General features: G+C 53.5%; 57 protein-coding genes and 1 tRNA gene (2 of these 58 running past the window's edge). 35 read left to right on the forward strand and 23 right to left on the reverse strand.

What is annotated here, in order from left to right:
* Window positions 1–899: the 3' portion of an AsmA family protein gene (locus ACOTZC_RS15325; protein WP_421635855.1), read on the forward strand. It extends 790 nt beyond the left edge of the window; the window shows 899 of its 1689 coding nt (coding positions 791–1689); the start codon falls outside the window, past its left edge; it ends in the stop codon at window positions 897–899.
* Window positions 900–1056: 157 nt separating this feature from the next.
* Here the strand turns inward: ACOTZC_RS15325 and yicI are convergent, their stop codons facing one another.
* A complete protein-coding gene (yicI, locus tag ACOTZC_RS15330; protein ID WP_421635856.1) occupies window positions 1057–3375 on the reverse strand; it encodes an alpha-xylosidase in 2319 nt (772 codons plus the stop codon).
* A 12-nt stretch (window positions 3376–3387) separates the two neighbouring features.
* Window positions 3388–4779: a glycoside-pentoside-hexuronide family transporter gene (locus ACOTZC_RS15335; RefSeq protein ID WP_047173737.1), complete on the reverse strand. Its 1392-nt coding sequence runs from the start codon at window positions 4777–4779 to the stop codon at window positions 3388–3390.
* 288 nt (window positions 4780–5067) lie between these two features.
* Between ACOTZC_RS15335 and ACOTZC_RS15340 the strand changes: the two genes are divergently transcribed.
* The 4 genes from ACOTZC_RS15340 to ACOTZC_RS15355 all read left to right on the forward strand — a co-directional run bounded on the left by ACOTZC_RS15340 (window position 5068) and on the right by ACOTZC_RS15355 (window position 7786).
* Window positions 5068–5162, forward strand: a tRNA-Sec gene (locus ACOTZC_RS15340).
* A 162-nt stretch (window positions 5163–5324) separates the two neighbouring features.
* Window positions 5325–6506 (forward strand): tyrosine-type recombinase/integrase, encoded by a 1182-nt coding sequence (locus ACOTZC_RS15345; protein ID WP_047737315.1) that lies wholly within the window; start codon window positions 5325–5327, stop codon window positions 6504–6506.
* Window positions 6499–7473, forward strand: coding sequence for a GAF domain-containing protein (locus ACOTZC_RS15350; RefSeq protein ID WP_047737313.1), 975 nt, complete (start codon window positions 6499–6501; stop codon window positions 7471–7473). Before ACOTZC_RS15345 ends, ACOTZC_RS15350 begins: the two co-directional genes overlap by 8 nt.
* An 88-nt stretch (window positions 7474–7561) precedes the next feature.
* Window positions 7562–7786 (forward strand): hypothetical protein, encoded by a 225-nt coding sequence (locus ACOTZC_RS15355; protein WP_047737310.1) that lies wholly within the window; start codon window positions 7562–7564, stop codon window positions 7784–7786.
* Between the two features lie 412 nt (window positions 7787–8198).
* On the opposite strand, the gene ACOTZC_RS15360 is transcribed toward ACOTZC_RS15355, so the two are convergent.
* Genes ACOTZC_RS15360 through ACOTZC_RS15370 form a run of 3 tightly spaced genes read right to left on the reverse strand, consistent with a single transcriptional unit; the run spans window position 8199 to window position 9755 of the window.
* Complete coding sequence (locus ACOTZC_RS15360) at window positions 8199–8762, reverse strand: phage polarity suppression protein (RefSeq protein ID WP_421635857.1); 564 nt, start codon at window positions 8760–8762, stop codon at window positions 8199–8201.
* A 28-nt stretch (window positions 8763–8790) separates the two neighbouring features.
* Window positions 8791–9009, reverse strand: a complete 219-nt coding sequence (locus ACOTZC_RS15365) for an ogr/Delta-like zinc finger family protein (RefSeq protein WP_421635858.1) — start codon at window positions 9007–9009, stop codon at window positions 8791–8793.
* Between the two features lie 2 nt (window positions 9010–9011).
* Window positions 9012–9755: a capsid protein gene (locus ACOTZC_RS15370; protein ID WP_214606657.1), complete on the reverse strand. Its 744-nt coding sequence runs from the start codon at window positions 9753–9755 to the stop codon at window positions 9012–9014.
* Window positions 9756–10292: 537 nt separating this feature from the next.
* Between ACOTZC_RS15370 and ACOTZC_RS15375 the strand changes: the two genes are divergently transcribed.
* From ACOTZC_RS15375 to ACOTZC_RS15410, 8 genes are all read left to right on the forward strand, one after another.
* Complete coding sequence (locus ACOTZC_RS15375; RefSeq protein WP_017694457.1) at window positions 10293–10559, forward strand: helix-turn-helix transcriptional regulator; 267 nt, start codon at window positions 10293–10295, stop codon at window positions 10557–10559.
* Window positions 10556–11107: a host cell division inhibitor Icd-like protein gene (locus ACOTZC_RS15380; protein ID WP_421635859.1), complete on the forward strand. Its 552-nt coding sequence runs from the start codon at window positions 10556–10558 to the stop codon at window positions 11105–11107. Before ACOTZC_RS15375 ends, ACOTZC_RS15380 begins: the two co-directional genes overlap by 4 nt.
* Window positions 11104–11331, forward strand: coding sequence for a hypothetical protein (locus ACOTZC_RS15385; protein ID WP_421635860.1), 228 nt, complete (start codon window positions 11104–11106; stop codon window positions 11329–11331). The genes ACOTZC_RS15380 and ACOTZC_RS15385 overlap by 4 nt, the downstream gene beginning before the upstream one ends.
* The gene (locus ACOTZC_RS15390; protein ID WP_163279558.1) at window positions 11328–11648 is read left to right on the forward strand and encodes a DUF5375 domain-containing protein; all 321 of its coding nucleotides are present in this window, start codon (window positions 11328–11330) and stop codon (window positions 11646–11648) included. The genes ACOTZC_RS15385 and ACOTZC_RS15390 overlap by 4 nt, the downstream gene beginning before the upstream one ends.
* 14 nt (window positions 11649–11662) lie before the next feature.
* Window positions 11663–13996: a primase-helicase zinc-binding domain-containing protein gene (locus ACOTZC_RS15395; RefSeq protein ID WP_421635861.1), complete on the forward strand. Its 2334-nt coding sequence runs from the start codon at window positions 11663–11665 to the stop codon at window positions 13994–13996.
* 611 nt (window positions 13997–14607) lie between these two features.
* Window positions 14608–15558, forward strand: coding sequence for a retron St85 family effector protein (locus ACOTZC_RS15400; protein WP_014830125.1), 951 nt, complete (start codon window positions 14608–14610; stop codon window positions 15556–15558).
* On the forward strand, window positions 15545–16495 hold the full coding sequence (locus ACOTZC_RS15405) for a retron St85 family RNA-directed DNA polymerase (RefSeq protein WP_014830124.1): 951 nt from the start codon (window positions 15545–15547) through the stop codon (window positions 16493–16495). Before ACOTZC_RS15400 ends, ACOTZC_RS15405 begins: the two co-directional genes overlap by 14 nt.
* A 307-nt stretch (window positions 16496–16802) precedes the next feature.
* Window positions 16803–18602, forward strand: a complete 1800-nt coding sequence (locus ACOTZC_RS15410; RefSeq protein ID WP_421635862.1) for a hypothetical protein — start codon at window positions 16803–16805, stop codon at window positions 18600–18602.
* A 16-nt stretch (window positions 18603–18618) separates the two neighbouring features.
* On the opposite strand, the gene ACOTZC_RS15415 is transcribed toward ACOTZC_RS15410, so the two are convergent.
* Entirely contained in the window at window positions 18619–18810 is a 192-nt protein-coding gene (locus tag ACOTZC_RS15415; protein WP_049042829.1) for a toxin-antitoxin system HicB family antitoxin, read from the reverse strand.
* A gap of 125 nt (window positions 18811–18935) precedes the next feature.
* Here ACOTZC_RS15415 and ACOTZC_RS15420 point away from each other — a divergent pair, with 125 nt between their 5' ends.
* The 4 genes from ACOTZC_RS15420 (at window position 18936) to ACOTZC_RS15435 (ending at window position 21757) form a co-directional block, all read left to right on the forward strand.
* Complete coding sequence (locus ACOTZC_RS15420) at window positions 18936–19277, forward strand: SymE family type I addiction module toxin (protein ID WP_047173735.1); 342 nt, start codon at window positions 18936–18938, stop codon at window positions 19275–19277.
* 498 nt (window positions 19278–19775) lie between these two features.
* The gene (locus ACOTZC_RS15425; protein ID WP_064791187.1) at window positions 19776–20471 is read left to right on the forward strand and encodes a hypothetical protein; all 696 of its coding nucleotides are present in this window, start codon (window positions 19776–19778) and stop codon (window positions 20469–20471) included.
* Between the two features lie 211 nt (window positions 20472–20682).
* Window positions 20683–21162, forward strand: coding sequence for an Hcp family type VI secretion system effector (locus ACOTZC_RS15430; RefSeq protein WP_047174814.1), 480 nt, complete (start codon window positions 20683–20685; stop codon window positions 21160–21162).
* Window positions 21163–21172: 10 nt separating this feature from the next.
* A complete protein-coding gene (locus tag ACOTZC_RS15435) occupies window positions 21173–21757 on the forward strand; it encodes a hypothetical protein (RefSeq protein WP_233426938.1) in 585 nt (194 codons plus the stop codon).
* Between the two features lie 32 nt (window positions 21758–21789).
* Here ACOTZC_RS15435 and ACOTZC_RS15440 read toward each other — a convergent pair whose 3' ends face one another.
* From ACOTZC_RS15440 to ACOTZC_RS15460, 5 genes are all read right to left on the reverse strand, one after another.
* The gene (locus ACOTZC_RS15440; protein ID WP_047174813.1) at window positions 21790–22233 is read right to left on the reverse strand and encodes an acetyltransferase; all 444 of its coding nucleotides are present in this window, start codon (window positions 22231–22233) and stop codon (window positions 21790–21792) included.
* A 127-nt stretch (window positions 22234–22360) separates the two neighbouring features.
* Complete coding sequence (locus ACOTZC_RS15445) at window positions 22361–23359, reverse strand: class I SAM-dependent methyltransferase (protein ID WP_163354510.1); 999 nt, start codon at window positions 23357–23359, stop codon at window positions 22361–22363.
* An 85-nt stretch (window positions 23360–23444) separates the two neighbouring features.
* Entirely contained in the window at window positions 23445–24383 is a 939-nt protein-coding gene (locus ACOTZC_RS15450; protein ID WP_047174811.1) for a GlxA family transcriptional regulator, read from the reverse strand.
* A gap of 189 nt (window positions 24384–24572) precedes the next feature.
* The gene (locus ACOTZC_RS15455; RefSeq protein ID WP_023309865.1) at window positions 24573–25052 is read right to left on the reverse strand and encodes a hypothetical protein; all 480 of its coding nucleotides are present in this window, start codon (window positions 25050–25052) and stop codon (window positions 24573–24575) included.
* A 1-nt stretch (window position 25053) separates the two neighbouring features.
* Window positions 25054–25815, reverse strand: coding sequence for a winged helix-turn-helix domain-containing protein (locus ACOTZC_RS15460; protein WP_045400386.1), 762 nt, complete (start codon window positions 25813–25815; stop codon window positions 25054–25056).
* Window positions 25816–26521: 706 nt separating this feature from the next.
* On the opposite strand from ACOTZC_RS15460, the gene ACOTZC_RS15465 reads away from it, so the two are divergent.
* The 6 genes from ACOTZC_RS15465 to ACOTZC_RS15490 are packed head-to-tail and all read left to right on the forward strand — an operon-like array spanning window position 26522 to window position 32558.
* Window positions 26522–27124, forward strand: coding sequence for a helix-turn-helix transcriptional regulator (locus ACOTZC_RS15465; RefSeq protein WP_023309863.1), 603 nt, complete (start codon window positions 26522–26524; stop codon window positions 27122–27124).
* Window positions 27125–27177: 53 nt separating this feature from the next.
* Window positions 27178–27762, forward strand: coding sequence for a fimbrial protein (locus ACOTZC_RS15470; protein WP_023309862.1), 585 nt, complete (start codon window positions 27178–27180; stop codon window positions 27760–27762).
* A 53-nt stretch (window positions 27763–27815) separates the two neighbouring features.
* Window positions 27816–28493: a fimbrial biogenesis chaperone gene (locus ACOTZC_RS15475; protein ID WP_163354514.1), complete on the forward strand. Its 678-nt coding sequence runs from the start codon at window positions 27816–27818 to the stop codon at window positions 28491–28493.
* Between the two features lie 23 nt (window positions 28494–28516).
* The gene (locus tag ACOTZC_RS15480; protein WP_421635863.1) at window positions 28517–31042 is read left to right on the forward strand and encodes a fimbria/pilus outer membrane usher protein; all 2526 of its coding nucleotides are present in this window, start codon (window positions 28517–28519) and stop codon (window positions 31040–31042) included.
* Window positions 31033–31548, forward strand: a complete 516-nt coding sequence (locus tag ACOTZC_RS15485) for a fimbrial protein (RefSeq protein ID WP_047173160.1) — start codon at window positions 31033–31035, stop codon at window positions 31546–31548. The genes ACOTZC_RS15480 and ACOTZC_RS15485 overlap by 10 nt, the downstream gene beginning before the upstream one ends.
* On the forward strand, window positions 31548–32558 hold the full coding sequence (locus ACOTZC_RS15490) for a fimbrial protein (RefSeq protein WP_421635872.1): 1011 nt from the start codon (window positions 31548–31550) through the stop codon (window positions 32556–32558). Before ACOTZC_RS15485 ends, ACOTZC_RS15490 begins: the two co-directional genes overlap by 1 nt.
* A 3-nt stretch (window positions 32559–32561) precedes the next feature.
* Here ACOTZC_RS15490 and ACOTZC_RS15495 read toward each other — a convergent pair whose 3' ends face one another.
* The gene (locus tag ACOTZC_RS15495) at window positions 32562–33086 is read right to left on the reverse strand and encodes a lipocalin family protein (RefSeq protein ID WP_109845916.1); all 525 of its coding nucleotides are present in this window, start codon (window positions 33084–33086) and stop codon (window positions 32562–32564) included.
* Window positions 33087–33203: 117 nt separating this feature from the next.
* Between ACOTZC_RS15495 and ACOTZC_RS15500 the strand changes: the two genes are divergently transcribed.
* From ACOTZC_RS15500 to ACOTZC_RS15520, 5 genes are all read left to right on the forward strand, one after another.
* The gene (locus ACOTZC_RS15500; protein ID WP_111964278.1) at window positions 33204–33929 is read left to right on the forward strand and encodes a MerR family transcriptional regulator; all 726 of its coding nucleotides are present in this window, start codon (window positions 33204–33206) and stop codon (window positions 33927–33929) included.
* Window positions 33930–34028: 99 nt separating this feature from the next.
* Window positions 34029–34439 carry a hydroxyisourate hydrolase gene (uraH, locus tag ACOTZC_RS15505; RefSeq protein WP_421635864.1) on the forward strand — a complete coding sequence of 137 codons (411 nt, stop codon included), beginning with the start codon at window positions 34029–34031 and terminating at the stop codon, window positions 34437–34439.
* A 102-nt stretch (window positions 34440–34541) separates the two neighbouring features.
* Window positions 34542–35501, forward strand: coding sequence for a YbgA family protein (locus ACOTZC_RS15510; protein WP_047173159.1), 960 nt, complete (start codon window positions 34542–34544; stop codon window positions 35499–35501).
* Between the two features lie 146 nt (window positions 35502–35647).
* Window positions 35648–36736: an AAA family ATPase gene (locus tag ACOTZC_RS15515; protein ID WP_213751768.1), complete on the forward strand. Its 1089-nt coding sequence runs from the start codon at window positions 35648–35650 to the stop codon at window positions 36734–36736.
* A gap of 186 nt (window positions 36737–36922) precedes the next feature.
* Window positions 36923–37726, forward strand: coding sequence for a DUF4225 domain-containing protein (locus tag ACOTZC_RS15520; RefSeq protein WP_248194427.1), 804 nt, complete (start codon window positions 36923–36925; stop codon window positions 37724–37726).
* Here the strand turns inward: ACOTZC_RS15520 and ACOTZC_RS15525 are convergent.
* The 5 genes from ACOTZC_RS15525 to ACOTZC_RS15545 form a co-directional block, all read right to left on the reverse strand.
* Window positions 37704–38033, reverse strand: a complete 330-nt coding sequence (locus tag ACOTZC_RS15525) for a hypothetical protein (protein ID WP_023309852.1) — start codon at window positions 38031–38033, stop codon at window positions 37704–37706. The genes ACOTZC_RS15520 and ACOTZC_RS15525 overlap by 23 nt on opposite strands.
* A 215-nt stretch (window positions 38034–38248) precedes the next feature.
* The gene (locus tag ACOTZC_RS15530) at window positions 38249–39235 is read right to left on the reverse strand and encodes a GlxA family transcriptional regulator (RefSeq protein ID WP_045354685.1); all 987 of its coding nucleotides are present in this window, start codon (window positions 39233–39235) and stop codon (window positions 38249–38251) included.
* A 26-nt stretch (window positions 39236–39261) separates the two neighbouring features.
* Window positions 39262–40041, reverse strand: a complete 780-nt coding sequence (locus ACOTZC_RS15535; protein WP_045400410.1) for an MBL fold metallo-hydrolase — start codon at window positions 40039–40041, stop codon at window positions 39262–39264.
* 122 nt (window positions 40042–40163) lie between these two features.
* Window positions 40164–40964 (reverse strand): lipoprotein NlpA, encoded by an 801-nt coding sequence (gene nlpA, locus ACOTZC_RS15540; protein WP_023309849.1) that lies wholly within the window; start codon window positions 40962–40964, stop codon window positions 40164–40166.
* 147 nt (window positions 40965–41111) lie between these two features.
* Entirely contained in the window at window positions 41112–41531 is a 420-nt protein-coding gene (locus ACOTZC_RS15545) for a GNAT family N-acetyltransferase (RefSeq protein ID WP_045400413.1), read from the reverse strand.
* A 142-nt stretch (window positions 41532–41673) separates the two neighbouring features.
* Here ACOTZC_RS15545 and ACOTZC_RS15550 point away from each other — a divergent pair, with 142 nt between their 5' ends.
* The gene (locus tag ACOTZC_RS15550; RefSeq protein ID WP_023309843.1) at window positions 41674–41970 is read left to right on the forward strand and encodes a YicS family protein; all 297 of its coding nucleotides are present in this window, start codon (window positions 41674–41676) and stop codon (window positions 41968–41970) included.
* A 45-nt stretch (window positions 41971–42015) separates the two neighbouring features.
* On the opposite strand, the gene ACOTZC_RS15555 is transcribed toward ACOTZC_RS15550, so the two are convergent.
* Window positions 42016–42966, reverse strand: a complete 951-nt coding sequence (locus ACOTZC_RS15555) for a LacI family DNA-binding transcriptional regulator (protein WP_045354676.1) — start codon at window positions 42964–42966, stop codon at window positions 42016–42018.
* A gap of 293 nt (window positions 42967–43259) precedes the next feature.
* Here ACOTZC_RS15555 and ACOTZC_RS15560 point away from each other — a divergent pair, with 293 nt between their 5' ends.
* From ACOTZC_RS15560 to ACOTZC_RS15585, 6 genes are all read left to right on the forward strand, one after another.
* A complete protein-coding gene (locus tag ACOTZC_RS15560) occupies window positions 43260–43574 on the forward strand; it encodes a PTS sugar transporter subunit IIB (RefSeq protein WP_023309841.1) in 315 nt (104 codons plus the stop codon).
* An 11-nt stretch (window positions 43575–43585) separates the two neighbouring features.
* Window positions 43586–44911, forward strand: a complete 1326-nt coding sequence (locus ACOTZC_RS15565) for a PTS sugar transporter subunit IIC (RefSeq protein WP_039260375.1) — start codon at window positions 43586–43588, stop codon at window positions 44909–44911.
* Window positions 44912–44928: 17 nt separating this feature from the next.
* Window positions 44929–46305 carry a glycoside hydrolase family 1 protein gene (locus tag ACOTZC_RS15570; RefSeq protein ID WP_421635865.1) on the forward strand — a complete coding sequence of 459 codons (1377 nt, stop codon included), beginning with the start codon at window positions 44929–44931 and terminating at the stop codon, window positions 46303–46305.
* 5 nt (window positions 46306–46310) lie between these two features.
* Entirely contained in the window at window positions 46311–46613 is a 303-nt protein-coding gene (locus tag ACOTZC_RS15575; RefSeq protein WP_029741865.1) for a PTS lactose/cellobiose transporter subunit IIA, read from the forward strand.
* Between the two features lie 136 nt (window positions 46614–46749).
* Entirely contained in the window at window positions 46750–48129 is a 1380-nt protein-coding gene (locus ACOTZC_RS15580) for a carbohydrate porin (RefSeq protein ID WP_421635866.1), read from the forward strand.
* A gap of 148 nt (window positions 48130–48277) precedes the next feature.
* Complete coding sequence (locus tag ACOTZC_RS15585) at window positions 48278–49183, forward strand: EamA family transporter (protein WP_213751761.1); 906 nt, start codon at window positions 48278–48280, stop codon at window positions 49181–49183.
* Window positions 49184–49294: 111 nt separating this feature from the next.
* On the opposite strand, the gene nepI is transcribed toward ACOTZC_RS15585, so the two are convergent.
* The 5 genes from nepI to uhpB form a co-directional block, all read right to left on the reverse strand.
* Window positions 49295–50485, reverse strand: a complete 1191-nt coding sequence (nepI, locus tag ACOTZC_RS15590; RefSeq protein WP_325795152.1) for a purine ribonucleoside efflux pump NepI — start codon at window positions 50483–50485, stop codon at window positions 49295–49297.
* A gap of 102 nt (window positions 50486–50587) precedes the next feature.
* The gene (locus ACOTZC_RS15595) at window positions 50588–51040 is read right to left on the reverse strand and encodes a DUF1198 domain-containing protein (RefSeq protein ID WP_213751760.1); all 453 of its coding nucleotides are present in this window, start codon (window positions 51038–51040) and stop codon (window positions 50588–50590) included.
* 110 nt (window positions 51041–51150) lie between these two features.
* Complete coding sequence (gene uhpT, locus ACOTZC_RS15600; protein ID WP_023309834.1) at window positions 51151–52542, reverse strand: hexose-6-phosphate:phosphate antiporter; 1392 nt, start codon at window positions 52540–52542, stop codon at window positions 51151–51153.
* A 140-nt stretch (window positions 52543–52682) separates the two neighbouring features.
* Window positions 52683–54002 carry an MFS transporter gene (locus ACOTZC_RS15605; RefSeq protein WP_239631625.1) on the reverse strand — a complete coding sequence of 440 codons (1320 nt, stop codon included), beginning with the start codon at window positions 54000–54002 and terminating at the stop codon, window positions 52683–52685.
* Window positions 53995–55402 carry the 3' portion of a signal transduction histidine-protein kinase/phosphatase UhpB gene (uhpB, locus tag ACOTZC_RS15610; RefSeq protein WP_333033293.1) on the reverse strand. Its footprint extends 98 nt past the window's final position, so 1408 of the gene's 1506 nt are visible here — the last part of the coding sequence; its start codon lies off the right edge, out of view — the gene reads right to left on this strand; its stop codon occupies window positions 53995–53997. Before uhpB ends, ACOTZC_RS15605 begins: the two co-directional genes overlap by 8 nt.

A 55402-nucleotide genomic window follows, 5' to 3' on the forward strand; every position in this document is an offset into this window, starting at 1 on the left:
AGGGCCCGGACTGGGCGGTGACCGATCTCGATTTAAGCCTGCGCAACCTGACTCTCAGCAAAGGCGACTGGCAGAGCCAGGAAGGCCGCCTGTCCATGAACGCCAGCGAGTTTATCTACGGCTCCCTGCATCTGTTTGACCCGATCCTGAATGCGGAGTTTTCCCCGCAGGGCATGGCGCTGCGTCAGTTCACCTCCCGCTGGGAAGGCGGCATGGTTCGCACGTCCGGTAACTGGCTGCGCGATGGCAAAGCGCTGGTGCTGGACGATGTTGCCATCGCCGGGCTGGAGTACACCCTGCCGCAGAACTGGAAAACGCTTTGGATGGAGCCCCTGCCGGAATGGCTGAACAGCGTCACGCTGCAAAAATTCGGCCTGAGCCGTAACCTGGTGATCGACATCGATCCTGCCTTCCCGTGGCAGATCACCTCTCTGGATGGCTATGGCGCAAACCTGCAGCTGGTGAAAGATCGCCAGTGGGGCGTCTGGGGCGGCAGCGCGACCCTGAACGGCGCGGCGGCGACCTTTAACCGCGTCGACGTGCGTCGTCCATCGCTGGCGCTGAATGCCAACGCCGCCACGGTTAACATTACCGACCTGAGCGCCTTTACCGAGAAAGGTATTCTTGAAGCAACGGCGACGGTTTCACAGCTTCCGCAGCGGCAGACTACGGTGAGCCTGAACGGGCGCGGCGTGCCGCTCAACGTGCTGCAGCAGTGGGGCTGGCCTGCGCTGCCGATTGCGGGCGACGGCAATATTCAGCTCACCGCCAGCGGCAACGTGCAGGCAAATGCCCCGTTGAAGCCAACGGTGAACGGCAAGCTGAACGCGGTGAATATGGATAAACAGCAGGTACAGCAGACGATGACGGGCGGAGTGGTTTCAACACCGGTGCAATAAACAAGCAGGGTGGCGCAAGGTAAATGCAAAACGGCAACCCTGTTGCCGTTTTTGATGTTTGTTCCCTCTCCCTGTGGGAGAGGGTCAGGGTGAGGGCACCAGACCGCATAATTATCGTAGGCCCGGTAAGCTAAGCGCCACCGGGCATTTTTCCAGCTCAGAAGTGAACCACCACCTCATTTCCCTCCGCTTTCACCACCACGCCCCACTCGCTGCCAGCGTGTGAACCGCCCTTCACGCCGCTCACCTTCTGCACGTTGCGCAAGCACACCGACCAGTTTTGTGCGTCTCCCGCACCGGTAAAGGTAACGATGTCGCCCCGACGTGACGCCTTCAGCGTATACGCCACGGAGCCGTCCGCCGCAGGCACTTGGCTCACCGCCGTTGCGCCGTCGTCCAGGTTAAACAGCTGGAAGGCCGTCCCCTCATTCCACGCGTAGTCCGGCTTCTGGTTGTTGCTGCCCAGCACCAACAGCGTGTTGTCGCGCACGTAGACCGGCAGGCTCATGAAATCGTGCTGCTGCTTATGCCAGCGGCTGCCCTGAATTTCGTCGTTGTGCCACAGGTGCGTCCAGCGTCCTTCCGGCAGGTAGAACTGCACGTCGCCCGCCTCGGAAAACACCGGCGCCACCATCAACGAATCCCCCAGCATGTACTGGCGGTCGAGGTAATCGCACGCCGGATCGTCCGGGAACTCCAGCATCATCGCCCGCAGCATCGGCGTGCCAAACTCGCGCGCCAGCGCCGCCTGACGATACAGATACGGCATCAGTTGACACTTCAGCTGCGTGAAGTGGCGCACCACGTCGCAGGACTCGTCATCGTACGCCCACGGCACGCGGTAGGATTTGCTGCCGTGCAGGCGGCTGTGGCTGGAGAACAGCCCGAACGCGCACCAGCGTTTGTAGACGTGCGCCGGAGCGGTGTTTTCGAACCCGCCGATATCGTGGCTCCAGAACCCGAAGCCGGACAGGCCAATCGACAGCCCGCCGCGCAGGCTTTCGGCCATCGATTCATAGTTGGCGTAGCAGTCGCCGCCCCAGTGCACCGGGAACTGCTGTGCACCGACGGACGCGGAGCGGGCAAACAGCACCGCCTCTTTCTCCCCCACAGTCTCTTTCAGCACGTTCCACACCAGCTCGTTATAGATGTAGGCGTAGTGGTTGTGCATCTTCTGCGGATCGGACCCGTCGAACCACTGCACGTCCGTCGGGATACGCTCGCCGAAGTCGGTCTTGAAGCAGTCGACGCCGATGTCCACCAGGCCTTTCAGCTTATCGGCATACCACCGGCACGCCTCCGGGTTGGTGAAGTCATAAATCGCCAGCCCCGGCTGCCATTTGTCCCACTGCCACAGGGAGCCGTCCGGGCGCTTGAGCAGGTAGCCCTTCTCTTTCAGCTCCCGGAAGATCGGGGATTTCTGGCCGATGTACGGGTTGATCCACACGCAGACCTTCAGCCCTTTCTCCTTCAGGCGGCGGATCATCCCTTCCGGGTCCGGGAAGGTCACCGGGTCCCACTCGAAATCGCACCACTGGAAGGCCTTCATCCAGAAGCAGTCGAAGTGGAAGACGTGCAGCGGAAGGTCGCGCTCGGCCATGCCGTCGATAAAGCTGTTTACCGTCGCTTCGTCATAGTTGGTGGTGAACGAGGTGGTGAGCCACAGGCCGAACGACCAGGCAGGCGGCAGCGCCGGACGCCCGGTGAACTGCGTATAGCGGTTCAGCACCTCTTTCGGCGTCGGGCCGTCGATCACGAAGTATTCGAGATATTCCCCTTCCACGCTGAACTGCACTTTGGAGACCTTCTCGGAGCCGACTTCAAACGAGACGTTCTCGGGGTGATTCACCAGCACGCCGTAGCCGCGGTTGGTCAGGTAGAACGGGATGTTTTTGTAGGACTGCTCGGTGCTGGTGCCGCCGTCGCGGTTCCAGGTTTCGACCGTCTGGCCGTTGCGCACCAGCGCGGTAAAGCGCTCGCCCAGACCGTAGACCGTTTCCCCCACGCCCAGATCCAGACGTTCGAATACGTAATTGCGATCGGTATTGCTGTCCTGCACGTAGCCGTTATTTTTCAGCTGGCTGCCGGTAATGCGCTGGCCGTTGCGCAGGAAATCCAGCGCCCAGAACTCACCTTTGGTGACGCGCGCGCTGACGCTTCCGCTTTTCAGCTCGGCAAAATCGGCGTTGTTTTCAATCTCTACCTTCACGTTTTTCAGAACGTTCAGCGGATAGTGCGGGCCGTTATTCAGCGCGCCCTGGAAGTGCTCGATGCGCACCCCGACAATCCCTTCCTGCGGGGCAAACAGGCGCACCGTGAACATCAACGTGTCGAGCTGCCAGGTGCGCTCGCGAACATCGCGCGGCGCCACATACACCACCAGATCGTTGCCCTGCTGCTCCACGTCGAACACCTGAACCGGATACGTCACGTTCAGGCCCGGTTGAATAAGCCAGTTTCCATCACTGATTTTCATGCTCTCGTCCTCTTAGTTCTGTAATTCTTTGCTGACCGGCAGGTTTTCAAATTCCTGCTGATTGCGGCGCGCACCCTGCGCCAGCTCGCCAAGGATTTTGGTCAGGAAGGGGGTTTTCAGCGTGTAGTAGCGTTTGGCGATAATGGCGCTCAGCACGTAGCAGACCGCCGGGGCCAGGGTAAACAGGCCGATAATGATGCTGATGGTCGCGCCGTTCTGGGTTTTGGCTGCCGCGTCGTAGCCGCCGCCTGCCAGCATCCAGCCGATCATCGCTCCGCCCAGCGCCAGGCCGAGCTTCAGCACGAACAGCGTGCCCGCAAAGCTGATGCCGGTCAGGCGTTTGCCGTTAGTCCATTCGCCGTAGTCGACGGTATCGGACATCATCACCCACTGAATCGGCGTCACCAGCTGGTGCAATACGCCAATGACGAAGATAAAGGCGAACATCAGCACGGTGGCGTGCATCGGCACGAAGAACATCGCCACGCTGACCACCGCCAGCGCGGCGTTGGTCCACCAGAAGATGCTAACCTTGCACTTCCAGTCGGTGAGGGGTTTCGCCAGCGCGGAGCCGATCAGGTTGCCGACGCAGTAGGTGGTGAGGAAGGCGACGAACACCTCCGGCGAGCCCATGATCCAGGTGCAGTAGTACATCATCGCGCCGCCGCGCACGCAGACGGCGAGGATGTTGAGGATGGTGAGCACCCCGACGATGCGCCACTGATCGTTGTGCCAGATGTCGCGCAGGTCTTCCCGCATGGAGGTGGTGCTCGGCGGCACCTGAATGCGCTCTTTGGTGGTAAAGAAGCAGAACGCCAGCATCAGGAACGCGACAACCGACAGCACGGCGATCCCGCCCTGGAAGCCGAACGCCTTATCGTCGCCGCCAATCAGGTTCACCAGCGGCATCATCAGCACCGTGGAGAGCATGCCGCCCGCGGTCGCCAGCACAAAGCGCCAGGACTGAAGGGAAATACGCTGCGTCGGGTCACTGGTGATCACGCCGCCAAGCGCGCAGTAGGGGATGTTGACCACGGTATAGAGCAGGGTCAGCAGCGTGTAGGTAACAGCGGCGTAAACCATTTTGCCGTTGAGGCTGAGGTCCGGCGTGGTGTAGGCCAGCACGCAGACGATGCCGAACGGGATGGCGCCGAACAAAATCCACGGACGGAACTTGCCCCAGCGGCTGCGGGTGCGGTCGGCAATCAGCCCCATGCACGGGTCGGAGATCGCATCCAGCGCGCGCGCCAGCAGGAACATGGTGCCAACAAACCCGGCGGGAATGCCGAAAATATCGGTGTAGAAAAACATCATGTACAACATGACGTTATCAAAAATGATGTGGCTGGCGGCGTCTCCCATGCCGTAGCCGATCTTCTCTTTTACTGACAATACTTCGCTCATCTTTTTTATCCTTCACGCTGTAGGGGGCGCTGAGACCGGTTACAGAGTTTTAAACCATTGTTTCAGGAGCGGGTATTGCGTTTTCTGGTTAGCAGATTACGTTTCTTGTTTTTTGTGATCGCGGTAAATACTGGTGAGCACGAAAGGCTAACCTGAGGATTTTCTTAAGAATTAGCTGAAACAGGGGGGTACAGGTCAAAAGAGCGGTGAAAAAAGTGTGCGGGGGGATGTGGTAAATGCCTGAAAGTAGCTATAATGCGCCCCGCCTCCATGTAGCAATCGAGGCGCGGAAGATCGTCATCTCCGGTGAGGTGGCTGGACTTCAAATCCAGTTGGGGACGCCAGCGTTCCCGGGCAGGTTCGACTCCTGTGATCTTCCGCCAAATATCATCTCTCCATATCCGACAAAGTCCTTTGAAAGCATAATTTACAGCAACTTATCTAATAACATCATCCGTGTCAGTCCGAGGGAATCTCCCTAAATCCACGAAAAATATGTATAGTGTTATGTATAATTTTTTTATACACAGATTTCACTTATACACATGCCGCTTACAGACATACAAATCCGACGCGCTAAGGCACAAGACAAGCCCTACACCCTCAATGATGGACAAGGCTTATCGTTGCTCATAAATCCAGACGGGAGCAAAGGATGGAGGTTCCGCTACCGGTTTGCAGGAAAAGCCCGGTTGATGTCATTTGGTTCCTACAGTCTCGTCTCGCTAGCAGAGGCTCGCGACAAACGCGATACAGCACGCAAACAGGTAGCAAATGGCATTGATCCAGTTGAAGAACGCAAAGCTAAAAAGCTGGCACAGCAGCTCTCAACAGAAAACTCATTCGAAGCCATATGCCGGGAGTGGCATTCAAACAAAGCCGATCGCTGGACAGTGGCCTACCGTGAAGAAATCATTAAGACATTTGAGCAAGATGTTTTCCCATTCATTGGTAAACGCCCTATAAAAGAAATCAAACCTCTGGAGCTGCTTGAGGTGCTACGACGAATAGAGAAGCGTGGAGCGCTGGAGAAGACCAGAAAAGTGCGCCAAAGATGCGGCGAGGTCTATCGCTATGCAATCATAACTGGCCGTGCTGAATACAATCCTGCACCTGATTTAGCCATCGCTCTAGCTGTTCCGAAGCAAAAGCACCATCCGTTTTTATCCGCCGATGAGCTACCTCATTTTGTTAGAGATCTTGAAGCGTATACCGGCAGCATCATCACGAAAAATGCGACTAAGATTGTTATGCTAACTGGCGTAAGAACTCAGGAGATGCGCTTTGCTACGTGGGAAGAAGTAGACCTTGAAAAGGGGATATGGGAAATACCGGCAGAACGAATGAAAATGCGCAGACCGCACATTGTGCCTTTAACAACTCAGGTAATCGAACTCTTCAAACAACTCAAGCCTATTACTGGCCATTATCCTTATATTTTTATTGGCAGAAACAATCGCAGCAAACCAATTTCGAAAGAAAGCGTATCACAAGTAATTGAATTGCTTGGTTACAAAGGTCGTGCTACAGGTCACGGATTTAGACATACAATGTCGACAATTTTACATGAAAAAGGTTTTGATACTCAGTGGATTGAATTACAATTAGCCCATATAGATAAAAACTCGATACGAGGGATCTATAATCATGCTCTTCATATAGAAAACAGAAGAAAAATGTCACAGTGGTATGCAGATTATTTATATTCTGAGGTGAATTATGGATAATAGAAAAATAGAAAAAATACTAAGAAAAAACAGAATTATTAATGCACGATTTGCAGGTTATTTTGCAAGCTTCACAAGTTTGTGGAACGCATTATTTGCTCCTATTATCATTGGTCTTGGTGTGTCGTATGTTTTTCAAAAAAAAGATATCACCAATGGAATAAGTGATTTCTTTTTTATAGCATGCATAATGTTTTTCATTCTCCATTTGATCCTTGCATGGGGTGCTAAATATTTGGACAAAAAAGATGACTCTACAATCGAGCTTGGTGAATTAACAAAAGAATATAATGATAGAGTAAGTGAGATTGAGATAATTCGTGAGAGAATGGTACATGAAGACAAATTATCTACCACTCAAAAACTTGTTATTTATTTAACAACATTGCAAGTTAATAGTCACATTCGTAAGATTCTTATTGCGAATAAAGAGAAAAAATTGACTCTTGCAGATTTCCCTATTGATACTGCAAGTTTTTTTTCGACCGTTCTAGGCTATTTATCCAGAAACAGAGAAACACTATTTAGTTACAAGAGTGAGTCAAAGTTTAATATTGCCCTTTACATCTACAACAAAGAAACAAATCATTTAGAAGTCATATCTAGAATATGTGATGATAGAATTACCAAGAAAAACAGGGCTTGGAAACCTGGATTTGGCCACGTTGGTTTGACTTATTTGCATAAAGAATTAAAGATATGCCCTGACATTACTAAAAGTAATGAGTTAAAAATATCTAATCCTGCTGATAGGAAGAATTATTGTTCATTTCTTTCAGTTCCTATTCTTGCCTATCAGCAAAATTCCAATGAAGAAGAATGCCTTGGGGTTCTTGTTCTAACAAGCGCCCTGCCTGACCAATTCTCGCTTGAGAGGGACCGCGATTTCCTTTTGAATCTTAGTTCATTAATAGCAATATATTCAGAAGTCATTTACAAAATGTATGTAGATACACCAACAAATTAACGTCAAACTTCAGTGGCAATCGCTCAAGTTTTGTGCTATAAGTTATTGTATATCGAATGCTGTTGTCGATATTTAGATAGGAGGGCTAATGATGGAAAAGCTCAGATACGCAAAGTTGTCAAATCCAAAGGGTAACGAAGCCGATGGTTACTCAGTTAATAATGACTTTGAAAAAGTTTATTTAAAATATGAAGCCCAAGGATTATTTAATCAAGTTGATGCAATGATGGATGACTGGATAGATAATCGAGTACAAACTAAAGAGGCTCATATTTTTAAAGATATAAAAAAGCATCATTTAATAAAAAAATGACTTTATAACGGGGAGCCGAAGGCTCCCTTTTTTTTTAAAAAAAAATAAATATTAGATATTACTCCACTACGACATCAAAGATTATTAGATAAAAATTCACTCAACCGTTGAACTAAATATTATCTACACACTAATATTTAATTGAATGGCATTCGTTATGTGTGTTAAACCTTTTGAGTCGCTGAAGATTTAAATATCTTGTAATGCTTTCTCAGCGCGCAATGCTCTCCCCGCCACGCCTGCCCGCTTAAGGGGGCGCTTTTAATGCAGGTGCATGACCGGCCTCAGGGCGCGCCAGTGCCGGCGCTGGTGGGGGATTCAGTGTCTGTAAAACGCATGCAAAACCATGCACCTATGCATGCATGGCTTTTATACGTAAAAATGGCGGGATTTTCGGGGATTTTTAAGCGGACTACTGCACGACCAGTTCTGCACGGCGGCGGGTGTAATTCAGGTTCTGTGCAGGCGTGAATTTTTCACGACTATCATCGCACGAAGCCGCGTCAGGCCTGAATCCGATGGCCGTTAAAATGTCATTATCCTGCGCCGAATAATTAATTTTTTCACCGGCGACCAGCCAGAGCTGTAGCGCCTCACGCAGACAGTCGAGTGAGTGCTGCATGGCGCAGCGCTGAACGGTGGAGTGTTGCCCGGAATAATTCATCAGCTCCGGGGCAAGGGCGGCGGCCAGCTCCGCGCCGTGTACCTGCATAAAATCATTTAAACGGTCTAGGATACTGATGCGCTGCACCTCCTCATGCGAACGGATATAGCGACCGGCAGCCTGATTAATTTCCCACTTTTTCACGTCGATAATCTCGCGCAGCGTTTGCAGGCTCCGGCCGCTGTGGCCGTTACCGGCAAGCTGTTCGCGGTATGCCTGTTCGGCCTGCTTCAGTTCATCCCGGCGTTGCAGCCAGGCGGATTTGTTTGCCTGACAGGCCTCAAAGGCTTTCTGTAGCGTCAGTGTGGACACGTATGTTTCTCCTGATGTCTGGCCGTGCTCACGCACCGGCACGGTTAATGGTGGGCTCCGGTGCGGGTACAGGGATGACCGGCTTTGTTGCCGGTGAACGAATAACCCCGTCGATGGATTCAAGCGTGCGGAACGTGGCCGAGCATTCGATGTTCATGCACTGGTGATAGCGCTGTTTGACGTTATCGGACAGATACCGACTGGTGCGGGAATGCGCGCTGGTTTTGCAGAACGGACAGTGAAACATGCTTACTCCTCCGCTTCTGTCTCGCCATTTTCAGCCAGTTTTCTGGCGAGCATCATTCTCTTCGCAGGGCTGCGTAACAGCTCCGTATCAACGTCAGTAATCTGCGGCCGGTGCATGCCCGTCACGGACAATACAGGCTCCTGTGTCATGTCGAAGTGATACATGCTGCCCTGACGGCTCAGCGCGTCGCGCAGCTCGCCGGTGGCCACGGACTGCGGGGCACTTTCACCCTTCATTTCGAGGGCACGAATGCGCAGCAGGAAAGCGCGGATGAGGGCGACAGGAACGGCGTTGACAGCCTGAGCCCATTCCGCACCGGCATAAGCGGTAAAGGCATCTTCATGCGCTGACAGGTATTTATTGCCGGTGGAGCAGGCATTCAGCATGGCGCGTGTCCGGTCTGTCTCCAGCTCCGCAATCAGGCCGGTGAACTCGTCGGCCAGCTCGCGACTGGCGATACGCCTGCTGTGCTCAGCTTTCATTTCAGGGGTAAGACTGCCGCGCAGGGTGCGAAAGCGGCTGCGCCAGTCCTGCTCCGCTTCTGCGCTCTCATCGAGGGCGGTCTGCCGCTCCTGCTTACAGCGTTCAATGGACGTATCAATCTCTTTCAGAACCTGCATGCTGGCCGCGTGGGTGTCTCTGGCCGTAGTGAATACGCTCAGCTTGTCGGTGATGCGCTGGCTGTTCTCTGCGGACTGCCTGGCGGCAACATCTTGCAGGGCGGTGATGAGTGTTTCGGGTTTCATGTTCAGGCTCTCCGTTTATTCAACCTGAAATGATTCTGCCCTTCATCACACAACATCTCGATTCATTGCAGTTGTGGCAGTTCTGGCACAAACAGCACTTAAAATCCTGCTTGCCAGAGAAAGGTCTCAGCAAAACCTTACTCATCGTTTGTTTTTTTACTTATAACTGTTCACCACTGTTCACCTTAAATAAAAATATAAGTAATACAGTAAGATAAAGGGTGAACAGTTGAGGGTCTGACTGTTCACCGTCTGTTCACCACTGTTCACCCTCCTGTTTTGCTCTGTCTATACCACTTAGACTTTATTTCGATTAAAAATGAAAAATGTATAACTAAAAGCAATAGAAATTGCTGCATTGTAATGCAGTGATTTGCATATCTTTGCCAGCGTTTGTCTTTGTTTGCCAGAGCGAAAAGTCAATGTTTGTTTCCCCAAAAATCTCACATGACCTGAGGAAAAATATAGACATAATAAGGAGCTACCCGAAGCCGGAGGGACATGACCGGCACTGTATGGACATTATGAGGTAGCCCGATGCAAACCGCTTTTTCTTCCCCATCTTCTGCCCCTGCTGCGCCGCTGATGCCGGTTTCTGATGCCGTTCAGGAGCGCTTTATTCGCCTGCCCGAAGTGATGCATCTGTGTGGCCTGTCCAGGTCAACCATTTACGACCTCATCAGCCGCGAGGCTTTCCCGAAACAAATCAGCCTGGGCGGCAAAAACGTGGCGTGGGCGCAGTCTGAAATCACGGCATGGATGGCGGATCGCATTGCCGAACGCAACCGGGGCTGTGACGCATGATGATGACCGTTCAGCAAACCGCCCCTTTTTCTGGCTTGCTTCTTTTCGCCGTTTCCAGGTATAGTTTTCCCGCTGTCGCAAAATCGGCAGCCGGGATTTGCAGCCCGTGTAACTCAATGGCGACACCAGACGCGCCATGCGTCTTTTTTTATGTCGTAGCTCAGACACACCCATTTTTCGGGCTGTGGTGTTTACACCGTGGCTCCTGTCAGATAATGGTGGTTCGGGCGGGGCAGCCTTCGGGCTGGCCGGTATCCATTGAGGCCGGTACTGCAAACCCTGTCCGGGCCACCACCCATGAGATTTGCAGCTCCGGTGGTGGCGATAACCGCTACTCAATGGAGGTTGCCCTTATGGCTACGACCCTCACCCCGTCACACCCGCAGTTCATCTTTGTGTTTGCCGCCGTTCGTCGCGCAGACCGTAAACCCCGTATCTGTATGCTCCGCACCGTTGCCGGTGATGAACACGCGGCACGTCGTTCCCTTGTTCGCGATTACGTCCTCTCTTTTGCTGGCCGTCTGCCGGTTGCGGAGGTGCATGCATGAGACACTCCACCATTACCGCCCGTGACCTCGAATGCCTTGAGCATATGTGCAATGTCGGCAAGCTCGTCAGTGAGCTGATGCAGGTGCAGAACTGCACGCCCGCTCGCCGTGACCCGGCGCAGCATTCACATCTCACCTCCGTGATTTATCTCATGACCGCCCAGCTCGACGGCGTGGTCGAGCGCTGTAATCAACACCGGCTGACCGGGGAGGACAACGCATGAAAAAGCCTCTGTCACTCGTATTACGCGCCGCGCTCTATCGCCGCGCCGTGGCCTGTGCGTGGCTGACGGTATGCGAGCGTCAGCACCGCTACGAACACCTCACTCTCGACGCGCTGGAAAGCGCGATTGCCGACGAGCTGGAGGGCTTCTATCTGCGCCAGCACGGTGAGGAAAAAGGCCGCCAGATTGCCTGTGCGCTGCTGGAAGATTTAATGGAAGCCGGACCGCTTAAGGCCGCGCCGTCGCTGTCCTTTCTCGGGCTCGCCGTGATGGATGAACTCTGCGCCCGTCATATCACATCGCCTGTTATGCACTGAGGGAGAAAATAACGATGAAAATGAACGTAACGGAAACCGTAAAACAGGCGTGCGGCCACTGGCCGCGCATTCTCCCTGCGCTGGGTGTGAAGGTCATTAAAAACCGCCATCAGGCCTGTCCGGTGTGCGGCGGCTCTGACCGCTTCCGCTTTGACGATAAAGAGGGGCGCGGCACATGGTTCTGTAACCAGTGCGGTGCGGGTGACGGTCTTAAGCTGGTCGAGAAAGTGTTCGGTATGACCGCATCAGAGGCCGCCGGAAAGGTGGATGCCGTGACCGGCAACCTGCCACCGGTTGCCCCCGAAGTGATTGCGGCCGCAGAGGCTGAAACCGAAGCTGACCGTAAAGCGGCGGTCGCGCTGGCCGTCAGACTGATGGAGAAAACCCGCACGGCCAGTGGCAACGCCTACCTGACCCGCAAGGGCTTCCCCGACCGGGAATGTCCGGTACTGTCGGCCACACACAAAACCGGCGGCGTGACGTTCCGCACCGGTGATGTGGTTGTCCCGCTGTATGACGATACCGGCGCGCTGGTAAACCTTCAGCTCATCAATTCTGAGGGTCTCAAACGCACCCTGAAAGGCGGGACGGTAAAAGGAGCGTGCCATACCATCAAAGGGAAAAAACAGGCCGGAAAACGCCTGTGGATAGCGGAGGGCTATGCGACCGCACTCACCGTACATCACCTGACCGGTGAAACCGTCATGGTGGCGCTGTCGTCCGTGAACCTCCTTTCTCTGGCGAGCCTTGCCCGTCAGAAACACCCGGCCTGTCAGATTGTGCTCGCCGCCGACCGTGACCTTAACGGCGACGGCCAGAACAAAGCCGCAGCGGCCGCAGACGCCTGTGAGGGCGTTGTTGCCCTGCCGCCGGTGTTCGGTGACTGGAATGATGCTTTTATGCAGCACGGCGAGGAGGCCTCGCGGAAAGCGATTTATGACAACCTCCGGCCACCGGCGCAAAGTCCGTTTGATACCATGAGCGAGGCGGAATTTACCGCCATGAGCGCCAGTGACAAGGCTCTGCGGGTGCATGAGCATTACGGCGAAGCGCTGGCGGTGGATGCGAACGGCCAGCTCCTGTCCCGCTATGAAAACGGCATCTGGAAAAATATTCCTGCCGCCACTTTTTCACGGAATGTGGCAGATTTATTCCAGCGCTTACGCGCCCCGTTCTCATCCGGGAAAATTGCCTCGGTGGTGGAGACCCTGAAGCTGATTATTCCGCAGCAGGAGGCACCGGCACGCCGTCTGATTGGTTTTCGCAACGGGGTACTCGATACCCAGAGCGGCCTGTTCAGCCCACACAGCAAATCGCACTGGCTGCGCACTCTGTGCGACGTGGATTTTACTCCGCCGGTCGAGGGGGAAACGCTGGAGACTCACGCGCCGAACTTCTGGCGCTGGCTCGACCGGGCGGCCGGTAAAAATCCACAAAAGCGCGACGTGATACTGGCCGCGCTTTTTATGGTGCTGGCGAACCGCTACGACTGGCAGCTCTTTCTCGAAGTCACCGGTCCCGGCGGGAGCGGCAAAAGTATTCTGGCCGAAATTGCGACCCTGCTCGCCGGAGAGGATAACGCCACGTCGGCCGATATCGATACGCTGGAAGACCCGCGCAAGCGTGCATCCCTGATTGGCTTCTCGCTGATACGTCTGCCTGACCAGGAAAAATGGAGCGGTGACGGTGCAGGGCTGAAGGCCATTACCGGCGGTGATGCGGTTTCGGTTGACCCGAAATACCAGAATCCGTATTCAACACATATTCCGGCGGTGATTCTGGCCGTGAACAATAACCCGATGCGCTTCACTGACCGCAGCGGCGGTGTGTCGCGCCGCCGGGTAATTATTCACTTCCCCGAGCAGATTGCCCCGGAAGAGCGCGACCCGCAGCTCAGGGATAAAATTGCGCGCGAGCTGGCCGTTATCGTGCGCCAGCTTATGCAGAAATTCAGCAACCCGATGACCGCCCGCGCACTGCTCCAGTCGCAGCAGAACTCCGATGAGGCACTCAGCATCAAGCGCGATGCTGACCCGACGTTTGATTTTTGCGGCTATCTGGAAATGCTGCCGCAGACCAACGGGATGTTTATGGGTAATGCCAGCATCGTCCCGCGTAATTACCGTAAATATCTTTATCACGCGTATCTGGCCTATATGGAGGCCAACGGGTACAGGAACGTGCTCAGCCTGAAAATGTTCGGGCTGGGGCTGCCCATGATGCTGAAAGAGTACGGCCTGAATTATGAGAAGCGGCACACAAAGCAGGGGATACAGACCAACCTGTCGCTGAAAGAAGAAAGCTACGGCGACTGGCTGCCGAAATGCGACGAACCCGCAGCGACATAACCCACTCCAGACCGGCTACAGCCGGTCTTTTTCTTTCCGGCAATTGCCATAAGGTGAACACTCCACTGTTCACCCTTCACCGTATATTCACCCTGTATCAGTATGAAATTATTGATAAAAAAGCAAAGGTGAACAGTGTGAACAGTAAAACCGGAAAAAACTTTTTATCCCCCCGAGTATTGCCTGACCGGGCGCCCCCGGAACGAGTAAAGCGAACAAAGGTGAAGAGTCGACTGTTCACCCTTCACCAACTCATCATCACTTAACTTAATGATATAAAATGAGAAATAACCGAGGTGAACAGTGTGAACAGTTAAATGCAAAAAAACTTTTTTCTCAGCACTTGGATAAAAGAAAATTAATTCACATCAATAGCTTTCCTCTTGAATCCTCTTGAGGTTTATGAGAGCGTAACAGAGCCAAACCTAGCATTTTATGGGTTAATAACCCATCGGGCCATGAGTCATGGTTTCGCCTAGTATTTTAGCTATGCCCGTCGTTCAGTTCGCTGAGCGGCGGCTGGGGGCCACCGATCAGCGAACTGATCGACGTGCTCAAGTAGGTTTGGCTCTTTTAGTCCTCTACCATCAAGGTGCATAAGGATATTCTCGATGCTGACTCAGCTAAAAAAAAATGGTACTGAGGTATCCAGAGCAACCGCGTTATTTTCATCATTCGTTGAAAAGAACAAAGTAAAATGTCCTGGTAATGTAAAAAAATTCGTCTTTCTGTGTGGTGCTAACAAAAACAATGGAGAACCATCAGCAAGACGATTGGAATTAATAAATTTTTCTGAAAGGTATTTGAATAACTGTCATTTTTTTCTTGCTGAACTAGTTTTCAAAGAATTAAGCACCGATGAAGAATCATTATCTGATAATTTATTAGATATCGAAGCTGACTTATCTAAATTAGCTGACCATATTATCATTGTTTTAGAAAGTTATTCATCTTTCACGGAACTTGGTGCATTCGCATACAGCAAGCAATTACGCAAGAAATTAATTATAGTTAACAATACAAAATTTATAAATGAGAAATCATTTATAAATATGGGACCAATAAAGGCTATTACTCAACAATCACAACAATCTGGTCATTTCTTACATTATAAAATGACAGAAGGTATTGAAAGTATAGAGCGCTCTGACGGCATTGGCGAAATATTCGATGCTCTATATGATATTCTTTCTAAGAATGAGAGAGCAATTTCAAGAACTTTAAAAAAGGAAGAGTTAGATCCTTCCAATAACTTTAATAAAGACTCAGTACGATTTATTCATGATATAATTTTTGTATGTGGCCCTTTACAGCTTAATGAACTTATCGAAATAATCACCAAAATTTTTGGTACAGAAAGTCATTACAAAAAAAACCTTCTAAAGCATCTTGGTATTCTAATGGCTATTAGAATAATATCATGCACAAATGGAGTTTATTATTCTCTGTATAAAGAATATTATTTTAAATATGATTTTGATATTGACAACATCTCATCAATGTTTAAGGTTTTTTTCCTCAAGAACAAACCAGAAAGGATGAAGGTATATGAGAATATATAGCCTGATTGATTCTCAAACATTAATGACTAAGGGATTTGCTTCTGAAGTAATGCGGTCACCTGAGCCTCCAAAAAGATGGGATATAGCTAAGAAAAAAGGCGGTGTGAGAACAATATACCACCCATCATCTAAAGTAAAACTAATTCAATATTGGTTAATGAATAATATTTTTTCTAAACTGCCAATGCATAATGCTGCATATGCATTTGTTAAAAACCGTTCAATAAAAAGCAACGCCTTATTGCATGCTGAATCAAAAAATAAATATTATGTAAAAATAGATCTCAAAGATTTTTTTCCTTCAATTAAATTTAGTGATTTTGAAAATGCATTCACTCGTTATAGAGATCGCATTGAATTTACAACAGAGTATGACAAAGAGTTACTACAACTTATAAAAACAATCTGTTTCATATCAGATAGTACTCTCCCTATCGGATTTCCAACGTCACCTATAATTGCAAACTTTGTCGCAAGAGAGCTTGATGAAAAACTTACGAGAAAACTAAACACAATTGATAAACTTAATGCCACTTATACACGATATGCAGATGATATTATTGTATCTACAAATATGAAAGGGGCTAGTAAAATAATTCTAAATTGTTTTAAAAGGGCAATGAATGAAATTGGGCCCGACTTTAAAATAAATATTAAAAAGTTCAAAATCTGTAGTGCTTCGGGTGGCAGTATCGTAGTAACCGGGTTGAAAGTTTGTCATGATTTCCATGTTACATTACATAGGTCAATGAAAGATAAAATAAGATTACATCTTTCTCTTTTATCAAAGGGAGTATTAAAAGATGAAGATTTTAACAAACTTTCAGGTTATATTGCTTATGCAAAAGATATAGACCCTCATTTTTACACTAAGCTGAACAGAAAATACTTTCAAGAAATAAAATGGATTCAAAATCTTCATAATAAAATTGAATAAGCCATTGATTTTGAATAAGTTCCTAGCAAGTTTATTGATTGTATTGCGAACAATGTGAGATTGTTAGGGTGATCTACACTCTCACTACTGTGTATAGCAAAGTGTATAATTCATTTCCCCCCGAAAATAAAATCAAATAAAATCAAATAATTACATGGAGTTTATCACTCCTGTGATCTTCCGCCAAAAATGTCATAGATTTCCAAGTATTTACCTACGTTTTGTTCATTTTGCGGTCTACTTCACATTTTCATTTGTAAAATAAATATAATCATCTTATTTCTATCTACAAATAAATGAGATCGTTATGAACGATATTCAAAAGGAACACCTTTCACCTTTTTTCTCTATTCTAGTTGGTTTTAATAAATCAAATTACACAGCTAAATTTTTACATGAATCCATCATGAAAATCATTGATACAAAAATTCATAATGAAGGAGAAATAAAGAAATATTTAACCACTACTGAAATCATTAAAGAATCCACCGTGTTCATTTCTCCTTACTCTATAAATAAAGTACCCAGTTGGACTAAAAAAAATGATATACATGATATTGAAAATCATGTTGCACTGACTTTTACTCGAGGCAATTATGTTGCTTTTTATTTTTCTGAAAAAGGAATGAAAGATTCGATAAGAGAATATTTTAAGAGTACCATATTGCCAAATCTACATCCTGTAGAAATATCGCACTTAAATCATTTGTTTATTGACGAAGACAATATCAAGATGCTTTGGCTTTTAGGCATACATGGAAAAAATACATTTAAGGCTGATTCAAAAGTACTAGGTGGTAATAGCGTAGCAGAGTCTTTAGATCCACTTGAAGACCAATCTTACATGATGTCTGCTGTAAGAACAGAAATCGGAAATAATAATAAAACCATTGGTCTAAATCCTTTCAAGTCATCTATCTGGAAGGGACCTTGCAAAGACTGGGTTACTTTTGAAAACAACGTCATAGAAATATTGGACATGCTAAATTCCAATAATCAAAACAATTTATCTCCTATAGGTATTCTCGCTAGCCCAATAAATGATCTCAAAAATGTAATTGATGCCTATGATTTTTCAATAATTGACCCAGATTTCATTTCCTATGAATTGCCACTTAAAAAATTAGATTTATTAAGGAACATCAGAAATAAATATAGAATAGAAATTTCATTAACGCTTAATGCATCATTTACCCTAAAGGTGTTTTATGAAAATTCCTACTGCGGTGATATTCAAGTAGCGCTTAAAATAAAAGATTATATTACTAGTTTTGAAATTATTAGCCAGCAGCATGCCCCACAAAAGAAAGATTTACTTAATAATTATGCGAAAGTTTTTAAACATTCTGATTTAATTAAGTGCTGGTATGAATCAGGACATGCAGTAGTAAACAGTTGGACTTTTAAGACTGACTACAAAGATGTTACTTATAATGGTTTTATCTGGGCAGATTTTGAAAAGTATGATATTTGTAAAGAAAAACCATTAAACTCAGAAAAACTCGATTTAAAACAAATAGGAAAACAAGATTCTCTATTTTGTTGGGTTAAAAACCGCTGGAATAGCCGCTGGGACACGTTTGATAAATTCAACACAACCGAAAAACCGAGTGGATGGCTCTATTGTGACGATGGCGCTGGTGAGAAAGCAGACTTTATCCATATTGACGATCATAATGATCAAACGATCATATCATTGATTCATATTAAAGCAGCCAATAGTAATAGTAGCAGCAGAAGAGTATCAGTTGGCGCTCATGATATTGTCTTAAGTCAAGCAGTCAAAAATTTGAGATATGCAAACCGTAAAAATCTCATCCAAGATCTTACAGAAAGAACTACCAGCTCTCAGAACAAAATGTGTTGGTTTGAGAATAAATTAATTCAATCTTCGGACTTTCTTACCAAACTTTCATCATTGAACTCAAACCCGACTAAAATAAAAACTCGGGTCATAGTTATACAACCTCATACAACAAAAAGTTATTATACAAAAACACAAAATAATAACATCAAAAGACAGCTGGATGTTTTATTAGTCAGTTCAGACAATGCGATAAAATCATCTGGCGCAGATTTTCATATAATTGGTTTTAATGACGACTGATTTTAAATAAAAAATTTTAACCGTTAGGCTTTATTCCCTTATTACGCAACGCCTCTCTCGCCAGTTCCTTCAACCAGCTGGCGAGGCTCACCCCTTCCTCAGCCGCTACCGCATCCAGCTGTTCCTTCAATGCCGGATCAATACGCATTTTAAACTGCGGAGACTGCCCACCGCCTTTTGGTTTTTTTTCGCGCGATATGATTGACATGAGGCCACCTATCCACCTACTCTGACACACATAGGAGGCCACCTAATCCTCCTGTATTAGCAACGCTCCGAAGTGCGGGAACACAACCGGAGCGTCTAACCTCACCAACTATCAAGGAGTTGATTATGGCTGATTCGCATTCTACCCCAGACACAGACCAATCCGGAACCGAGCGTTCGTTAATTGTGGGACACCGCCCGAATGTTTTCGACAAATCCACTCCGAAAATCATCCTTTCCGGCAAGTGGCTACGCGCGGCGGGGTTTGATACCGGACAGCAGGTCACGGTAAAGGTGATGAAAGGGTGCATCGTTCTGGTGGCGTATAACGAGCAGGAGCAGCGTTTGCAGGATGATTATAAACGGACGAAGGCAAAGCTTATTGAGATAGAGGATGCGCTTACAGCGATCCAAACTCCGCGTCCTGGAAAGCGCCTCGCAAAATCAAATACAAACCACCTGGCTTAGCGACTGTTTCTGGCATACAACCCGCCAGGCGCGTTAGACGATGTAGATGGGAGAGGACATGCAGAGAAAGTCGCAACCCAATCTCCCTGTTCGAACCATCAATTAACATCTCATAAATAGAATTTCTGATGGCGAAATTGATCAGCATTCAACTATCCGGAAATTCCGGATAGTTGGCCAGGAAAGGAGACATCAGATTTCCACTGAGAGATCACTACAATCTCACAGCAACACTCGTAGTTACGCTCAGCTCGTGGCACCTAGTATCGCCTTTACCGGCCATAGGGCTATTAAACTAATATGCAAAGGATCTAACGCCATCACTCTCACGCTCATATAATATCTAAATTGATAGCCAACAATTATTCACGAAATATATAATTCAAAGGTTTAAATCCCTGTATTTTTTATTAAAGACAAACTATTGCGATATACATCACAGCAGAACACCAATATTAATAGAAAATTGTGCCTACGTTTACTGTTAAAAGGTGAAATATGTATTATAGTGACTCATTAATAACATCAATAGATGCACATAAAATATTGGCTTTAAAGTTAGAACACGCCTTAACAGGCGTAAAAGATGAAGTATTAAAGCAAGCGCACCTGTTAGATGATGGGGCAACGCGATTAAGCTATCAGCTTTCGTGCTTTACTGAAAACTATCAGGACGTATGTTTACGATTACGCAAAGAAGACTCACGATTTTTGACAGGTATCGTCCAGTTAATAAAACATAGAGACGTTATCTATAAGATGCTCTATATTTATATTAAAAGCTTACTAGGCAACAAGAGTGAGAAAAGAATACATAGCATACAACGAAATCTTATGAATTTAGGCGTATCAATTTCATCATCGATGCTCTCCAGCCAGGCTTTTATATATTCGGCAACTATTGCAATTTGTAGTAGTGTTCATACCAACATTTGGATGAAAGAAAAGATCACATCGTTTTCTACTTATGCCGTTCTTGGTTTAAAAGTTTATGGTGTCGTTGAGCAGGCATCCAGAAGCGCCAACCATCTAAAAAATTATAATGCTTATTATTATAATCTACTCTATCAGGAAGAACTTGAAATGATGTTTTTCTTGATTGAGCCCATAATAATGAGGTCCCCCATACTTAACCAAGCTTATGCTTCAGACAGCGACATTGCATATGCGATTTCAAGGATGATAAAGGGATGATCAAAGCTATTAAAGACTGGCTAAAAGGCCAACTCATATTCTTCCTGAGAGGAGCAATTCCCCTTTTATTCGTCATAATATTTGCACTATTTGCCGTAACCTGGCTACCCGAAAAAATCGCAATGAATGCAATATGGTCAATTGTAGTTATTGTAGGCCTCTATATCCTTTTACGTAAAAAAAGATAATTACTATTTAACAGGAGTAAATTATGTCAATTCCCGCTCATCTGTGGTTGTTTGATGAAAATGGTTCGCCCATAATTGGTCCATCCTTGCTGCCAGCGAGATTAGGATCGTTTGAAATCCGTTCAGTTATCCATCAGGTATGGATCCCTGAGAGCTCGAATACTGGTCGTTTGACAGGAACGAGAGTTCATTCCCCCTTAAACTTGCATAAGGAATTTGATGCTGCAACACCTGTTTTATATCGTGCTATGTGTGAAGGAAGAACATTAAAAAAAGCAGAATTAAAAATGTATCGAATTCTTGACCAGGGCGTTGAGAGTGAGTATTTCAATATGATAATGGAGAACGTAAAGATCACCTCTATATCACCCCTGTTGCATCCCACCGGCTTGACGAGCACGCATCTCGAAGAGATTCAACTCCGGTACGAGAAGATTACATGGAAGCATTGCGATGGGAACATTCTCTATACTGACGAATGGAATAACCGGGCTACGTATTAGGGTATCTAAAATGAAAGTACTGTTAATTTTGGCTGCACTTCTATTCCTGGTTAAAAATACATCAGCAGCCCAAATGCCCGGCTTCGCAGCCAGGTATTATCAGGATGATGGAACAACGCCGGAAGAACCCACAACAGTGCCCCTCTATCCTACTATCACCATCGGTAAGAAAACCGTGCAAATGGAGGTTACTCACCTGTCAGATATCACCAGCACACCAGTCAACAAAGACAGTTCCGCTCGTTGGGTCTGCCTTCATGACAACGATGGCACGAATTACTGGTTCATCTCGGAAAACGAAATGGGTGCAGGATTGCTAACTGCGCTAGTTATAGCCAAAGATGGCATCCATAACGAGTGTGCTAAAACAACGGAACCTGTCAGAGCCTCAGTCGCTAATGTTCCATTATTAAATGCGACGCATGGGAATTTAGTCGAATTGTTCGGCAAGAAAGAGATCGCCAAAAAGAAAGCGATGCTTTTTTATCAGGAGACGCCAGTACAGAATGGATTCATCCAGAGTAATACGGTCTCTTATTACTTCGATGGCGATAAAGTGCGAGGCGTAATCATCGGGCAAATTACCAGTAACTAGCTTGCAGACTCCCTCTCCAGAGGGAGAGGGCGTTAAACCTGCCCACCCAACCGCATATGCAGCAACGGAAACGGATTCCCCTGCCCGTCCAGTTCCGAGCGCCCGACCTGCTCAAACCCCATATGGCGATAAAATCCCACGCCCTGCGGATTCTGCTCATTCACATCCACCTCGTTTACGCCAAACTCGGCGATGGCGTATTTCAGCAGCAATTTCCCGACGCCCTTCCCCCGGCTCGCGTCGTCAACAAACAGCATTTCAATGCGGTTTTCATCCACGCCTGAAAAGCCGTGAATAACGCCTGCGTCATCGCGGGCCATCACGACGGTGAGGTTTGGCAGATACGCGTTGAGCAATAACGGGCGCAGCGCCGCAATATCGCTTTCCTGTAAAAAGTGGTGGGTGGCGCGGACGGAAGATTCCCAGATCGCAACCAGACGTTCGAAGTGTGTGGGGTGTGCGGTTTCTATTTTCATGGGGGGATCATGTGCGGTTTAGAACGTTAATTCAAGTAACTCAGCGCGCCCTGTTCCCCCTCACCCTAGCCCTCTCCCTCAGGGAGAGGGAACCGATTGTGCGGTTTGTCCCCCCACACAGCTCGCGCTAAACCCTAATCTCCATCACCGCGTACACGCCGTCCTTCGGCACCACCACGGTGACGTTTTCCACCGGCACGCCCGCCGCGAGGTGAATATCCTGCAGCTGCTGTAACGACCTCGGGTAAATATCCTCCCAGCCGATCCCCCGCAGCACAAAGTCAATTTGCGGGCTGCTGGTGAGCATGTTTGACACAATCACCGCCCCGCCGGGCTTGACCAGCCGCAGCGCGCGCTGGAGAAAAATCACCGCGTCGGTATCGTTGAAGTATTCGAAAATCCCCAGCGCGTCGACCAGTTCGTCCTGCTGCTCGCCCAGCTCCAGCAGCAGGTCTTCGTTACGCACCAGCGTATGGAGCAGGTTGCGCCTGAGCAGGGTCAGCTGTTCCCCCACTACAATCCCTTCCTGCGCCGCCATGGTTTCGGCCCAGCTGAGCGCCACCGGGTCTTTGTCCACCAGCGTGAGATACACCCGCTGGCCGTCAAGCTTTGCTTCACGCAGCGCCTCCAGCACCGGGATGGCGGCACCGCTCGCGAGGCTGACCCAGTTGTTCTCGCTCTCATTATGAATGTACTTATCCACCAGCGCGGCCAGCACTCTGGCGCGGGAGCGCACGCCAATCGCATCGTTAGCGTGGATAAACCACTGGCGGCTGTCGCTGTCCATTTTCGTGCCGTCGGGCAGGCGGTCTTCCAGCGGGTTTTGCACCACAAACAGCGCCAGAGCGGAGGGCACCAGCCGGGTGCGCCACGCGGTGAGCGCCGGGCGGTTGCGGAAGGCCTGTTCGGAATAGCGGTTCTGGGGAACCAGCACGGCCTGCCCCCCTTCGTCGTATTCCACCCTCGGGGGCCGGAGCGCTGGCTCGGCTTTCAGGGCGCGGTCAAGGGAGGCGATCTCGCGGGCAGCGTCGTCTTTCATCGGCCACTGGTCGCTGACGTCGGGAAATGACGCGCTGAAAATCGTCATATTTTCCGGTGCATCGCCGCGAAAAGGCTGCCAGTTCATGTCGTCTTCCCTCCGTTAGGCTTTTAACGGAAGTCTATCCAGGCGAGCCAGTAATACCCTACGAAGAAAGCACGAAATAGGTGCATCAGTTCTGCGACGTGCGCCATACCCCCGGCGTGCAGCCGTACTCGGTCTGAAAATGACGAATAAAGTGGGCGCAGTCGCTAAACCGCATCCGTCGCGCAATATCCGTAACGCTTTGCTGAGAGTTTTTCAGCAGCCAGCAGGCATAGCGCAGCCTGGCGCTGCGAATAAATTCCCGCGCCGTTTTGCCAAACTCGGCGTGAAACAGGCGGTTAAGCTGGCGCTCGCTCAGCTTAACGTCCTGCGCGAGCCTGGCGGCGTTCAGCGGGTGAGTCAGATACTGTTCGACGATCGTCACCGCCCTGCGCAGCCGTGAATCAGGGATCATGGCGATATTCGCGGGCCGCGGCGTGGCGGCGTCATGCGGAGGAAGGGACAGCCGCCGGGAGGTGGTGGCCGCAATGTCGTCTCCCCCGTGGGCTCGGATAAGCGCCGTTACCAGGGTGAGCGTTGAGATCCCGCCCGGGCAGGTCAGCAAATCGCCTTCGTCGATAAAATCGAGGCCTTGCTCAGCATAAACCTGCGGAAAGCGTTGCGTGAAAACGTCATGGTGATGAGGATGAATCGAGGCGCGGCGCTCGTTCAGTAAGCCTTCCTCCGCCAGGATAAAGCTGCCGGTACCAATACCTATCAGGGGAACGTTGTTGTGATAAGCCTCCGTGAGAAACGCTCTGTCGCCACGGTGCCCCTGGTGAAGGTGCTCCAGGCCTCCACCAATTACCGCAATGTAGTCGAAGTCACCGGGCGGCGCATGGGCGGCCTCCGGCCGCAAGCTGAGCCCTGAGCTGCTCACTACCGGTAAGTCGGGATAAGTGCTTATCAGGCTGAGTTTAAAGCGTATTTTCTGGCTACGCTTCTGGACGCTGGATGCAATACGTAACGCCTCTATTAACCCTGAATATGCGAAAAGCGAGAAATGGGGCCACAGGAGTAAACCCATATGCAGGGATTTATTCCGTGCAGGCGTCATTCTGACGCTATCATCAATTATATTTTTCATTAACTTGCCGAAGAATAATTACATTATCGCAACATTATTGTTGCTGTTATATTTTCCTAAGATAGGTCCTGGCTGTTAAATCAAGCATAAATGATGGTCGCAAAAACTTAAAAACATTTCTCCCTGTCGCTATCCGTTTTTTGACGTGTGGCACACATAGGTCGGCAGCGTCCCCAGAATAAATAAATAATTCTCATTCTGCTGTTTCTTAATACGCATATAAATATTCTTATTCGGATAGATAAAAAATAAGGGCTCGTACTTCTCCAGCCAGCTGTCGCTGATGTTGTCGTCCGGAAATTTCATATTGCGTATGGACGTCAGATTATAGACGCTGTCTTTGCGCTCAATCTGAAAGAAAACTTTGCGATTCAGGGTCTTCGTGGGATCGCTTTTCAACCGGCCATTCATGCTGAGTATTCCGCTGTTACCCTCCACGGTGTAATTCAGCCACAGAGAGAGCGTCTCATCACGGTGATGCTGAATAAAGTTCGCCTGACAGGAAAAGGGCTGGATGTAATGGCGATGCCAGAGGTAATACGCCGCCACGACAGCCCCCATCAGCAGGCACAGGCAGAGCGCAACAAGCGTTTGACGGTAGCGAACCATACTAGCGATCCTCTATAAAATAATCGGACATACAGCGGTTGGGTTCCGTCATCGGCCTGTCACAGCGAATGACCGACGCGCGAGGCAGCAGGATGTATCCGCTGACGTACACCCAGGGATAGTTCGCGCACTGGTCCTTAAACGGGGCGGCATAGGCCAGGGCTTTATCCCGGTCGCGCTGCGTTTCAATATCGCGAGAAAAATAGAGCTGGCATTCGCCCATCTTCATCGCGAAGCGGTACCCGTCGACGAAATAGCTGTCATGCAGCAGGTTATGGCTGATAACGCTCACGCCAGCCAGCATCAGCAATAGCACCAGCGTGCCCGGCAGCCAGAAGCGGCGCATCGAGTCGGTCGGGGCGACGGTCTCTTCGCAGACATCCGGAGCAGCACGTTCTTCCTCATCAGCCTGCGGCTGCGTCTCTTTAACGGTGATTTGCGTATCGCTTGCGAGCGTCAGTCCAATCCGCGGGATAGTGACAATCGGATCGGTTTCAAACCCCACTTTCTTCAACCCCTTACGCAGAATAGAAATATTCTGGTAGTAGGTATTAGGCGAAACCAGCATCCCCCGGCGCTGCCAGACAATATCCATGCACTCCTGTTGAGTCACAATACTTCCGACTCTTTCTATTAATAACAACAAACAGCGCCCCGCCGGGGAATTTAATACCACCACCCGGTCAGGATTGTTGAGATCGCGTAATGTGCTGGCCGCTGGATGAAACTCTACCAGGCCATTAATAATGTAATGCTTATGCATAGAATGGGCTAAATACCTCCGGTCAACGCCTGTTGCTCCAGTAGATTCCCTTCACGGTTAACATGCGTATCCCTCGCCTGTGTAAGGATTAATGTGACGGATAAATGCGCAACTGTATATCCTGGCGCCTGGCGAAAATTCTTATTTTTCCTTTCTCTTTATCTGACGGGTCTAAAGTTTTCTTAACCGCTATTTAAAGCCGTCTTGACACTGACAAAACTCGACAAATCCGCCCGTTGAACGGTTTAGCCATCATTGTCTGAATTATTCAGCACCCTTAATTTGTTTTTTTAACAAAAAGGAGAGAGGACGGGCGTTCCCGGCGGGTTTCGAAATTATGCCCCATTCGAAACCTGTCGTCTTAATTAACAATTTCGGCACGGAACTGTTAGTCACCGTCAGTAACAACCCGCGTCGCATGACGTCCCCAGACTATTTCCTTACAAAACATTTATTAAAGCTAACTTTTCAATAAAAACTATCGGTATGATTATTTACAGGCAGATAAGCAAAAGCCGGTTCAGCGAGGAGAAATTGACGCTACACCTAAACCGTACTTAAAACAAATTAAGATTAATTCAGGTTACCTCTTTTACGCCCTGAGTATAGTGGACTCACACCGTGCAATGCTTAATTGCTTCGAAAATACAGACATCGTTCTGCCAGACAGACGAGTCTCATTACAATTATAAATCGAGGGAATGACATGGCGAATAAGCTCAACAACACACGTCATTTAAATATCGCGCTATTGGGTGGAGATCACTTTGCGCGCCAGGGGATCGCCGCATTATTAAAAAATATTGTCCCGGCTATGCAGATTACGGCATCGATCGATAATTACGCGGAGATCGAAACGATACTCGCGGCCGCACCGGTAGACGTGATTTTTTTATCCGGCATGGAGAAATATCACGCCGGATATGACTGCCTGAAATATATCAGGAAGATGAAAGTCCTTTATCCCGACGTACTTATTTGCATGTATTCCGCACCGGCAAATTCCTGGCTGTGGATACGCGGTGAAATAGACGCCTATCTCTCGCTGCAGGACCCGCTTTATCACTGGCGAGCCAGCGTATTAAAAATGGTCGATAGCCGTTATCGCCCAATAAAAAAACCCACGGCGTTATCGCTGACGCCGGGTGAATGGAGGGTATTGAAGGAACTGCGAAAGGGTCTGGATATGCGTTACATCGCCGAAACAGAGCAGCTTTCTTACCGTCGTGTCAGCGCGTTAAAAAGCTCAGCGATAAGAAAACTCGGGCTCAGGAACAAGACAGATTTGCTGGTCTTTTTAACCAGTTAGACCTGCTGCTTTCAGAGCAAATCTCGACATAACACCATAATGGAATCAGGACAATGAAAGCTCAATTCAATAATAAAACGCTGCTCGCGATCGCTATCGCGGCATTACTGCCAGCGGGCACGGCCCTGGCTGCCGGCACCAGCGGCGGCACGGTGAACTTTAGCGGCAAAGTGGTGACTTCCGCCTGCGCCATCAGCGCAGGAAGCGCCAACATTGACGTGGATATGGGTGAAGTGCGTACCGCAACGCTGGCGACCGCCGGCAGCGAAGCCAGCACGGCAAAAGCGTTTGCCATCACCCTGGAAGATTGCGAAATCGCCGATACCTCAGCCTCTACGGATGAGAACCCGATTGCCGCCACAACCGTGGCCGTCACCTTCACCGGCACGCCGGACACTTCCGATGTTAATAGCTTGTCCGTCGGGGCAAACGGCAGCGCCAACTCTGCGCAAAACGTGGCTATTCGCCTTTATGACGAGCAGGGCAACGTGGTGAAGCTGGGTGAACCCGCTTCGGCCATCCCTCTGCGTAAGGGTGCCAACACCCTGAACTTCAGCGCGAAATATTACTCGCCGAAGGGCGGCGCCACCGCGGGTGATGCCAGCGCCGTCGCAACCTACACAGTGACCTATTCGTAATCTTCAGACCCGGTCTGCGAGCCGGGCCTGTCTTATCTTTCAGGAGTAACACTATGCGCGTAAACACATGGATTTGCCTGGCGGGCGCGTTATGTTCCTCCGCCGTCTATGCCGGCGGCGTGGGGCTGGGCGCAACGCGATTGGTCTACTCCAGCGCCACCAGCCAGGCCATGATGCAGGTGAGAAACACCCATCCCGACGCCACGTTCCTGATCCAGTCATGGATGGAGAATGAGAAAGGCGAACGTACCAACGACTTCGCGATCACGCCGCCGCTGTACGTCATAAAACCGGCCAGCGAAAGCGCGGTGAAAATCATGTTTAACGGCAAAGCCCTGCCAGAGGATCGGGAGACGCTCTACTGGATGACGGTCAAAGCCATCCCCCAGCAGGCGAAAAGCGGCGCCGGGAATACGCTGCAGTTTGCATCGGCTAACCGCATCAAGGTCTTTTATCGCCCGGAGGGACTCAGTGAGACCCCGGGAGAGGCGTGGAAAAAACTGGCCGGTGCCTACCGTGCCGGAAAAGTGACGCTCAGTAACCCAACGCCGTACTACCTCACCACCATCAACGTGAAAATTGACGGTATGCCGGTGCAGCCGGTGATGGTGCCCCCGAAAGGCAGCGTGACGCTGGCTGAACGCTTCAGCCACGCGAGCAGCATGAGCTATCAAACCATTAACGATTACGGGGCATGGACCCCCGCCACGCGCGCGTCGTTATCCCAATAATAAAAACAGTAAGGCGTGACCACGTGAAAATAAAAATCCTGTGCGCCACGGTGATCTCCCTGGTGATTCGGCAAGCCGTGGCTGCTGAAAGCGAGCTGCAATTTAACCCCGCGTTCCTCAACGGCGAGAGCGCGAACAGCGCCGATCTCGCATGGGTCAACGCCGGGAGCGCGTTGCCGCCGGGTGATTACAACCTCAACGTGTATATCAATACCAACTACGCGTTCACAGGTAACGTCACGTTCCGCCTTGCTGAAGACAGCAAGGGTGAAGCGCTGCCCTGCCTCACGCACGAGCAATTCGACGCGCTGGGCATCGATAGTCATCAGGCGAAGGGCGGAGTGCTGCCGCTGGCGCAACGCTGCATCGTCTTAACGAAGGCGTTTGCGGATACGCAGTTTGATCTGGACCAGAAGACGCTCACCCTGAGCTTCACCGTACCGCAAAGTACGATGCGCAATTTGCCGCGCGGATATGTCAGCCCGGAAAGCTGGGAGGCGGGCATTCCTGCCGCGTGGCTAAATTACGTGGTCAATGGCTCGAATAATGAATATCGCGGCGAGACGCGCACGCGGGAACAGCAGCTGTTTGCAAGCCTCAACAGCGGCGTCAACCTGGGCGCGTGGCGGCTGCGTGATTTCACCACGTGGACAAAAGATAGCAATGAACTTACCCACGTGCAGACCTGGCTGCAGCGCGATATTCACGCCCTGCGCGCGCAGGTGTACGCCGGGGAAACGTACACCTCGGCGCAGGTTTTCGACTCCGTGGGCCTGCGCGGTATCGCCCTGAAAACCGATGACAACATGCTGCCCGCCAGCCTCAGCGGCTATGCGCCTGAAGTCCGGGGCATTGCTCGCAGCAACGCCACGGTCACGGTTCGCCAGAACGGCAACATCATCTATCAAACCTCCGTTCCGCCGGGGGCGTTCGTGCTGAAAGATCTCTATCCGACCTCCTCGGGAGGCGATCTGGCGGTCACCATTCAGGAGAACGACGGCAGCAAAACGCAATACACGCTTCCCTTTGCCAGCGTGCCGAACCTGGTGCGTAACGGACAGACGAAATATGCCCTGGGCGCCGGGAAATACCGTCCGACGGGCAATCAGGACGCGCCCTCTTTCGCGCAGGGCGAGCTGTTCTACGGCTGGCGATACGGCCTGACGTTTTACGGCGGGGCTCAGTTTGCCGATCGCTATAACGGCCTGGCCCTCGGGTTTGGGCAAAACCTCGGCCGCTTTGGCGCCTATTCTATTGACCTTACCCACGCCCGCAGCCAGCTGGCGGACGATCGGCACTATACCGGTGATTCGGTGCGCCTGCGCTACAGCAAGCTGCTGAACGACATTGGCACGCGGGTTAACTTCTTCTCGCTGCGCTACTCCACGAAAGGGTTTTATACCCTCAGCGACACCACGTACAAAGGCATGTCGGGCGGGTCGCCAAAGCAGACGGTGGAAGACGATGGCACCGTCACCACCCAATACGACACCGTGTACAACCTGCGCATGTCGCGTAAGGCAAAAAACCAGCTGCTGCTGTCGCAGCCGATGGGACAATACGGCTCGCTGTCGCTGTCGTGGGATCAGCAGACCTACTGGAACACGTCAGACACCACGCAAAGCCTGCAGTTTGCGTGGAACGCCACGTTTCGCAACGTGTCGCTTGGCGTCAGCGTTCAGCGAAGCTCGAGCCTTTACGACGACAAGAAAGATAACATCCTGTCGATGTCGATTTCGGTCCCGCTGGGCAACCCGACGCTGTCGACCCGCGCGCGCTTTACCACGACCCATGCGGACTCCACCGGCACAACCGCCAGCACGGGCGTGAGCGGCTACCTGCCGGGTGAGGAGAATCTGTTCTATAGCGTCAACCAGCGCTACAGCTCCCGACAGCACTACGGCGGCGATGCCACCCTGCAGTACGAAGGCGCGTGGGGAGACTACAACCTGGGCTACAGCTACGCCAGCGACTCCCGCAACCTCAGCTACGGCATCAGCGGCGGCGCGGTAGTGCATGAAGATGGCCTGACGCTGAGCCAGCCGCTCGGGAACACCAACATTCTGGTAAAAGCGCCGGGAGCCAGCAGCGTCGCCGTGCTTAACCATAAGGGCATCAAAACGGACGGCCGTGGCTACGCGGTGATCCCGTACGCCACGCCGTACCGCGTTAACCAGGTCGCGCTGGACGTGACGACCGCCGGCAACGACGTGGAGCTGGAAAACGCCATCGCCAACAAAACGCCTACCGATGGCGCCCTGGTTCGCGCCACCTTCATCACGCACCAGGGGGCTAAAGCGATGTTTATCGTGCGTCACGGCAACGACGTGCTCCCCTTCGGCACGCTGGTCTCGCTCGATGATGACAAAACCAGCGGCATCGTCGGCGATGGCGGCAGCCTGTATCTCTCCGGTTTGTCAGAGAAGGGCACGCTGAACGCCGTGTGGGGCCGCGGCAGCCGCCAGCGCTGCGCCATTACCTACGCCTTAAACAAGCAGAACTATAACGCCCGCACCGGTCTCTATTCTCAGGAGGTGGTATGTCAGTAACGTTCCGGATCGGCTGCATCGCACTGCTGGTTTTCGCTCTCCCCGTTCGCGGGTATGACGTGCTGGTCTCCATCACCGGCAATGTGATTGGCAACACCTGCGTGGTTGCAGAGGGCTCTGAGGTGCAAAACGTGCCGCTGGGCACCATTGGCATCAAGCAGTTCAACCGCGCCGGAGCCGTCAGCAATATCAAAACGCCCTTTACGCTCAGGCTTGAAGCGTGCGGGCCAACCTTTGCTGGCGTAAAAATTCGCTTCAGCGGAACGCCGGATGATGACAACCCGCAGCTTCTGAAAATTGCTGACGGTGGCGCTACCGGCGTGGCGGTGCAGATCCTCAATAAAGAGAGCGGGCTCATTCCCCTGAACACACAAACCGCCGCGTACGGAATGGCGGGGGATGACAGCGTACAGATGACCTTTTACGCGCAGCTGGTAGCCACCGGCGCATCCGTCAGCGCTGGCGATGTGTCAGCCTTCGCCACATGGACAACGGAGTATCTATGATGCGTTTATTATTTCTTCTCGGCGGATTACTTTTCTGCGCCAGCGTGCAGGCTCTGGACTGGAAATCGGACATTACGCTCTCCCCTCAGCCGATGACCTACAGCGGGCCGGCGGATTCCGTGGTGCCGGGCAGCATTATCGGCTCGACCTGGAGCGCCACCGCCAGCGTGCAGCAGGTGTTCTGGTGCGGGATTGTTTTTACCTGCAGCAAAGGCACGCTGCAGCCCAGCAGCAGCGCCATCACGAGCGGTGCGACGGTCACCGTCGACGGGGTGAACTACACCGTTTTTGAGACCGGCGTACCGGGCGTGGGGTATATCATCGGGCTGAAGGATTTTAAGGGAACAAAATACATTCCCCTGCAAACCGGTATCACGCAAAGCTACCCGGCAGAGGGCACCAGCGGGTTTGCTCAGGATCTGGGCTGGTCTGCAAAGGTCACTTTTATTAAAACCGGTGCCGCCCTGAAATCCGGCGTCTATAACATCCCGACCATCAACGCCGCGGTGCTCACCGCCTATAACAACGAAACGAAAACGGCGCAGGTGATTATCAGCCCGACCAGCATCACGGTAACCGCCAGCGGATGTACGGTTGGCAGCAAAAACGCCAGCGTGGCGCTGGGCACCATCGATATGCGTACCCTGCCCACGGTGGGAAGCACGTCGCCATCGGGAACGTTTACCGTCGGCCTGACCTGCGACGCGAACGTGGCGGTTCACGCGGTGATGACCGATCAGACCACGCCGTCGAACACCTCGTCGGTGGTGACCCTGACCGGAGACTCCACGGCGTCCGGCGTTGGGGTGCAGTTTTTCTACAACGGCAGCGGGCCGCTGACGATGGGGCCGGACAGCTCGGCCGCGGGCACGACCGGCCAGTTCTTTATCCAGAGCACCACGGCGGCGCAGACGCTCACGTTACCGTTCCAGGCGCGGTACATCCGAACCGGTGAACTGATCCCCGGCTCGGCCAACGCGCTGGCCAGCATTACGTTTTCCTACCAGTAGGGGCTACTGCTTCACCCACACCAGCTGGTCAACCCGGAAGCCCAGACTGCGCGCGGTGTTCAGGTAATCCTGCTTCACCGCATCCGGGATGGTCGGCGTGCGCGACAGGATCCACAGGTAATCGCGGTTCGGGCCGCTCACCAGCGCGTACTGGTACTTATCGTCCAGCCTGATCACGTTATACCCGCCGTAGAACGGGCCGAAGAACGACACCTTCAGCGCGGCGGTGGTCGGCTCACCGGTGAAGTACGCTTTGCCTTCGCTCTCATTCCACTTGTTCTTCACCGGATCGTAGCCCCGGTTAAGCACGCTGATGCCGCCGTCGCTGCGCTCGCCGTAGGTCGCCGTCACCTGCTCCAGACCGCGTTCAAAGCGGTTTTCCAGACGGGCGACTTCGTACCATTTGCCCAGATAGCGGCTGGCTTCGAAGTTGGTAATAGGCTGCACGCCTTTCGGCGGCGTGGGGGATTTACAGGCGACCAGCGTCAAAGCAATCGCAACACCGGTCACAACAGGCCATAGCTTCATGAGAATTCCTTTCATTTGCACGGTTGGATGTTAAGTGTAGTGCACCGTTTCGGCGCTTCATCCCGTTCGGGAAAATTCGTAGTATATTGAGAGTATTCCTCCACTCTGGACACGGACATGGCTTACTCCATCGGCGAATTCGCCAGACTCAGCGGCATCACCGCCACCACCCTGCGGGCGTGGCAGCGTCGCTACGGTTTACTCAAGCCACAGCGCACGGAAGGCGGCCACCGCCAGTACAGCGATGAGGACGTCCAGCAGGCGCTCAAAATCCTCGACTGGGTAAAAAAAGGCGTCCCGATCGGCCAGGTCAAACCGCTGCTGGAACGCCCGACGCCGGGTCGGACCAACAACTGGCAAACCCTCCAGCAGAACATGCTGCAACGCCTGCAGGACGGCAAGGTCGAGTCTCTGCGCCAGATGATTTACGACGCCGGACGCGAGTACCCAAGGCCAGAGCTGGTCGCGAACGTGCTGCGCCCGCTGCGCAGCCAGGTCTCGGCCAATGTCGCCGCCGCCATGACCCTGCGCGCGATCCTCGACGGCATCATCATGGCCTACACCTCGTTTTGCCTCGAAGGCGATAAAAAAGCGCCGGGCGATAATATTCTGCTCAGCGGCTGGCACCTGAACGACCCGTGCGAGATCTGGCTCGAAGCCCTAACGCGCACCGGCCAGGGCCACCGCATCGACATCCTGCCGGTTCCGCCTGACGCGCTGGCACCGGAAATTTTCCCGGAGCGTAAATGGCTTCTGGTCACCAGCGGCAAGCTCACCGCCGCGCGGAAAAAGCAGGTGGAGCAGTGGCAGCAGCAGGTATCGCTTGAAGTAATTATCCTCTGATCATTTTCTCCTGCGGGAATCTTCACGAAAAGTTGAATATTTTCCCGCGCCGCAGATGCTAACGTTTTCCTGTAACGAATAACTCCACAGGAAAACACCATGAAAAAAACTGCCCCTCTGCTGATCCTGGCCGCGATGGCCTTTACCCCTGCCGCCTTTAGCGCCCCTGCCGGTACGCTGAGCGTCCACATTCTCGACCAGCAAACCGGGATGCCGCCATCAGACGTGACCGTTACGCTGGAGAAGCAGCAGCAGGACAAGTGGACCCCGATCGCCAGCGGTAAAACCGACCACGACGGACGCATCAAATCGCTCTATCCGCAGGACCAGGACATGCAGCCTGGCGTGTATAAAGTGACCTTCAAAACCGCAGAGTACTTCCACGGCAAAAAGCTGGACACCTTCTTCCCGGAAATCCCGGTGCTGTTTACCGTGACCCGCACCAACGAGAAGCTGCACATCCCTCTTCTGCTGAGCCAGTACGGTTACTCGACCTATAAGGGCAGCTAAGGCGCATTGATTCTAAAGGAATAAAAAAAATAGTTCCGCGAATACTTGGACAAATTAGTCATGTTGTGTAAGTTTTAATTATATGAACGGGAGGACTAAACCATGACGACGAAACCAGTGCTGGGTATTAGCGGATGTTTGACCGGATCCGCCGTTCGCTTTGACGGCGGACACAAGCGTATGGGCTTCGTCATGGATGAGCTGGCCCAGTGGGTAAATTTCAGGCCCGTCTGCCCGGAGATGGCCATCGGCCTGCCGACGCCTCGCCCGGCCATACGCCTGACGCTGACGGACAGCGGCGAAACGCAGCTCCGTTTCAGCAAACCGCCTCATGATGACCTCACCCAGAAAATGGCCGAGTTCACGGCGGACTATCTGCCAAAAATCGGCGATCTGTCGGGATTTATCGTCTGTGCAAAATCCCCAAGCTGCGGCCTGGAACGCGTGCGGCTGTACGATGAAAACGGCAACCGGGGCCGCAAGGAGGGCGTCGGGCTGTTCACCGCCGCCCTTCTTGAAACCTACCCGTGGCTGCCCGTCGAGGAAGACGGTCGGCTGCACGACCCGGTGCTGCGGGAAAACTTTATCGAGCGGGTATTTGCCCTGCACGAGCTAAACACGCTGCGCGCTAAAGGTCTCACGCGACGTGGGCTGCTGGATTTCCACAGCCGCTATAAATTGCAGCTGCTGGCGCACCATCAGGCGGGCTACCGTGAAATCGGCCCGTTCGTTGCCTCGCTGCACGAGTGGGAAGACCTGGACGCCTTCTTCGTGGCGTACCGGGAAAAACTAATGACCATCCTGAAAAAACCCGCCTCGCGGAAGAATCACACCAACGTGCTGATGCATATCCAGGGGTATTTCCGTAACCAGCTGAACACTCGCCAGCGCGGCGAGCTGCGCGACGTGATCCTGCACTATCGCAACGGACAGTTGCCTATTCTCGCCCCGATCACGCTGCTGAAGCACTACCTGGCCGAATACCCCGACCGGTATCTGATGACGCAAAACTACTTTGATCCCTATCCTGATGATTTGGGTCTGCGTCTGGCAGTCAAGTGATCATAAAAATGCGAAGGCCCCATTGACCCATAGAGGCCCAAAGCAGTACCCCGTTTAGACGACATCCTCACTGTCGTCTCTTTTTTTGCATTTAACCTCAAAGACTGTGATTATATACAGGCTTATTCTGCGAAAGGGGCCTGCCTGTGATCAACACCCTGCACATTCAAAACTACCGCTCCATCCGCGAGATGTCGCTGGAGCTGGAGCAGCTTAATATCGTCTTCGGGCCGAACGGCACCGGGAAATCGAATATCTACAAGGCGATACACCTGATGCACAGCGCCGCCCAGGGGCAGTTTTCCCAGGCGCTGGCGAACGAGGGCGGCATTCTGAAGGTGTTCTGGGCAGGCAAAACCCGCAGCGACCAGCTACGACGGATGAATCTGGCCGTGGAAACAGAGTCCTACGAATACGAGCTGCAGGTCGGGTTTGTGGAGAAGCTGCCCTATCCCTCGCAGTTTCAGCTCGATCCGGTGATCAAAGAGGAGTCCATCTGGCTGAGCTGCCAGCGCCGTCGGCCTTCATCACAGCTGATGAAGCGTAAGAACCAGGCGGTGTTTCTCAACAACGTGCATCACGAGAAAGTGACCCACAGCGGCACGCTGTACGAGAACGAATCGGTGTTCGGACAGCTCGGCGAACCGCATCTTTATCCGGAAGTGTCGCAGATGCGTGAGTCCCTGCGTAACTGGCGCTTTTATCATGAGTTTTCCGTCTCGTCTGGCTCGGCGATGCGCGCCCCGCAGGTCGGCTTCCGCTCCCCGGTGCTGGCCAGCGACGGCGCCAACCTGGCGGCCGCGTTTCAGACCATCGTCGAGATCGGCGACGAGCTGCTGCTGATGCGCATCCTTGACCAGGCCTTCCCCGGCTGCGTGTTTTACAGCGACAACACCGGCGGACGTTTTCGCATGATGATGCAGCGCGAGGGGCTGAGCAGGCCGCTGGAACCGGCGGAGTTCTCCGACGGCACCCTGCGCTTTCTGTGCCTGGCAGTGGCGCTGCTAAGCCCGCGCCCACCGGCGTTTATCGCGTTGAACGAACCGGAAAACAGCCTGCACCCGCAGATGCTGCCCGCGCTGGCGAGCTTAATCGCCGAGGCCAGCCGCTACTCGCAGATCTGGCTCACCAGCCACTCGCCGGAGCTGGCGAAGTTGATTGAGAAGCAGAGGTCGTTCTCGCTGTATCAGCTGTCGATGGTGGAGGGGGAGACAAGGGTGGAGAGGCTGGGGTAGTTCTTTATATCTCACTTTCCCTGCCTTCAATGACTATTCTTTCGGTAGCCACCAACGACGAAAATGATTTTCGCCGGGATATGCCTTTGGCGCTTGCTGGCTCGCGATACATGCCCCAATTTATTGTTGCCAGTTTCTGCTGGAAGGATAATCTGTAAATATTGGTTATCAGATGAGAAAATTTAAATGGATATTGCACTTTTCCCTGGTCAAAACGCCCGTGCATGGGCTGAAACAATGATAAATCTTGAAGCCCGGAAGCTTATCAATACTGCGAATATTGTCGGAGGGCAACATCTCAGCGATGGACTCGCACGGATTAAGTTTATGGATGATATTCGGCAGTTTGTGATGCAACAATTTAGCGCTACCCAGGCGGCCAGAAGTCATGAGGAGTGCATGGAATGCCTGAAAAACATCCGGACAGAGAACGAAAGTCTTCTTGATCAAAGCAGAATGCTTCGCTCACGTACAGCTCAGCTTTTTGCTCAAATTGAACTGGTTAAAGAAAATAACAAAGTTGTCGGTTATGTTATCTCGTCGATTAAGGTGGTGCTTTCAGGATTACAGATTGTTGCAGGTGTAGGTGCAATGATGACAATGAACCCAGTGGGTGCGCTTGCAGGAGCGATTCTGGTTATGGATGGTGCAAATGCCATTTCAAAAGAAATTAACAGAACGCTTCAACATCAACCAAATTCCGAAGGAATGCTGGCAGATGGCGTCATGGATATCGCTCAGTTTATGGGATTTAAACGTGAATCAGCACTGGGAGTATTTAACAGCGTAAGCCTGGCCGCAAGCGTCTATACGGTATTTGGCGCCATCCGAAAACCCGAATCATGGCGTCTGTTTCGCTATCTCCCGCTGGATTTCTACCGCAAGGTCGACGGAATGAATCGCGCAGCGCTCACTATGAAAATTGTCGGCTGGGGTGTGTCTGCAAAAGTCTCGTTTGATTTAATTTCTAATGCGTCTGGCCAGAACTAATGTATTTCTTTCTGTAGCGCCAGGCTTTGTAGGTAATGACCGGGGGTTGAAAAAACCAGACAATCACCAACACGATGAAAAGAGAAATGCCCCCGGAAACAATATTGTAATGCTCAGCGAAAAAAAGAAGCGCCAGAAAAATCAAAGCCACAACCGCAGTAAGAAACAGAACCATGATAAATCGCTTACCTAACTCAAGTACTACCTCGAGCAAGGATGAACCATAACGGCTAATGTTCCGGTTCAGATACGCTAATTCTTTTACGGTGAAACCTGATTCTAGTAACTGCGTTTCAATATTGTTCATGCCACTACCTTTTCTCTGGAAAGTAACGTGGAATATCTTAACCGGAAGAGAGGCGTCTTGTAACCATTCTGATGCATCAGCATTAAACAGCAAAAATCAGGATCACGCTAAAAAGACACTGGCGGCTAAAGTAAAAAAACAAAAGATTACGGGATTTAAGACTCGCTCGTCAGGGACGTTCGTAACCTCAACAAATAGATGCCGCCCACGGCTTTTCACTCCAGCGCAACAGAATTATCATTTTCTGAAGACGGCTGAATGCGAAACGTCTTTCGCCACTCCGCCGGACTGACCCCAAAACGCGCCTTAAACTGCTGTCGCCAGGTGACGGCGGAATTAAATCCCACCAGCTCGGCCACGCGCTCAATCGGCATATTTCCGGCTTCAAGCAGGATCTGGCTGCGCCGCAGGCGTTCGGCGGTCAGCCAGTCGGAGACGCTCATTCCCGTGGCTTTAATAAAATGGCGGGTCAGGGTGCGGCGGCTCATCGAAACCACCTCTGCCAGCGAGTCCAGGCTATGCGGTTCGGTGATGTGCTGCTGAAGATAATCGATCAGACAGTTAATACGTCCGTCGCGGGTATCTTTGGGTACCGGCTGGGCGATGAACTGCGCCTGCCCGCCTTCGCGGTAGGGCGGAACAATCATCCGACGGGCAATCTGGTTGGCAACCACGCTGCCAAAGCGCTGGCGAATGATATACAGGCAGCAGTCCAGCGCAGCCGCCGTTCCAGCAGAGGTGATGATATTGCCGTCATCCACGTAAAGGGCATTAATATCCAGCTGAACGTACGGGAAAAGCGACTGGAACTGATGCTCGAACTCCCAGTGGGTGGCTGCACGTTTGCCGTCGAGGAGCCCCGCCCAGGCCAGCACAAACGACCCCAGACACAGCCCGACGATTTCCGCGCCGTTGTCTCTCGCCTGCACCAGGCTGTCGAGCAGCGTCTGGGGCGGTCGTTCAAGGACGTGCTGCCAGTAGGGAACGACAACAATATCGGCCTGGCCAATGGCAGTGTAATCCTGCGTGGCGTTGAGGGCAAATCCGTCTTTTGAGGTGAGAAAACCCGGCGTTTCGGCGCAGATCGTCACGTTAAAGCGCTTTTCGCCGGAGACCGAATCGCCAAACAGAATGCAGGGAACGGAGTAGTGGAACGGGCTGAACCCGTCTACCGCGACAATCGCGACGTTGATTAGCGACATCTGTCTCTCCTTTCCCTTTAACGCACTCAGAATATAACGGTTTCGCCATCCTTGGGAATGCTCACCGCGTCACTCACCTGATTGGCTTCAACGTACTCACGCAGCGCGCTGCGGGTCAACAGGCAGTGGTTAATCGCCTCCATATGGATCGCCACAATGTTTGCCTGCGGCAGCAGGAAATGAACGTTGAGCACATCCTCCTGCCCCATAATAATGGGCCCAAAACCAATGACGTGGGCATAGCCCGCGTTCAGCACCACCACGTCCGGCTGGTGCTTTTGCAGGTCGGCCGCCACTTCGTCACGCCAGATGGTATCCCCGGCAAGATAAAGCGTCTTCTCATCGGGATGACGCAGCACCACGCCGCAGGCCTCACCCAGCCGCTCCGCCAGCTCCGGCACGGCGTAAGCGCGATCGGTGCCGTGCTGCCCGCCGTGGGTTTTCGTAATCTGAATATCGCCGAAGAAGGTCGCGTCGGTCATGACCGTCAGGTTGCTGAATCCCTGGCTTCGCAGCAGCGCGGCGTCACGATCGTTTTGCACGTAGATCGGTTTGTCTTTGGCGATCAGCTCCGCCGCGGCGCGATCCCAGTGATCGTCATGGGTATGGGTGACGATCACCGCGTCAGCATCCAGCAGCGTGTTGACGTCAACGGGGAGTTCGACAGTCGGGTTACGGCGTTCGGCATACGCCGTACCGGGAAAGCCCGGATAAGCCCCCTTCGGGGCCAGCATCGGGTCGATTAAAAGACGTTTTCCGGCGTAGGTAATCAGCTGGGTGGCGTTGCGAATATGGGTAATGTTCATGGGCTATCCTCCGGTTGGTGTGATAAGGAGGATAGCCAGCCGTCACAATTGACGCTGTGGGTTAAAGGGCGATTACCGATGGAATCGGGCCAAGTTAAGCAACCCGTTTTCCGTCAGATCGTTTACCAGCCCGGCACCGCCCCGCCGTTAAAGATCGTCTCCGCCGCTTTCGCTACCTCAGGCGATTGATACGACTGGATAAATTCCTTCACGTTCTCCGCGTCTTTGTTGTCTTCGCGCGTCACCACAATGTTCACGTACGGCGAGTTTTTATCCTCAATAAAGACGCTGTCATGCACCGGCGACAGCCCTGTTTGCTGAATATAGGTAGTGCTGATGATGGCGACATCCACTTTCGGGTCGTCCAGCACGCGCGGCAGCTGTGCCCCTTCCAGCTCCATAATTTTCAGCTGTTTAGGGTTGGCGGTAATATCCAGCGCCGTCGGCAGCAGCCCGGTGTCCGGCTTCAGGGTAATGAGCTTCTCCTTTTGCAGCAGCAACAGCGCGCGGCCAAGGTTGGTCGGGTCGTTTGGAATGGCAATGGTCGCCCCGTCCTTCAGGTCAGAGACGGATTTGATTTTGCGGGAATAGCCGGCCATCGGAAAAACAAAGGTGTTCGCCACGGCCACCAGCTTGTAGTTATGCGCCTTGTTATCCTCAGCGAGGAACGGGCGATGCTGGAAGACGTTAGCATCCAGTTCCCCTTGGTTGGTGGCATCGTTAGGCAACAGCGAGCCGCTGAAGCCCACCAGCTCCACGTCCAGGCCATATTTCTCTTTTGCCACCTTTTTGGCAACTTCCGCTACGTCCTGTTCAGCGCCGTTGATGACGCCCACTTTAATGTGTTTGGCATCGCTGCCACTTTGATCGCACCCTGCCAGCAGCAGGCCAGCAAGTACCAGAGCACCCAATCGACGTTTCACAAGACAGTTCCTTTTGCTAAATGTTGTAGTGACTATATCGACAACGAGGCGGTGAAATAAAAACCGAAAAAGAATCAATAAGAAGGATAAGTTATATGCGGGTATTGCCGGGTGGCGCTGCGCTTACCCGGCCAACAGATTCCGAGCTTAAAGCGCTTTCGCCAGGTAATGTCGCTGCATGCCCGGGTACGGATAATCCTGCAAAGACATCTGCAACTGGTACCCCTGTTTTTCATAGAACGGACGCGCCTGGAAGCTGGCGGTATCGACCAGCGCGTGTTTGCAGCCTTTGCGTCTGGCTTCCTCTTCGGCCGCTTTGATAAGCTGACTGCCCACGCCGGATCCGCGCACGGCATCGCTCACCCAGAGAAAGTCGATATTCAGCCAGTCGCCTTTACGCACCCCAATTAGCCCGCCGAGCATGACGCCTTTATCATCCCGCACGTAAACGCCAATATCCCCGCTGAAGGTGGATAGATCCAGAAACTGCGCATTGTAGGCTCTCAGGCCCGTGAGTAACTCTTCTTTTTCCTGCGCCGTAACCGCACGAGTAATGCTCAGCTGCATATTTTTATCTCCTTGTTATCTGTGCCGCTTCACTATCTCACACAGATCTCCTGGAGAAAATTCATACTTTCGGCTGGCGTCGCTACACTGAATGTAACGATATATTTCATGGGAAGCATGTGACTTCTAAAAGGGGGTTGTGATGAAAGCTGCGCACCTGGTCTGCCTGCTGGTTTGTCTGCTCTTCGCCGCGTTTGTCCATGCTCAGGAAAAGGATGACCCCGCGAAAGAGGCGCAAATAAAGCAGCAGGTCCTTAAAGATATTAAGAAAACCTGTACGCCACAGAAAAAGCAGAGCGATAAAGCCTGGCAGGAGATGATTTTGTCGTCCGAGGCCAATCAGCTGCTGATCAAAAATGCCATCACCGCCGTTAAGCGCGACAACCTGGATGCCTACTGGGGGGCGATTGGCCAAGTGGATTGTATGGAAGATTATTGAGTTCCCGCCGGGTGGCGCTGCGCTTACCCGGCCTGGAAAACATTTTTAACGCTTCCGCATGTCCGGAATAATCAAATCCCCGCGCAGAACATAGGACCCGAGCATCTGCGTTTTCTCCGTCAGCCAGCTCACAATCCGCGCCGCCATCGCGTCCATGGAATATTCAATCGCCGGGATCACCGGAATACCCGGCAGGTGCAGCGATCCGGCCAGGCTGAAGACCATGATGTCGTCCGGCACCGATTTGTTAAACGCCTGCAGCTGCGGGATCACCCGCTGGGCTTCCTGCTCATCCGCCACCAGCAGCGCGTTGAAGTTCAGAGTACTGGCGTTATTAAGCAGCTCCTGTAGCGCAACGGACGAGGAGGTCGCGTCCATAAAGACCAGGCTGCGATTAAAGGGCAGGAAATTTTTCTCCAGCGCGTGCTTGTAGCCGAGCAGCACCTGATCGGCAAAACCGCTGCCGTGCGGATGGATCAGCGCAATCTGGCGACGCCCCTGGCTGGTGAGGTAGTTACAGGCGGTCTCGGCGGCAAAGGCATGATCGAACTGGATGCTGTTGGAATTATCAGTCTCCATACAGTCCACCAGAATGACGTTGTCCATATCCACGTCCAGCGGGAAACGGGCGCCAATCACCAGGATGTCATCGCAAAGCCCGCAGGAGAGTTCTTCAAGGGCGTGCATCACTTCCGCTTTGCTGTGCGCGAAGCGCAGCAGGAGATGTTTTTGATGCTGGCTGAGCTGTTTTTCCAGCGCGTAGAGATAACCGGTGGTCTGGTTAATGTTTTCCTGCGCGCAAATCACCCCGATACAGCCCGTCGACTGGCTCAGCAGCGACTGGGCAATCACGTTAGGCCGGTAATTCAGCTCATCCACCGCTTTTAATACGGCCTGACGGCTGGCTTCCTTAACGCCACGCGACCCGCTCAACACTCGCGATACCGTGGCTTTAGACACCCCGGCAAGACGTGATACATCATTGATTGTCGACATCTCTTTCCCCTGGCAGGCTTACCTCGCGCCTGCAAATTCCATGACCGCTTCGGCTCACATTATAGCCAGAACGGAGTATATCCGTTTCCGTTTTCCATGGAAACCGATTTTCCGTTTCCACTCAAAATGATGTCAAAACAGCCAAATTATGTGATGCACATCCGGTTAATTAGCCTCATAAGTAAGGGATATTGATGGGTATCACACTTCTGTCTTTTATGAATGGAAACCGGTTTCCGTATAATGTCCAATCATCCTCGCAATAACTTTTTACATTTAGAGGATGGTTGTCGATGTTCAAGATTATGCTGTGCTGCTCTGCCGGGATGTCCACCAGCCTGCTGGTCAGCAAAATGATCGATGTCGCGAAAGAACGTGGTTTGCCGGTGAAGATTGATGCGTACGGTGTTTCCGAATTTGATACGCAGTTTCCGCAATACCAGGTTGTCCTTCTCGGACCGCAAGTGAAATACATGTTACAGACACTCTCAGACAAGGCGGCTACGAAAGGCATTCCGGTGCAGCCCATCGATATGATGGACTACGGCATGCAGCGTGGCGATAAAGTACTGGACTATGCTCTGTCGCTCATCGAAGCGGCACACTAAAAGGTGTTCACATGAGTTCGTTATATCAATCCATGGTCGCGGTGATTGAGCAGTCAATTACCCCGCTGGCCGCGAAGCTGGGTCAGCAAAAGTATGTGATTGCCATCCGCGACGGCTTTACCGCCGCGCTGCCGTTTATGATCATCGGCTCGTTTATGCTGGTGTTCATCTTCCCGCCGTTCTCGGCGGATACCACCAACAGCTTTGCCCGCGGCTGGCTGGATTTCTCCCAGACCTATCGCGAGCAGCTGATGCTGCCGTTTAACCTCAGCATGGGCGTGATGACCTTCTTCATTTCGGTGGGGATTGGGGCAAGCCTGGGGCGTCAGTTCAACCTCGACCCGGTGATGTCCGGCCTGCTGGCCTTTATGGCCTTCCTGCTGGTCGCCGCGCCGTATGCCGACGGCAAGATCTCGACCCAGTATCTCTCCGGCCAGGGCATCTTCACCGCGCTGATCACCGCCATTTACGCCACCCGCGTCTACGCGTGGCTGAAGCAGAACAACGTGACCATTCGCCTGCCGAAGGAAGTCCCGACCGGTGTGGCGCGCTCGTTTGAGATCCTGATCCCGGTGATGGTGGTGATCGGTACGCTGCACCCGCTGAACCTGTTCATCGAAGCGCAGACCGGAATGATCATCCCGCAGGCGATCATGCACCTGCTGGAGCCGCTGGTGTCCGCGTCTGACTCCCTGCCCGCCATTCTGCTCTCCGTGCTGCTGTGCCAGATCTTCTGGTTCGCCGGTATTCACGGCTCGCTGATTGTCACCGGCATCATGAACCCGTTCTGGATGGCTAACCTCTCCGCAAACCAGGCGGCACTCGCCGCAGGCGCGGCGCTGCCGCACGTTTATCTTCAGGGCTTCTGGGATCACTACCTGCTGATTGGCGGCGTAGGCTCCACGCTGCCGCTGGCGTTCCTGCTGCTGCGCAGCCGCGTTACCCACCTTCGCACCATCGGCAAAATGGGCGTGGTGCCGAGCTTCTTCAATATCAACGAACCGATTCTGTTCGGCGCGCCGATCATCATGAACCCGATGCTGTTTATCCCGTTCGTGTTCGTTCCGCTGGTCAACGCCTGCCTGGCGTACGGCGCAACCAAGCTCGGCTGGCTGGCGCAGGTCGTGTCGTTAACCCCGTGGACCACCCCTGCACCGATTGGCGCTTCGTGGGCAGCAAACTGGGCGCTGAGCCCGGTGGTGATGTGCCTGGTCTGTATGGTGATGTCCGCGCTGATGTACCTGCCGTTCCTGCGCGCCTATGAGCGTACGCTCATCAAAAACGAAGAGCAGAAGGCCCAGGCAACCGTCGGCGCCGCCGAGACCGCCAGCAATTAAGTCAAAGAGGAAGAGTCATGAAATACGCATTTCCCGATAACTTCTGGTGGGGCAGCGCAAGCTCCGCTCTCCAGACCGAAGGGGCAAGAGAGGGCGAAACCACATGGGATTACTGGTTTGCCCGCGAGCCGAACCGTTTTCACAACGGCGTGGGGCCGCAGCAGACCTCCACGTTCTATCAGCACTGGAAAACGGACATTCAGCTGTTAAAGCAGCTGAACCACAACAGCTTTCGCACCTCGATTAGCTGGGCGCGCCTGATCCCCGACGGTATCGGTGAAGTGAACCCGGAAGCGGTCGATTTTTACAATCAGGTCATTGATGAGCTGAATGAACAGGGCATCACGCCGTTTATGACCCTGTTCCATTTCGACATGCCGATGGCGATGCAGGAGATCGGCGGCTGGGAAAACCGCGACGTGGTGGACGCCTACGCCCGCTATGCGCAGATTTGCTTTGAGCTGTACGGCGATCGCGTGCTGCACTGGTTTACCTTCAACGAGCCGATCGTGCCGGTGGAAGGCGGTTATCTGTACGACTTCCACTACCCCAACGTGGTGGATTTTCGTCGGGCGGCCACCGTGGCGTATCACACCGTGCTGGCCCATGCGAAAGCGGTGCAGGCCTACCGCGCCGGGCATTACGCGGGGGAGATTGGCATCGTGCTGAACCTGACGCCGTCGTACCCGCGCTCGCAGAACCCGGCGGACGTGAAGGCGGCGCACATCGCGGACCTGATGTTTAACCGCAGCTTCCTTGACCCGGTCCTGCGCGGCGAATACCCGGCGGACCTGGTCGCGCTGCTGAAATCCTGCGATCAATTACCCGCCTGTAAACCGGAAGACGGTTTCCTGATTGCGGAAGGGAAAATCGACCTGCTCGGCGTGAATTACTATCAGCCGCGTCGCGTGAAGTGTCGCGACAGCGCGGTGAACCCGCAGGCGCCGTTTATGCCGGAGTGGTTCTTTGATAGCTACGAGATGCCGGGCCGCAAGATGAACCCGTACCGCGGCTGGGAAATCTACGAGCCGGGTATTTACGATATTCTGGTCAACCTGCGCGACAATTACGGCAACCCTCGCTGCTTTATTTCTGAAAACGGCATGGGCGTCGAAAACGAGCAGCGCTTTATTGAAAACGGCCAGATTAACGATCAATACCGCATCGAGTTTATTTCCGAACATTTAGCCTGGCTGCATAAGGGTATTAGCGAAGGGTGCAATTGTCTTGGCTATCATATGTGGACGTTTATTGATAACTGGTCGTGGTGCAACGCGTATAAAAATCGCTACGGATTTATCCAGCTCGATTTAGAGACGCAGAAACGCACCATTAAGAAAAGCGGAGAGTGGTTTGCCGCCACCGCGTTAAATAATAGTTTTGATAAAGAGTAATGATGATGATCGCATTAGAAGAAGCCGTAATGGAAATTATCGTCAATGCCGGACAGTCCCGCAGCCTGTGCTTTGAAGCACTGCACGCGGCGCGCCAGGGCAACATTGACGAGGCCAAAAGCCTGCTGCGCGAAGCCGACGGCTACGCGCGCCAGGCGCACAAGATGCAGACCAAACTGATCGAGCAGGATGCGGGCGAAGGCCGCCAGCCGATGACGTTAATTATGGTGCACGCGCAGGATCATTTAATGAATTCCTTATTAGCGCGTGAATTATCCGAAGAAATTATTCATTTATATCAGAGATAGTCTATGGCGAAATAATTACTGTAATACCTCTGTACCCTAAATAGAGATCCACTTGTTCTGATGATAGCGACATACTCTGTCAGATCGGAGCGGGATGGTTATTGTCTGAATAAAATTAAACTATATTGAGATAACCATGAATACGATTAAAAAACTTCCATTAACCATGGCGGTTATCGCCGCGCTTTGCCCAATTTCCGTGCTCGCGCAGGAATTCACCCAGGAGCAAATCGACGCCATTGTGGCAAAAGCGGTGGATAAAGCCCTCGCCGAACGTCAGGCTAAAATGGATGCGGCGGTCGCGAAAAAAGCGGACGTGGTGACCGAGCCGCAAAGCGCGGCGCAATCTCCGGATATGGCGATCCCGTTCGGGATTAAATTTACCGGCTATGCCCGCTACGGCACGCACTTCCAGGCCGCCGATCAGAAATACGTCGCGGTGGACGGCTCGTACAACGGCGCGTCGGCCATTGGTCGTCTGGGCAACGAAGGCAACGGCGGGGAATTCCAGCTCTCCAAGGCCTTTAAGGGTGAAAACGGCGCCATCTGGGACGTTAACGTGATGATCGACCACTGGGGCGACGAAGTTAACCTGAAAAAAGCCTACGCGGGGGTGACCAACATTATGGCCTCCAACCCGAACGCCTATTTCTGGGCCGGTCGTGACTTCCACCAGCGTCCACAGCAGGGCATCAACGATTACTTCTGGATGAACCACGACGGCCAGGGCGCCGGGGTGAAGAACTTCGACATCGGCGGCGTGCAGTTCGACGTGGCCGCCGTCGCGGCGGTGGAATCCTGTAGCCCGGAAGTGATGGAAGATGAAGCCAACCCGTCGCGCATCACCTGTACCGGCGGTTCCGGCACGGGTGACAAAGGCAACTACGCCGCGACCTCAAAAATCCACGGCATGAAGCTCGGCCCGATCGACATGGAGCTGTACGCTAACTACGGCTTTGACTCCAAAGCGGTGGAGAGCGACGAGCGTCTGAACGCGTGGCAGGGCGGCGTGGTGCTTAGCCACACCAACGACAGCGGCGTGAATAAGGTGATCGCCCGCTACTCCGATAACGCGGACAACAGCGTGTTCAACAAAACCGAGGATCTGACCACGGTCTACGCCAGCTTCGAAGGGCTGTACAAATTCACCCAGGCCACGCAGGTGGAGTACATCCTCGCCTTCCACGACTACGACAACAGCCGCGATAAGACCGACAACCGCAAGAACTACAACGCCATCGTGCGTCCGATGCACTGGTGGAACGACGTTCACTCCACCTGGCTGGAAGCGGGCTGGCAGCACGTGGATTACGACAACGGCGGCGACAACAAGGGCTGGAAGCTGACCCTGTCGCAGAATATGTCTATCGCCATGGGGCCGGAGTTCCGCCCGATGCTGCGCTTCTACGTGACCGGCGGCAAAGTGGATAACGAACGCACCGCGCGCGTGAACAACACCAAAGACGAAACGCTCGACGACTTCAACGTCGGCGCGATGTGGGAGGCGTGGTTCTAAGCAAGGTAGAAGCAAAACGGCAACGAGAGTTGCCGTTTTTAGTGTTTGCTCCCTCTCCCCGTGGGAGAGTGCCGGGGTGAGGGCATCAGGCCACACACAACCATGCTATGCTGTTGACCGAATTAACGACAACATCGCAGGGGAGAACATGGGTTCCACACGTAAAGGGATGCTAAACGTCCTGATCGCCGCCGTTTTATGGGGCAGTTCCGGCGTTTGCGCGCAGTACATCATGGAGAAAAGCCACATTTCTTCGCCATACCTGACCATGGTTCGCCTGCTGTTTACCGGCGTGATCCTCCTGACGCTTTCTTTCGTTCACGGCGACAGGATTTTCTCGGTGATCAAACATCGCAAAGACGCCCTCAGCCTGCTGTTTTTCTCGCTGGTCGGCGCGCTCACCGTGCAGCTCACCTTCCTGCTGACGATTGAAAAATCCAACGCCGCGACCGCTACCGTTCTGCAGTTTCTGTCACCAACCATTATCGTGGCGTGGTTCGCGCTGGCGCGGAAAAAGCGCCCTGGCGTGTTTGTTTTATCCGCGATTGTGACCTCGCTTGTCGGGACGTTCCTGCTGGTCACCCACGGCGACCCGACCTCGCTCTCCATCTCGCCTGCCGCGTTGTTCTTCGGTATCGCCTCGGCGTTTGCCGCGGCGTTTTACACCACCTATCCGTCAACGTTGATCGCCCGCTACGGCACGCTGCCGATTGTCGGCTGGAGTATGTTGATTGCCGGGTTAATGCTGACGCCGTTCTACGCCGGACGCGGGACCACCTTCGTGATCGACGGCAGCCTGCTGCTGGCGTTTTTCTACCTGGTGGTGATCGGCACCGCGCTGACGTTCAGCCTGTACCTGAAAGGTGCGCAGATGATCGGCGGGCCGAAGGCGAGCATCCTGAGCTGCGCCGAACCCTTGAGCAGCGCGCTGCTGTCGGTGATTTTGCTGGGCGTGGCGTTTACCCTGCCGGACTGGCTGGGGACGCTGCTGATCGTGTCGTCGGTGGTATTGATTTCGATGGATTCGCGTAGAAGGGTTAAGGCATCGGCGTAGCCTGATGTCCCCTCACCCCGGCCCTCTCCCCAAAGGGGCGAGGGTGAAAAGACAGCACCGAGCAGTCCCCTCTCCCCTATGGGGAGAGGGTTAGAGTGAGGGGAAAATTGACTACTTAGCTTTAACCTTCCCCGCCACCAGCAGTGCCGTCAGCAGCATCAGCGTACCGGAAATCACCAGCGGTGACGTCAGCCCCAGATGGTCGAGCGCTACGCCGCCAATGGCCGCGCCGCAGGTGTTCGCCAATTGGATCACCGCCACCTGAATCGACCCGGCTTTTTCCGCCTGATCGGCCAGCGTGCGGGTGATCCACGTCGACCAGCCCACCGGCACCAGCGCAAAGGCAAAGCCCCAGATAATCGCAATGGCAGACGCCACCCACTTATCGCTGCCCCACAGCACCAGCACCGCCGCACTCGCCGCCAGCACCAGCGGCGCGCCCGCCAGCGCGACCTTCAGGGAGCGTTTCAGGAACTGGGACGACAGCGAGGTGCCGACAAAACTCGCGATACCAAAGCTCAGCAGCACCAGCGTCAGGCCGTCCACGTCAAAGCCCGCCATGGTCATAAACACCGGGCGGATGTAGGTAAAGAAGGCAAACTGCCCGGCAAAGGCCATAAAGATGGCGGTCATCCCCGCCAGCACGCCGGGGCGCTTCAGCAGCGCGAACATGTTCTGTTTGTGGTGCGCCGCTTCGCCCGGCAGCGACGGCAGCGCTTTCCACACCCAAATGATGCAGAGCAGGCCCATCACCGCCGCAGCGTTGAAGACGTTACGCCAGCCGATAATTCCACCGAGGAAGCTGCCGAGCGGCGCGGCAATCACCAGCGCGATAGAGACCGCACCGAAGATAACGGAAAGCGCTTTTGGCACCGTGCGCGCGGGCACCAGTCGCATGGTCAGCGAAGCGGACATCGCCCAGAAGCCGCCCAGCCCCAGCCCCAGACAGGCGCGCCCCAGCAGCAGCAGGGTAAAGCTTTCAGCAAAGGAGACCAGCAGGCAAGAGAGCGTCAGCAGCACGCTGAACAGGATGACCACCTTGCGGCGGTCGATGGTGCCAATCACCTGGGTGATAAACAGGCTGGCGAACATCGCCACAAACGCGGTGACGGTAACGGACTGCCCCGCCACGCCTTCGGAAATGCCCAGATCCTGCGCCATCGGCGTCAGCAGGCTCACCGGCAGAAACTCAACGGTAATCAGGCAGGCGACGCAGAATGCCACGGCGAAAACGGCCGACCAGTTGGGGCGTGAAACCTCGTTGGTCTGCGGTCTGGTCGTGGGCTGGATATGTTCTGTCATGGCGTCACCTGAAGATAAAAACGTGCGGAAAAGTCGCGCAGTTTATCATCAAAAGTGTGACGAATTTAACGTTTAGACAACTTTTGTGATTTTTAGAGGGGATCAGTGCAGGTAAAACACGCCCTCTTCCGGCAGAAAGAGCTGGTTATAGCGCAGCTGGAAGGCGTTAAGCTCCTGCGGATCGGGCTCCATCTCGCGCATAAAACCGAGCGCCAGACGAATTTGCGCATCGGTGATCGGCGCGGCCAGGCGGGCTTTACGCAGCATACGGTGCCAGGCGTGCAGGTTCTCTTCGCTGCCGTCGACAATGCAGACCTGCCAGATCAGCAGCACCTGCGCGGCGTTTTGCAGATGCGCCTCGTCCGGGCGCTCAAGGTAGCGGATAAACTCATTGCCCGGCATTTTGCCGAACTGATCGATCATCGACTCAACAGGCATCGGGGTGATCCCCAGACGCTCGCTTAAACGTTTGATGGCGCGGCGGGAGTCCGAGGTCAGGACGCGAAATCCCACCACAAACACCACGGCAAGCGTTGCCAGCATTATCCAGACCATGCGTTCTCCTTAGAATAGCCGCTCATCATAGCGGGAAACGCAGGACGTCGACAGCGACAGGCATAAAAAAGCCCGGCATCACACACCGGGCAAAGAAGTTACCTGCACACTCAGGCTGTTTTTAATTTCTGCGCACGATTCTCACGGCGGATCTTACGTTCTTCCAGCACCGCAACCATCGCCATCAGGACGATACAGCCGATGGCCGCCGCATCCAGCGCCGCGAAGGTGCCCGCCCAGCCGGTGAGGCCGAAAATCGGCGTGCCGTCGGCGATCATCCCCAGGCCCAGCTTGGCGAAGCTGTCGCCGATCAGGTAGGCGAAGGTGCCTTTAATCCCATCGGCGGCGCCGATCGCTTTTTTCGGGACGAAGCCGACTGCCGCCACGCCGATCAGCAGCTGTGGACCAAACACCAGGAAGCCGAGCGCGAACAGGGACGCCAGGTAAACGTACTGGTTGCTGGCGTGCTGGTAGACGCCGAGCGTGGCGATAATCAGCGCCAGTGCGACGCAGGCCACCAGCGCGCGACGGCCGTTGGCAAGATCCGAAAGCCAGCCCCACAGCAGCGTGCCGACCAGGGCGCCCACTTCGAACAGAGTGAAGCCCTGAATCGCCACTTCTTTAGAGAGCTTCAGCTCCTGGAAGGCATACACGGTCGACCACTGGTCGATGCCGATACGCACCACGTACAGGAAGATGTTCGAGAAGCACAGCAGCCAGATCACCTTGTTTTTCAGCACGTACTCAACAAAGATCTGCCATTTGGACATCTCGTTCTCTTCAGTCTCTTTGTCCTCTTCGCTGATCTCCTCGCCGAACAGCTCTTCGGCTTTGCCGAGGCCGTAAGATTCCGGGGAGTCGCTGCCGTAGCGCAGGCCGATAAAGCCGACAATCAGGGCGATAATCGACGGGAAGATAAACATGCCGATCACGTGGCCGTCGAACAGGTAGTTTGCGCCAAACAGCGCCACGCCAGCCGCACCCGCCCCGCCGAGGTTGTGGGAGATGTTCCACATGCCGAGGTAGGAACCACGCTTGCGGCGCGGGGTCCATTTGGTAATGGTGGAGTAGCTGCACGACCCGCCGGTACTCTGGAAGAAACCGCTCAGGGCGTAGAAGGCGATCATAAGGAACAGGCTGACAGACCCTGCGCCCATGCTGGCGCTGAAGCCGAGCATACAGATGGCGGAGAGGATCAGCATAAACGGCAGGAACTGCTTGGTGTTTTTGCCGTCCGCGTAGTAGGAAACGACGGTTTTACCCACGCCGTAGGTGATGGAGAAGCCCAGGCCAATCATTCCCAGCTGCGTCATGCTCAGCCCGTAGGTTGAGATCATGTCGTTCTGCGCGATGTTAAAGTTTTTGCGGATCAGGTACATGGTCAGGTAGCCGATGAAGACCACCAGATAGGACTGCATGAACGGTTTGAACCACATCTTGCGCCGCACGTCGAGCGGCAGATCCAGGGTCGGCTTGCGCACCTGGTTGAGGAAGGCCAGCATGGTTTGCTCCTGAGCTGATTTTTACCTGCGAATGGCAGGCATTGTAAAAATCAGCCGGGAGAGATGCCTGAGACAGCGTCCAGGTAAAACCGGGAAAATTTCTTAGTTTTACGCCATTCGGGGTGAAAAGGTGAGACGCATCACGCTTCGCTCACCTCGCGCGGCGCCTGCGCGTGCAGGAAGGGAAGCAGCAGCAGCGCGGAGATCCCCGCCGCGATGGCGATCACCGCGAAGAAACCGCTCCAGTGCCAGACGTCGATCACCCGCGCCAGCGGCCAGCCGGAGAGCGATGCGCCGAGGTAGGCAAACAGCCCGACAAAGCCCGTCGCCGCGCCTGCCGCCTCTTTGTGGGAACACTCCGCCGCCGCCATGCCGATCAGCATCTGCGGGCCAAACACGAAGAAGCCGGTGGTGAAGAAGCACGCCGCCTGCATCACGTAGCTGGCGAACGGCATCAGCCACAGCGAGCCGACGGAGAGCAAAATCCCGGCGGCGAAAATCAGGTTCATCGGGCCACGGTTGCCGTTGAACAGCTTGTCCGAGCCCCAGCCCGCCACCAGCGCGCCGATAAACCCGCCCAGTTCGAACATCGTCACCGCCGAGTTGGCGGTCACCAGATCCACCCCGAGCGTCTCGGACATGTACAGGTTGCCCCAGTCGTTGATCGCCGCGCGCACCACGTAGACCAGCACGTAGCAGAGCGAGAGTAGCCAGATGTACGGGTTTTTTAGCACGTATTTGGTGAGGATCTCCCTGCGGGTCAGCCCCGCGCCTTCCTGCTGCTGGGCAATCTCCATTTCGTCGTGCCGCCAGTCGCCCACCGCAGGCAGGCCGACGGTTTGCGGCCGGTCGCGCAGGCGCCAGCAGAGAAACAGCCCGGCGACAATCGCGAGGCCACCGGCAATCATCATCCCCGCGCGCCAGCCGTAGTGCAGCGCCGCCGCACCTACCACCATCGGGATCAGCGCCCCGCCGACGTTATGCGCGGTGTTCCAGATTGCCCACCAGCCGCCACGCTCGTTGCGCGAATACCAGGCGGTGAGCAGGCGGGCGCAGACCGGCGCGCCCCAGCCCTGGAAAAAGGCGTTCAGCGCCCACAGCAGGGCGAAGGCCCACAGCGAGGTGGAGAAGCCAAACAGAATGTTGACCACGCCGGTGGCGATCAGCCCAATGCCCATAAAATAGCGCGCGTTGGAGCGGTCGCTGACGATGCCGGAGAAGAACTTCGACAGGCCGTAGGTGATGTAAAACAGCGTCGCCAGCAGGCCGATATCGGTGCGCGTCATCACGCCGCTGGCGAGGATTTCCGGCGCGGCGGCGTTGAAGCTTTTGCGGGTGAAGTAGAACAGCGCGTAGCCGAGCCAGATGGCCATCAGGATATGGCGACGCCAGTAGCGGTAGCGGGCGTCGATTTCCGCTTTATTGCCAATCGGCGCGGCGCTGGCAGGGGTTTTAAACATGGTAACTCCGTAGCGGCAGGCTGACGCTGACGCGCGTCCCGTGGGTGCAGGAGAGGTTCAGCGTGCCGCCCAGCGCCTTGACGCGCTCCCGCATGCCCGCCAGGCCAAAACCCTGCTGGCCGGAGCCCGGCGGCAGGCCGCAGCCATCGTCTTCAATTATCAGCTTCAGGCTGTCGTCATTCTGCCAGCCCTGGATCGTGACCGCGCTGGCGCTGGCGTGCTTGACGATATTGTTCAGCCCTTCCTGACAGACGCGGAACAGCGTCACGCGCTGACCTTCGCTCAGGGTAACTTCATTGATGCGCCAGTCGAGATGGCTGACTATCCCGCGGCTTTCCAGCTCCATCTCGCGCATCAGGGAGCGTACCGCCTGCTCCAGCGTCAGGTCATCAAGCTGGCGCGGACGCAGCCGTCCCAGCAGGCGGCGAACGGAGTCATAGACCCCCAGCGAAAGCTGTTCGATATGGGCCCCGCCCTGCTTCACCCCGGCGTTTTCCGCTGCCAGACGCTGGACGATGCCCGCCTGGGTGCGGATGGCGGTGATGGTCTGGCCGATATCGTCGTGCAGCTCGCGGGCGACCTCCTGCCGCACGCTCTCTTCCGTCTCCAGCAGGCGCTCCGCCAGACGCCGGTTGCGCGCCAGCTCGGTCTGCAGGGACTGGTTCAGCTCGCGCAGGCGCTGAATGCCCGCGCCGAGCAGCAGCCCGGTCAGGCTCTGGGCCAGCAGGGAAAGCAGTAAATCCACAGGATGATCGTGCCAGGTCTGGCTGGCAATCAGCGCGATGGCGTTCATCAGCGTGGCGATCAGCGCCCCCTGCCAGCCGTAGTGCCAGGCCAGGGCGATGATCGGCAGCGCCAGGCAAAACGGCGTAAAGCGCGAAAGCTCGGCGGGCAGGCCAAGCTGTAGCCACAGGCTCACCACAAACAGCAGCAGATACCAGATGAGGTGCCGGGCGCGCCAGTTCACCGGTTGCGATACCAGCGCCGGGCCGAGCGGCTGCCAGACGGTGCTGGTGAGGTAATGCCAGATGACAAGACAGGTCGGGGCCAGGGTCAGGCCGCCGGTCAGGGTCAGCAGCAGCGCGTTAAGCATCTCCTTATCGCCCGCCCACGGCAGGGACTGCAGCAGCGCGGCGGCAATCAGCGCCGCCCCCTGACGCAGCAGCGTGCGCCAGTCGCGCTGGTGGCGGTAGCGGGAGATGAGGGCAACCGGGAGAAGCGTGAGCAGGCTTCCGGTCATCAATAAGGGAAGATGCGCGAGGGCAACTTCCTGCGACAGCCAGACCAGCATCAGCCATTCAGCACCGAGCAAAACGGGCCAGTAGCCGCGCGGGCACTGGAGCATTAAGCCCAGACGCAGGCCGAAGGGAAAGAGCAGTACAGCCAGCTCCGGGCGTTCT

The sequence above is a fragment of the Enterobacter cloacae complex sp. SHL009 genome (assembly GCF_049237205.1).
Lineage (GTDB): Bacteria > Pseudomonadota > Gammaproteobacteria > Enterobacterales > Enterobacteriaceae > Enterobacter > Enterobacter cloacae_M.

Excerpts from the sequence above, each read along its gene's own strand:
- ACOTZC_RS15420 (WP_047173735.1), top strand. The coding sequence starts at position 18,936 with ATGGCTGATTCGCATTCTACCCCAGACACAGACCAATCCGGAACCGAG.
- ACOTZC_RS15565 (WP_039260375.1), top strand. The coding sequence starts at position 43,586 with ATGAGTTCGTTATATCAATCCATGGTCGCGGTGATTGAGCAGTCAATT.
- ACOTZC_RS15365 (WP_421635858.1), bottom strand. The coding sequence starts at position 9,009 with ATGTTTCACTGTCCGTTCTGCAAAACCAGCGCGCATTCCCGCACCAGT.
- ACOTZC_RS15470 (WP_023309862.1), top strand. The coding sequence starts at position 27,178 with ATGAAAGCTCAATTCAATAATAAAACGCTGCTCGCGATCGCTATCGCG.
- ACOTZC_RS15560 (WP_023309841.1), top strand. The coding sequence starts at position 43,260 with ATGTTCAAGATTATGCTGTGCTGCTCTGCCGGGATGTCCACCAGCCTG.
- ACOTZC_RS15430 (WP_047174814.1), top strand. The coding sequence starts at position 20,683 with ATGTCAATTCCCGCTCATCTGTGGTTGTTTGATGAAAATGGTTCGCCC.
- ACOTZC_RS15520 (WP_248194427.1), top strand. The coding sequence starts at position 36,923 with ATGGATATTGCACTTTTCCCTGGTCAAAACGCCCGTGCATGGGCTGAA.
- ACOTZC_RS15445 (WP_163354510.1), bottom strand. The coding sequence starts at position 23,359 with ATGAACTGGCAGCCTTTTCGCGGCGATGCACCGGAAAATATGACGATT.
- ACOTZC_RS15495 (WP_109845916.1), bottom strand. The coding sequence starts at position 33,086 with ATGAAGCTATGGCCTGTTGTGACCGGTGTTGCGATTGCTTTGACGCTG.
- ACOTZC_RS15450 (WP_047174811.1), bottom strand. The coding sequence starts at position 24,383 with ATGGGTTTACTCCTGTGGCCCCATTTCTCGCTTTTCGCATATTCAGGG.
- ACOTZC_RS15530 (WP_045354685.1), bottom strand. The coding sequence starts at position 39,235 with ATGTCGCTAATCAACGTCGCGATTGTCGCGGTAGACGGGTTCAGCCCG.
- nepI (WP_325795152.1), bottom strand. The coding sequence starts at position 50,485 with ATGACAGAACATATCCAGCCCACGACCAGACCGCAGACCAACGAGGTT.
- ACOTZC_RS15500 (WP_111964278.1), top strand. The coding sequence starts at position 33,204 with ATGGCTTACTCCATCGGCGAATTCGCCAGACTCAGCGGCATCACCGCC.
- uraH (WP_421635864.1), top strand. The coding sequence starts at position 34,029 with ATGAAAAAAACTGCCCCTCTGCTGATCCTGGCCGCGATGGCCTTTACC.
- ACOTZC_RS15465 (WP_023309863.1), top strand. The coding sequence starts at position 26,522 with ATGGCGAATAAGCTCAACAACACACGTCATTTAAATATCGCGCTATTG.
- ACOTZC_RS15575 (WP_029741865.1), top strand. The coding sequence starts at position 46,311 with ATGATCGCATTAGAAGAAGCCGTAATGGAAATTATCGTCAATGCCGGA.
- ACOTZC_RS15580 (WP_421635866.1), top strand. The coding sequence starts at position 46,750 with ATGAATACGATTAAAAAACTTCCATTAACCATGGCGGTTATCGCCGCG.
- ACOTZC_RS15555 (WP_045354676.1), bottom strand. The coding sequence starts at position 42,966 with ATGTCGACAATCAATGATGTATCACGTCTTGCCGGGGTGTCTAAAGCC.
- ACOTZC_RS15350 (WP_047737313.1), top strand. The coding sequence starts at position 6,499 with ATGGATAATAGAAAAATAGAAAAAATACTAAGAAAAAACAGAATTATT.
- ACOTZC_RS15585 (WP_213751761.1), top strand. The coding sequence starts at position 48,278 with ATGGGTTCCACACGTAAAGGGATGCTAAACGTCCTGATCGCCGCCGTT.
- ACOTZC_RS15395 (WP_421635861.1), top strand. The coding sequence starts at position 11,663 with ATGAAAATGAACGTAACGGAAACCGTAAAACAGGCGTGCGGCCACTGG.
- ACOTZC_RS15425 (WP_064791187.1), top strand. The coding sequence starts at position 19,776 with ATGTATTATAGTGACTCATTAATAACATCAATAGATGCACATAAAATA.
- ACOTZC_RS15525 (WP_023309852.1), bottom strand. The coding sequence starts at position 38,033 with ATGAACAATATTGAAACGCAGTTACTAGAATCAGGTTTCACCGTAAAA.
- ACOTZC_RS15435 (WP_233426938.1), top strand. The coding sequence starts at position 21,173 with ATGAAAGTACTGTTAATTTTGGCTGCACTTCTATTCCTGGTTAAAAAT.
- ACOTZC_RS15460 (WP_045400386.1), bottom strand. The coding sequence starts at position 25,815 with ATGCATAAGCATTACATTATTAATGGCCTGGTAGAGTTTCATCCAGCG.
- ACOTZC_RS15370 (WP_214606657.1), bottom strand. The coding sequence starts at position 9,755 with ATGAAACCCGAAACACTCATCACCGCCCTGCAAGATGTTGCCGCCAGG.
- ACOTZC_RS15510 (WP_047173159.1), top strand. The coding sequence starts at position 34,542 with ATGACGACGAAACCAGTGCTGGGTATTAGCGGATGTTTGACCGGATCC.
- ACOTZC_RS15335 (WP_047173737.1), bottom strand. The coding sequence starts at position 4,779 with ATGAGCGAAGTATTGTCAGTAAAAGAGAAGATCGGCTACGGCATGGGA.
- ACOTZC_RS15440 (WP_047174813.1), bottom strand. The coding sequence starts at position 22,233 with ATGAAAATAGAAACCGCACACCCCACACACTTCGAACGTCTGGTTGCG.
- ACOTZC_RS15355 (WP_047737310.1), top strand. The coding sequence starts at position 7,562 with ATGATGGAAAAGCTCAGATACGCAAAGTTGTCAAATCCAAAGGGTAAC.
- ACOTZC_RS15535 (WP_045400410.1), bottom strand. The coding sequence starts at position 40,041 with ATGAACATTACCCATATTCGCAACGCCACCCAGCTGATTACCTACGCC.
- ACOTZC_RS15400 (WP_014830125.1), top strand. The coding sequence starts at position 14,608 with ATGCTGACTCAGCTAAAAAAAAATGGTACTGAGGTATCCAGAGCAACC.
- yicI (WP_421635856.1), bottom strand. The coding sequence starts at position 3,375 with ATGAAAATCAGTGATGGAAACTGGCTTATTCAACCGGGCCTGAACGTG.
- ACOTZC_RS15410 (WP_421635862.1), top strand. The coding sequence starts at position 16,803 with ATGAACGATATTCAAAAGGAACACCTTTCACCTTTTTTCTCTATTCTA.
- ACOTZC_RS15345 (WP_047737315.1), top strand. The coding sequence starts at position 5,325 with ATGCCGCTTACAGACATACAAATCCGACGCGCTAAGGCACAAGACAAG.
- ACOTZC_RS15380 (WP_421635859.1), top strand. The coding sequence starts at position 10,556 with ATGATGATGACCGTTCAGCAAACCGCCCCTTTTTCTGGCTTGCTTCTT.
- ACOTZC_RS15385 (WP_421635860.1), top strand. The coding sequence starts at position 11,104 with ATGAGACACTCCACCATTACCGCCCGTGACCTCGAATGCCTTGAGCAT.
- ACOTZC_RS15605 (WP_239631625.1), bottom strand. The coding sequence starts at position 54,002 with ATGTTTAAAACCCCTGCCAGCGCCGCGCCGATTGGCAATAAAGCGGAA.
- ACOTZC_RS15390 (WP_163279558.1), top strand. The coding sequence starts at position 11,328 with ATGAAAAAGCCTCTGTCACTCGTATTACGCGCCGCGCTCTATCGCCGC.
- ACOTZC_RS15415 (WP_049042829.1), bottom strand. The coding sequence starts at position 18,810 with ATGTCAATCATATCGCGCGAAAAAAAACCAAAAGGCGGTGGGCAGTCT.
- ACOTZC_RS15375 (WP_017694457.1), top strand. The coding sequence starts at position 10,293 with ATGCAAACCGCTTTTTCTTCCCCATCTTCTGCCCCTGCTGCGCCGCTG.
- ACOTZC_RS15475 (WP_163354514.1), top strand. The coding sequence starts at position 27,816 with ATGCGCGTAAACACATGGATTTGCCTGGCGGGCGCGTTATGTTCCTCC.
- ACOTZC_RS15595 (WP_213751760.1), bottom strand. The coding sequence starts at position 51,040 with ATGGTCTGGATAATGCTGGCAACGCTTGCCGTGGTGTTTGTGGTGGGA.
- uhpT (WP_023309834.1), bottom strand. The coding sequence starts at position 52,542 with ATGCTGGCCTTCCTCAACCAGGTGCGCAAGCCGACCCTGGATCTGCCG.
- ACOTZC_RS15545 (WP_045400413.1), bottom strand. The coding sequence starts at position 41,531 with ATGCAGCTGAGCATTACTCGTGCGGTTACGGCGCAGGAAAAAGAAGAG.
- ACOTZC_RS15405 (WP_014830124.1), top strand. The coding sequence starts at position 15,545 with ATGAGAATATATAGCCTGATTGATTCTCAAACATTAATGACTAAGGGA.
- ACOTZC_RS15550 (WP_023309843.1), top strand. The coding sequence starts at position 41,674 with ATGAAAGCTGCGCACCTGGTCTGCCTGCTGGTTTGTCTGCTCTTCGCC.
- ACOTZC_RS15485 (WP_047173160.1), top strand. The coding sequence starts at position 31,033 with ATGTCAGTAACGTTCCGGATCGGCTGCATCGCACTGCTGGTTTTCGCT.
- ACOTZC_RS15570 (WP_421635865.1), top strand. The coding sequence starts at position 44,929 with ATGAAATACGCATTTCCCGATAACTTCTGGTGGGGCAGCGCAAGCTCC.
- ACOTZC_RS15455 (WP_023309865.1), bottom strand. The coding sequence starts at position 25,052 with ATGGTTCGCTACCGTCAAACGCTTGTTGCGCTCTGCCTGTGCCTGCTG.
- ACOTZC_RS15490 (WP_421635872.1), top strand. The coding sequence starts at position 31,548 with ATGCGTTTATTATTTCTTCTCGGCGGATTACTTTTCTGCGCCAGCGTG.